The organism is Micromonospora sp. NPDC023888 (genome assembly GCF_040639415.1).
In the GTDB taxonomy this organism is placed as follows: domain Bacteria; phylum Actinomycetota; class Actinomycetes; order Mycobacteriales; family Micromonosporaceae; genus Micromonospora.
Genome location: NZ_JBEZZW010000053.1, coordinates 1 through 41,219, shown reverse-complemented (window position 1 = coordinate 41,219; position 41,219 = coordinate 1). Strand labels below are relative to the sequence as shown.

General features: G+C 71.9%; 32 protein-coding genes and 2 pseudogenes. 23 read left to right on the top strand and 11 right to left on the bottom strand.

The annotated features are described in order from the left end of the window. The 3 genes and pseudogenes from AB0F61_RS31425 to AB0F61_RS31415 all read left to right on the top strand — a co-directional run. Nucleotides 1-300 (top strand): annotated as a pseudogene (locus tag AB0F61_RS31425) (4Fe-4S ferredoxin); the annotation flags it as partial. After that, on the top strand, nucleotides 297-1,367 hold the full coding sequence (gene nrfD, locus AB0F61_RS31420) for an NrfD/PsrC family molybdoenzyme membrane anchor subunit (protein ID WP_357817157.1): 1,071 nt from the start codon (nucleotides 297-299) through the stop codon (nucleotides 1,365-1,367). The pseudogene AB0F61_RS31425 and the gene nrfD, both read left to right, overlap by 4 nt. 50 nt (nucleotides 1,368-1,417) lie before the next feature. Further along, nucleotides 1,418-2,704, top strand: coding sequence for an OFA family MFS transporter (locus AB0F61_RS31415; RefSeq protein WP_357817154.1), 1,287 nt, complete (start codon nucleotides 1,418-1,420; stop codon nucleotides 2,702-2,704). Nucleotides 2,705-2,762: 58 nt separating this feature from the next. Here AB0F61_RS31415 and AB0F61_RS31410 read toward each other — a convergent pair whose 3' ends face one another. Beyond that, complete coding sequence (locus AB0F61_RS31410) at nucleotides 2,763-5,570, bottom strand: BTAD domain-containing putative transcriptional regulator (protein ID WP_357817151.1); 2,808 nt, start codon at nucleotides 5,568-5,570, stop codon at nucleotides 2,763-2,765. A gap of 115 nt (nucleotides 5,571-5,685) precedes the next feature. Then, nucleotides 5,686-6,231, bottom strand: a complete 546-nt coding sequence (locus AB0F61_RS31405) for a winged helix-turn-helix domain-containing protein (protein ID WP_357817148.1) — start codon at nucleotides 6,229-6,231, stop codon at nucleotides 5,686-5,688. Nucleotides 6,232-6,517: 286 nt separating this feature from the next. On the opposite strand from AB0F61_RS31405, the gene AB0F61_RS31400 reads away from it, so the two are divergent. Beyond that, on the top strand, nucleotides 6,518-10,921 hold the full coding sequence (locus AB0F61_RS31400; protein ID WP_357817145.1) for a S8 family serine peptidase: 4,404 nt from the start codon (nucleotides 6,518-6,520) through the stop codon (nucleotides 10,919-10,921). Between the two features lie 71 nt (nucleotides 10,922-10,992). Here the strand turns inward: AB0F61_RS31400 and AB0F61_RS31395 are convergent, their stop codons facing one another. Further along, nucleotides 10,993-11,499 (bottom strand): winged helix-turn-helix domain-containing protein, encoded by a 507-nt coding sequence (locus tag AB0F61_RS31395; protein WP_357817142.1) that lies wholly within the window; start codon nucleotides 11,497-11,499, stop codon nucleotides 10,993-10,995. 251 nt (nucleotides 11,500-11,750) lie between these two features. Here AB0F61_RS31395 and AB0F61_RS31390 point away from each other — a divergent pair, with 251 nt between their 5' ends. From AB0F61_RS31390 to AB0F61_RS31375, 4 genes are read left to right on the top strand one after another with little or no spacing between them, the layout of a single operon-like run. Then, the gene (locus tag AB0F61_RS31390; protein WP_357817139.1) at nucleotides 11,751-12,722 is read left to right on the top strand and encodes a phosphatase PAP2 family protein; all 972 of its coding nucleotides are present in this window, start codon (nucleotides 11,751-11,753) and stop codon (nucleotides 12,720-12,722) included. Between the two features lie 16 nt (nucleotides 12,723-12,738). Further along, nucleotides 12,739-13,434 (top strand): response regulator transcription factor, encoded by a 696-nt coding sequence (locus AB0F61_RS31385; RefSeq protein ID WP_357817136.1) that lies wholly within the window; start codon nucleotides 12,739-12,741, stop codon nucleotides 13,432-13,434. Beyond that, complete coding sequence (locus tag AB0F61_RS31380) at nucleotides 13,431-14,885, top strand: HAMP domain-containing sensor histidine kinase (protein ID WP_357817133.1); 1,455 nt, start codon at nucleotides 13,431-13,433, stop codon at nucleotides 14,883-14,885. The genes AB0F61_RS31385 and AB0F61_RS31380 overlap by 4 nt, the downstream gene beginning before the upstream one ends. Further along, nucleotides 14,882-15,373, top strand: a complete 492-nt coding sequence (locus AB0F61_RS31375) for a hypothetical protein (RefSeq protein ID WP_357817130.1) — start codon at nucleotides 14,882-14,884, stop codon at nucleotides 15,371-15,373. The genes AB0F61_RS31380 and AB0F61_RS31375 overlap by 4 nt, the downstream gene beginning before the upstream one ends. Here the strand turns inward: AB0F61_RS31375 and AB0F61_RS31370 are convergent. From AB0F61_RS31370 to AB0F61_RS31360, 3 genes are read right to left on the bottom strand one after another with little or no spacing between them, the layout of a single operon-like run. Continuing rightward, on the bottom strand, nucleotides 15,366-16,415 hold the full coding sequence (locus AB0F61_RS31370) for a D-alanine--D-alanine ligase family protein (protein WP_357817127.1): 1,050 nt from the start codon (nucleotides 16,413-16,415) through the stop codon (nucleotides 15,366-15,368). The two genes, AB0F61_RS31375 and AB0F61_RS31370, sit on opposite strands and share 8 nt — an antisense overlap. Further along, nucleotides 16,412-17,554, bottom strand: a complete 1,143-nt coding sequence (alr, locus tag AB0F61_RS31365) for an alanine racemase (RefSeq protein WP_357817124.1) — start codon at nucleotides 17,552-17,554, stop codon at nucleotides 16,412-16,414. The genes AB0F61_RS31370 and alr overlap by 4 nt, the downstream gene beginning before the upstream one ends. After that, nucleotides 17,551-18,636: an acyltransferase gene (locus tag AB0F61_RS31360; protein WP_357817121.1), complete on the bottom strand. Its 1,086-nt coding sequence runs from the start codon at nucleotides 18,634-18,636 to the stop codon at nucleotides 17,551-17,553. Before AB0F61_RS31360 ends, alr begins: the two co-directional genes overlap by 4 nt. A gap of 180 nt (nucleotides 18,637-18,816) precedes the next feature. On the opposite strand from AB0F61_RS31360, the gene AB0F61_RS31355 reads away from it, so the two are divergent. Further along, on the top strand, nucleotides 18,817-19,689 hold the full coding sequence (locus tag AB0F61_RS31355) for an LLM class F420-dependent oxidoreductase (protein ID WP_357817118.1): 873 nt from the start codon (nucleotides 18,817-18,819) through the stop codon (nucleotides 19,687-19,689). Nucleotides 19,690-19,878: 189 nt separating this feature from the next. Beyond that, on the top strand, nucleotides 19,879-21,909 hold the full coding sequence (locus AB0F61_RS31350; protein ID WP_357817163.1) for a serine/threonine protein kinase: 2,031 nt from the start codon (nucleotides 19,879-19,881) through the stop codon (nucleotides 21,907-21,909). A 119-nt stretch (nucleotides 21,910-22,028) separates the two neighbouring features. On the opposite strand, the gene AB0F61_RS31345 is transcribed toward AB0F61_RS31350, so the two are convergent. Beyond that, nucleotides 22,029-24,290: a catalase gene (locus AB0F61_RS31345; protein WP_357817116.1), complete on the bottom strand. Its 2,262-nt coding sequence runs from the start codon at nucleotides 24,288-24,290 to the stop codon at nucleotides 22,029-22,031. A 184-nt stretch (nucleotides 24,291-24,474) separates the two neighbouring features. Between AB0F61_RS31345 and AB0F61_RS31340 the strand changes: the two genes are divergently transcribed. The 11 genes from AB0F61_RS31340 to AB0F61_RS31290 all read left to right on the top strand — a co-directional run bounded on the left by AB0F61_RS31340 (nucleotide 24,475) and on the right by AB0F61_RS31290 (nucleotide 36,591). Next, complete coding sequence (locus tag AB0F61_RS31340) at nucleotides 24,475-25,365, top strand: alpha/beta hydrolase (RefSeq protein ID WP_357817113.1); 891 nt, start codon at nucleotides 24,475-24,477, stop codon at nucleotides 25,363-25,365. A 136-nt stretch (nucleotides 25,366-25,501) separates the two neighbouring features. Continuing rightward, the gene (locus tag AB0F61_RS31335) at nucleotides 25,502-26,284 is read left to right on the top strand and encodes an ATP-binding cassette domain-containing protein (protein ID WP_357817110.1); all 783 of its coding nucleotides are present in this window, start codon (nucleotides 25,502-25,504) and stop codon (nucleotides 26,282-26,284) included. 56 nt (nucleotides 26,285-26,340) lie between these two features. Next, the gene (locus tag AB0F61_RS31330; protein WP_357817107.1) at nucleotides 26,341-27,063 is read left to right on the top strand and encodes an ABC transporter ATP-binding protein; all 723 of its coding nucleotides are present in this window, start codon (nucleotides 26,341-26,343) and stop codon (nucleotides 27,061-27,063) included. A gap of 30 nt (nucleotides 27,064-27,093) precedes the next feature. Beyond that, nucleotides 27,094-27,972, top strand: coding sequence for a branched-chain amino acid ABC transporter permease (locus tag AB0F61_RS31325; RefSeq protein ID WP_357817104.1), 879 nt, complete (start codon nucleotides 27,094-27,096; stop codon nucleotides 27,970-27,972). After that, nucleotides 27,969-29,066 (top strand): branched-chain amino acid ABC transporter permease, encoded by a 1,098-nt coding sequence (locus AB0F61_RS31320; RefSeq protein ID WP_357817101.1) that lies wholly within the window; start codon nucleotides 27,969-27,971, stop codon nucleotides 29,064-29,066. The genes AB0F61_RS31325 and AB0F61_RS31320 overlap by 4 nt, the downstream gene beginning before the upstream one ends. A gap of 84 nt (nucleotides 29,067-29,150) precedes the next feature. Beyond that, complete coding sequence (locus tag AB0F61_RS31315) at nucleotides 29,151-30,437, top strand: ABC transporter substrate-binding protein (protein WP_357817099.1); 1,287 nt, start codon at nucleotides 29,151-29,153, stop codon at nucleotides 30,435-30,437. Nucleotides 30,438-30,583: 146 nt separating this feature from the next. Then, entirely contained in the window at nucleotides 30,584-31,351 is a 768-nt protein-coding gene (locus tag AB0F61_RS31310; protein WP_357817097.1) for an SDR family oxidoreductase, read from the top strand. A gap of 97 nt (nucleotides 31,352-31,448) precedes the next feature. Then, entirely contained in the window at nucleotides 31,449-32,060 is a 612-nt protein-coding gene (locus tag AB0F61_RS31305; RefSeq protein ID WP_357817160.1) for a TetR/AcrR family transcriptional regulator, read from the top strand. A 63-nt stretch (nucleotides 32,061-32,123) separates the two neighbouring features. Next, the gene (locus tag AB0F61_RS31300) at nucleotides 32,124-34,910 is read left to right on the top strand and encodes an AAA family ATPase (protein WP_357817094.1); all 2,787 of its coding nucleotides are present in this window, start codon (nucleotides 32,124-32,126) and stop codon (nucleotides 34,908-34,910) included. 50 nt (nucleotides 34,911-34,960) lie between these two features. Further along, nucleotides 34,961-36,109, top strand: a complete 1,149-nt coding sequence (locus tag AB0F61_RS31295; RefSeq protein WP_357817092.1) for an acyl-CoA dehydrogenase family protein — start codon at nucleotides 34,961-34,963, stop codon at nucleotides 36,107-36,109. Nucleotides 36,110-36,126: 17 nt separating this feature from the next. After that, on the top strand, nucleotides 36,127-36,591 hold the full coding sequence (locus AB0F61_RS31290) for a MaoC family dehydratase (protein WP_357817089.1): 465 nt from the start codon (nucleotides 36,127-36,129) through the stop codon (nucleotides 36,589-36,591). A gap of 47 nt (nucleotides 36,592-36,638) precedes the next feature. Here the strand turns inward: AB0F61_RS31290 and AB0F61_RS31285 are convergent, their stop codons facing one another. After that, the gene (locus AB0F61_RS31285) at nucleotides 36,639-37,004 is read right to left on the bottom strand and encodes a hypothetical protein (protein WP_357817087.1); all 366 of its coding nucleotides are present in this window, start codon (nucleotides 37,002-37,004) and stop codon (nucleotides 36,639-36,641) included. Nucleotides 37,005-37,292: 288 nt separating this feature from the next. Here AB0F61_RS31285 and AB0F61_RS31280 point away from each other — a divergent pair. Next, a pseudogene (locus AB0F61_RS31280) lies at nucleotides 37,293-37,595 on the top strand (endo-1,4-beta-xylanase); the annotation flags it as partial. 108 nt (nucleotides 37,596-37,703) lie between these two features. Here AB0F61_RS31280 and AB0F61_RS31275 read toward each other — a convergent pair. The 3 genes from AB0F61_RS31275 to AB0F61_RS31265 all read right to left on the bottom strand — a co-directional run bounded on the left by AB0F61_RS31275 (nucleotide 37,704) and on the right by AB0F61_RS31265 (nucleotide 39,944). Beyond that, nucleotides 37,704-38,918: a DUF6596 domain-containing protein gene (locus AB0F61_RS31275; protein ID WP_357817084.1), complete on the bottom strand. Its 1,215-nt coding sequence runs from the start codon at nucleotides 38,916-38,918 to the stop codon at nucleotides 37,704-37,706. Continuing rightward, nucleotides 38,918-39,331, bottom strand: a complete 414-nt coding sequence (locus AB0F61_RS31270; RefSeq protein WP_357817082.1) for a YciI family protein — start codon at nucleotides 39,329-39,331, stop codon at nucleotides 38,918-38,920. Before AB0F61_RS31270 ends, AB0F61_RS31275 begins: the two co-directional genes overlap by 1 nt. Nucleotides 39,332-39,455: 124 nt before the next feature. Next, nucleotides 39,456-39,944 carry a MarR family winged helix-turn-helix transcriptional regulator gene (locus AB0F61_RS31265; protein ID WP_357817079.1) on the bottom strand — a complete coding sequence of 163 codons (489 nt, stop codon included), beginning with the start codon at nucleotides 39,942-39,944 and terminating at the stop codon, nucleotides 39,456-39,458. Between the two features lie 30 nt (nucleotides 39,945-39,974). Here AB0F61_RS31265 and AB0F61_RS31260 point away from each other — a divergent pair, with 30 nt between their 5' ends. Beyond that, nucleotides 39,975-41,051 (top strand): bifunctional NAD(P)H-dependent oxidoreductase/GNAT family N-acetyltransferase, encoded by a 1,077-nt coding sequence (locus AB0F61_RS31260; protein ID WP_357817076.1) that lies wholly within the window; start codon nucleotides 39,975-39,977, stop codon nucleotides 41,049-41,051. Nucleotides 41,052-41,219: the final 168 nt, after the last annotated feature.

Here is a 41,219-nt window from a genome sequence, read left to right as displayed (position 1 = left end):
CCGACCGAGTCGATCCAGTACGGGCCGCTCGACGAGTTGCGGGAGCGGGCCGCCACGCGGGTGGCGACGTTGCGGGGGCGGGGGGTGCCGGAGGCCCGTCTGTACGGGCACGACCCGCACGACGGTGTGGGTGGTGACGGGGCGTTCTTCCTGCTCCTCGACGAGCCCGAGGTGTACGGGTTGCCACCGGACCCGGTCGTGACCACCCGCGACCTGCCGGCCATGTGGAAACGCGCCGGCCTCGCCGCCCTCGTCATGACAGCCGCCACCGTGTTCGCGTTCGTCGGTGGTCGGCCATGACCGATCTGCCACCGAACGAGCCGGCCGGCGCCCGGTTCCGCGAGTTCCAGGACCGCGTCGGCCAGGCCGTCGGGCAGCGCCAGCGCGGCCGCGGTCACGACGGCGAGCAACTGACCGTGCCGGTGGCCGACTTCACCTCCTACTACGGCCGGCCGATCCTGAAACCGCCGGTGTGGAAGCACGACATCGCCGGTTACCTGTTCACCGGAGGTCTCGCCGCCGGGGGCGCGCTGATCGGCGCGGGCGCCCAGCTGACCGGCCGGCCCGGCCTGCGTCAGGTGGGGCGGTGGACGGCCCTCGGCGGCGTCACCGCCAGCGCGTACCTGCTGGTGCACGACCTCGGGCGGCCGGCCCGGTTCCACCACATGCTCCGGATCGCCAAGCTGACCTCGCCGATGTCGGTCGGCACCTGGATCCTCACCGTGTTCGGGCCACTGGCCGGCGTGGCAGCGGTCGCCGAGATCGCCCCACGGCTTCCGCAACACGGCGTGCTCGGCCTCGCCCGCCGGCTGGCGCCCCAGGTCGGCAACGTCGCCGGCCTGGCCGCCGCGGCCACCGCCCCGGCGCTCGCCACCTACACCGGGGTCCTGCTCGCCGACACCGCCGTACCGTCCTGGCACGACGCGTACCCGTCGTTGCCGTTCGTCTTCGCCGGCAGCGCGCTCGCCGCCGCGTCCGGGGTCGGACTGATCGCGGCACCCGCCGCGGAGACCGCCCCGCTGCGGCGACTCGCCCTCGCCGCCGCGACCACCGAGGTGGTCGGCGGTCGCCGGCTGGAGCGGATGGGCCTGACCAGTGAGCCGTACGGGCACGGCCACAGCGGCCGACTGATCCGGGCCGGCCGGGTGCTGCTCGGCGTGGGCACCGTCGCCGCGTTGTTCAGCCGGCGGAGCCGGATCCTGTCCGCGCTCTCCGGCGCCGCACTTGTCGCCTCGTCGGTCGCCACCCGCTTCGGCGTCTTCGAGGCGGGCATGGCGTCGGCGCGCGACCCGAAGTACACGGTCGTGCCGCAACGGGAGCGGCGCGACCGCAGGGAGGGCCGGTCGCCCGCCGAGAAGGGGACATAGCTCGACCAGCAGGCGCCAGCCAATGAGCCAGCAGACGGGGGACTCAGCTCATGGCACACACCGCAACCGATCAAGGAAGATCCGCGCCGACGCGGGGCCGATGGGGTCTCGTCGTCGCCGCGGTGCTCGTCCAACTCGCGCTCGGCGCGGTGTACGCGTGGAGCGTGTTCAACAAGCCGTTGCAGGCCGAATTCGGCTGGGCCAAGTGGGAGGCCGTGCTGCCGTTCGAGGTGGCCATCGGCACGATCTTCATCGGCAGCCTGATCGGCGGGCGCATCCAGGACCGGCGCGGCCCACGACCGGTCGCGCTCGGCGGCGGCGTGCTCTACGCGGTCGGCAACATGCTGGCCGCGCTCACGTCGTCGGAGGACCAGCTGTGGTTGCTGGTGCTCACCTACGGCGTGCTGGGGGGAATCGGCCTGGGAGCCGCGTACATCACCCCGATCGCGATGCTCGCCAAGTGGTTCCCGGACCGGCGTGGCCTGATCACCGGCATCGCGGTCGCCGGGTTCGGCTTCGGCGCCGTGATCGTCGCGCCGGTGGCGAAGGGGCTGCTCAACGGCACCGACGATCCCACCCACGTGTTCTTCCCGCTGGGCGTCGCCTACCTGATCGCGATCCTGCTCGGCGCGTCCTTCTTCCGTAACCCGCCGGCGGGCTACCAGGTGCCCGGCTTCACTCCGAAGACCGCTGGTCGCGCCCTTGCCGGCACCCGGGTCTACACCCTGCGGGAGGCCCTGCGCACCCGGCAGTGGTACCTGCTCACCGGCATCCTCGCGCTCAACGTCACCTGCGGCATCGCACTGATCTCCCAGGCGTCCGATGCCGCCCAGGTCATCACCGGGGCGAGCGCGGCGGCCGCCGCCACGCTTGTCGGCGTCCTCGGCCTGTTCAACGGCGCCGGGCGGGTGGCCTGGGCGTGGTTGTCCGACCGCACCGGGCGGATGCCCGCGTTCCTCGGGATGCTGCTGCTCCAGGCGATCTGCTTCTTCATCCTGCCGCACGCCGCGTCGCTTGCGCTCTTCGCGGTCCTGGCCGCCCTGGTCTACCTCGCGTACGGCGGCGGGTTCGGCACGATGCCGGCCACCGCGGCCGACTACTTCGGCACGCCCAACGGCGGAGCCATCTACGGCGCGATGATCGTGGCCTGGAGCATCGGCGGGGTGGTCGGCCCGCTTGTCACGTCGCTGCTCTACGAGGCGAGCGGCAAGAGCTACACGGTGCCGTTCACGGTCATCGCGGTCGTCGCCCTCATCGCCCTCATCCTGCCGCCGATCACCCGGATGCCGTCCGAGCCGGGACTGCCCCAGTCGCAGGGCGGCGGCACCGGCCGCTGAGCCGGCTGGCGAGAGCAGCGTGGGGTGCGGCCGGGAACCGGTCCGCACCCCACCGGGCTCACCCGCCCGTCTGCTGCGCGGGCACTACCGACATCCGCTGGCGGAGCAGTGCGGCTTCTCCGGTGCGACGTTGGACCTGGAGCAGATCCACCGCCTCCTGCCACGCCTGCTGGGCCTCGGTCCGCTTGCCCATGCTGGTGTACAGCTCACCCAGGCTGGTCAGGCAGTCGACCTCGCCCCTCGTGTTGCCCACGTCGGCGTACACCGTGCGGGCCTGCTGGTAGTAGGCCAGTGCCTCGGCGTGACGCCCCGTCTGTTGGTCGATGTAGCCGAGGCTGTGCAAAGCGTCCGCCGCGGCATCCGGGTGTCGGTGGCGACGGTACAACTCGACGGCCTGCTCGCAGGCGGCGCGGGCCTCGTCGTACCGTTCGAGGAGGGCGAGGGACCAGCCCACACCGTTCAGACACCGAGCCTCCTCCACCGGGTCGGCGAGCGACCGGAACATCCCCACCGCGAGCCGGTTGTGGGTCAACGCCTGCTGGTGGTCGCCCTCGAACGACCACGTGACGCCGAGCGCGAAGTGGGAGCGGGCCTCTTCGGCGAGGTCGCCCGCCTGCTCGGCGTACGCCATCGCGATCTGAAAGCGCGCGACTGTTGCCCGGATGTCGCCGAGCCACTGGATGGCCTGGCCGAGGAAGCGGTGTGCCATGGCCTGGACGGCCGGATCACCCTCGGCGTCGGCGGCGGCGGCTCCGGCCTGCCAGACGGTCACCTGGTCACGTTTGCGGCCGCGCCGGGCGTGGAAGGTCGCCAGCGCCCGCGCCAACTGCCACACCTGCCGATGCCAGCCACGCGACACGCTCACCTGCTGGACGCTGAGCAGGTGCGGATGTTCCGTGTCGAACCACGCCATCGACTCCGCCACCCCGTGCGCCTGTTCCGGCGTGCAGCCCGGTGCCGGACAGCCGATCGTGATCGGCGGACGCCACGGGTCCAACAGCCGATCGGCCGCGTAGGCGGTGTGCAGGTAGAAGTCGACAAGTCGCCGCAGCGCCGCGTCACGGGTCTCGGCGTCCACCGTCTCGGTGGCCTGCTCGGCGGCGTGCAGCCGGACGAGGTCGTGCATCCGGAAACGGCCCGGCACGTGCTGGTGCACCAGGTAGGTGGCCTCCAACTGGCGCAGCAACTCCCGGGCCCGGGTCGCCGGCACACCGATCAGGCTCGCCACCGCCGGAAGGCTGATGTCGTCGGTCGGCACCAGGCCGAAGAGCGCGAACACGGTCGCCGCCTCGCGGGACAGCGCGGCGACCGACGACGAGAACACGGCCCGTAGATTCACGTTCAGCTCGCCGGCGTCGAGGGCGTCCAGCCGGGCGGAGGCGTCCCGCAACTCGCGGGCCAGGGTGGCCAGCGGTAGCTGGGGGCGGGTGGCGGCGCGGGCGGCGACGATGCCCAGCGCGAGCGGCAGCCCGGCGCACTGGTCGACAAGCGTCGAGACCGCCGCGGGCTCCGCCGCTACCCGCTCGGGCCCGAGATGCCCGATCAGCAGCTCGCGGCTCTCGTGCGGGGACAGCACGTCGAGGGCGATCGGGCGGGCCCGGTGGGTGGCCGTCAGGGCGGCGAGTTCGCGCCGGCTGGTGACCAGAACCGTGCAGGTCGGACTGCCCGGGAGCAGCGGGACGACCTGGTTGGCGTCCCGGGCGTTGTCCAGCACGATCAACATCTGTCGCCCGGCCAGGAGGCTGCGGTACAGGGCGGCCTGGGTGTCCGGATCGACGGGTATCGCGTTCGGTGCGACGCCGAGGGCTTCCAGGAAGCCGCGGATCACCGTGCTCGGGGAGACCGGCCCGAAGCCGGGACCGAAGCCCCGCAGGTCCGCGTAGAGCTGGCCGTCGGCGAACCGGTCGAGGTGGGTGTGCGCCCACCTCAGCACCAGCGAGGTCTTGCCGATCCCGCCCGACCCGCCGATCGCCGAGATCACCACAGTGGTGTCCGACTGGTCCCCGTCCGCGACGGCCGCGGTGAGGTACGCCAGTTCCTCGGCTCGGGCGGTGAACAGGCCCGGTGGCGCTGGCAGTTGGCGGGGGACCACCGACAGTGCCTCACGGGGAGCCGGCTGCGGCACGGTCAGCGTGGGGTCGGCGGCCAGGATCCGTTGGTGCAGGCGTTGCAGCGGCGGACTGGGGTCCGCGCCCAGCTCGTCGGCGAGCCGCAGCCGGATCCGCTCGTAGTGCTCCAGTGCCTCGGCCGGCCGGCCGCGACGATACAGACTCAGCATGAGCTGACCGGCGATGCGTTCGTCGAGCGGGCGCGCGGCGGCCCGCGCCGGTAGGTCGGCGAGCAACTCGTGGTGCCGACCCCGCAGCAGCATCAGATCCGCGTGGTCGGACTCGGCTTCGAGCCGCTGGCGGTCCAGCCCGTCCCGCACTCCGTTGAACCACGGGCTGTCCAGCCGTGCGAACGCCTCACCCCGCCACAGAGCGAGTGCCCGCTCGAACAGCGTCAGCGCCCGGTCCTGGTCACCTGTCGACCGGGCCTGGTCGACGAGGTCGTGGAAGCGGTGCAGGTCGACCGATTGCTCGTCCACGGCGAGCAGGTAGCCACCCGAACGGCGGGCGAGGTCCACCCCGGGGGCCGCGGTCAGTGCCTGACGGAGCCGGGAGAGGTAGCTGTAGAGCGTGTCCCGCACGCCGTCGGGAGGCTCCTCCCCCCACACCCGCACGACGAGGCTCTCGACGGAGACGAGCTGGTTGGCGTCGGTCAGCAGGGCGGCGAGCACGGCTCGCTGACGGAGGGCGCCGAGGGGCATCTCCCGGCCGTCGAGCTGGGCCTGGATCTCACCGAGCAGACCAAACTCGACCGGCACAGCAGACACTCCTCGGTTCGACACTCAATCTATTGATACACGTGGCCGCGGGGCGGGGGCAGGCGGTGCCGCGTGCGGGGCGGCGCCCGCGCTGCCTGCCCACATCAGGCAGGCGTCAGGCTCTTTCGATGCGTGGATGCCGACGATCGGTAAGCCGCAGCCCGACGCCTCGTACCGCCTCGATGCTGGCTCCGGTGTCAAGCTCGTGCAGCTTGCGCCGCAGCCGCTTCACCAGGGACTGCACGTCCGCCTTGCGCTCCCGCCCCTCGTCGCGCCAGACCGAGCGGTGCAGGTCGGCGTAGGTCCAGACCCGGACCGGCTCGGTGGTCAGGCAGATCAGCAGGTCGTGCTCCAGTCGGGTGAGGTCAACCTCGCGGTCCCGGTAGCGGGCGACGGACCGGGCGGAGTCGATCACCAGGGCGGAGTTGGCTCCGGTCGCGGCGGGCGTCGACCCGGAGGAGGTGGTGTCCGGCTGCTGCGGCGCGGCGATCAGTCGGCGTAGCTCGTCGAGGTCGGCCACCAGCAGCAGTGGCGCGATGCCGTCGAGGCGTTCGGCGAGCCGGATCCGTTCGGCCGGGGACGAGGTCACCGCGATCAGCAGCGGGAACGGCTCGTCCGCCGGATCACCCCGATCCAACGTCGCCTCGTCGTCCTCGGCCACAGCACCGCCCGGGATCGATGGGCATCCCTGCCCAGCTATCGTCATGGTCCTGACAATGATTGGCAAGCGCGTCGCCAGCAGGGCAACTCTTAGCGACAAGTTGCTCACGGCAAGTTCTTGATCGTCCGTTCTTCTCGATCATAGTGTCCAGTCGGGCAACCGGCGTGACCCGCGCGGTGCATGGGGAGGCATGGGGGGTTCGATCGCTCGGCCCGCCGAGACGATCCTCCCGCACCCTCACCATGGCCCATCGACACCCTGGGTCGTTCTGAGGGAGGCAGCACCAATGTTCAGACGTCCACAATGGGGGCGCGCGGCCAGATCACTGGTCAGCGCCGGGGCGGCGACGATCCTCGCCGCCACATGCTTGGTCACCATCGGCTCGGGCGCGCAGGCAGCGCCCGGCGGCGCGATGGGGGCGGGGGACAAGATCCGACCCGAGCTCGCCAAGCAGCTCCAGGCCAAGAGTGAAGGGGACTTCTGGATCCGGTTCAAGGACCGGGCGGACCTGAGCAAGGCCAGCGCCATCAAGGACTGGTCGAAGCGGGGCACGGCGGTCGCGGAGGCTCTGCGCAAGACCGCCGCGGCGAGCCAGGGCAAGATCCGGGCCGACCTCGACAGCTCCGGCGCGAAGTACCAGACCTTCTGGGCGACCAACGCGATCAAGGTGAACAGCGGCTCACTGGCGATGGCGCAGAAGTTCGCCAGCCACGCCGAGGTCGAGGGTCTCTACGCCCCGGTCGCCTACAAGGTGCCCGAGACGATCAAGGGCACCGACGAGAAGACCGTGAACGCCCTGGAGTGGGGCATCGCCAACATCAACGCCGACGACGTCTGGTCCCGGTACGGCGTCAAGGGCGAGGGCATCACCGTCGCGAGCATCGACAGCGGAGTCCAGTTCGACCACCCGGCGCTCGTGAACTCCTACCGCGGCAACAACGGCGACGGGACGTTCGACCACAACTACAACTGGTTCGACGCCGCCGGCACCTGCGCGACCGCCCCCTGCGACGACGACGGCCACGGTACGCACACGATGGGCACCATGGCCGGCTCCGACGGCGCGAACCAGATCGGTGTCGCCCCCGGGGTCAAATGGATCGCGGCGAACGGTTGCTGCCCCAGCGACGCCGCTCTGATCGAGTCCGGTCAGTGGATGCTCGAACCGCTCGACCTCAACGGCCAGAACGCGGACGCGAGCAAGCGACCGAACGTCATCAACAACTCGTGGGGCACCCGGGACCCGTCCAACGAGCCCTTCATGGAGGACGTGACGGACGCCTGGACCGCGTCCGGGATCTTCGGCGTCTGGTCCAACGGCAACAGCGGGCCGGCATGCCAGACCAGTGGCTCGCCGGGCAGCCTCGCCAGCAACTACTCGACCGGCGCGTACGACGTCAACAACAACATCGCCGGCTTCTCCGCCCGGGGCACCGGGCAGAACGGCGAGATCAAGCCCAACATCTCGGCCCCCGGCGTGAACGTCCGGTCGAGCATCCCGGGCAACGCCTACGGCAGCATCAGTGGCACGTCGATGGCCGCACCGCACCTCGCGGGCGCGATCGCGTTGCTGTACTCGGCGGCCCCGTCGCTCATCGGTGACATCGACGCGACCCGTGCGCTGCTCAACGGCGCCGCGATCGACAAGGCCGACGGCCAGTGCGGCGGCACCGCCGCCGACAACAACGTCTACGGCGAGGGTCGGCTGGATGCCCTCGCGTTGCTCGACGCCGCGCCGACCGGCGACATCGGCACCCTGGCCGGCACGGTCACCGACGCGGCCACCGGCGCCCCGATCGCCGGCGCGACAGTGACGCTCACCGGCCCGACCTCCCGTGAGGTGAGCACCGGCGCCGACGGCACGTACTCGACCCAGCTCCCCACCGGCGACTACCAGGTCGCCGTGGCGGCCTTCGGCTACGCCGGCACCACCAAGCCGGCGACGGTCACCAAGGCCACGACCACGACGCTCAACGTCGCGCTGACGCCGGTGCCGAGCGTGAACGTCACCGGGGCGGTCACCGACGGCTCCGGCCACGGCTGGCCGTTGTACGCGAAGGTGACAGTGACGGGGGTGTCCGGCGTCTACGACTACACCACCCCGTCGAACGGCCGTTACAGCCTCAAGCTGCCGGCCGGGCAGACCTACACCCTGAAGTACGAGTCGCAGTACCCGGGCTACCAGACCGTCACCAAGCAGGTCGTGGTGGGCTCGGGCAACACCACCGCCAACGTGGCGGTGCCGGTGGACGCCACCACCTGCACCACCGCGCCCGGCTACACGTTCGGCTCCGACGGTGAGTACGAGTCCTTCGACGGCACGACCACACCGCCCGGCTGGACGGTCGTGGACAACGCGGGCAGCGGTCAGGTCTGGACGTTCACCGACGACGGCGACCGGGGCAACCTGACCGGCGGCAGCGGCAACTTCGCGATGATCGACAGCGACAACTACGGTGCCGGCACCAGCCAGGACACCTCCCTGGTCAGCCCGGTGGTCAACCTGACCGGCGTCACGGCCCCGGTCATCCGGTTCAACCAGGACTTCAACCAGCTCAACGACGACACCGCCGACGTCGATCTGAGCATCGACGGTGGTGCCACCTGGGCCAACGTGCTCCGCCAGGAGACCGACGTCCGGGGCCCGAAGGTCACCGAGATCCCGATCCCGCAGGCGGCCGGTCAGGCGCAGGTGCAGGTCCGGTTCCACTACTACGACGCGAGCTACGAGTGGTGGTGGGAGGTCGACAACGTCCTGATCGGCAGCCAGATCACCTGCGTGCCGGTCGACGGTGGTCTGGTCGTCGGCAACGTCCGCGACAAGAACGACAACAGCTACGTCAACGGCGCGACCGTCACCAGCAAGGACCGGCCGGCCGAGCAGGCCGTCACCGTGGCGACCCCGGACGACCCGGAGTTGGCCGACGGCTTCTACTGGATCTACTCGACGCTCACCGGCACGCACCCGTTCACCGCGACCGCCGGCAACTACGTCAGCCAGACCAAGCAGGTGGACGTCGAGGCCGACTGGGCGACCGTCGCGAACTTCCAGCTCGCGGCCGGCCGGCTGTCGGTGACGCCGACGCAGCTCAGCGCCACGCTCCAGATGCCCGGCGGCAAGGCCAGCAAGACGTTCACGGTGACCAACACCGGTGGCGCTCCGGTCGAGGTCAAGTTCGGTGAGCGGGACAACGGGTTCGAACTCCTCCGGGCGGACGGGTCCACGGTCACCCGGCAGCAGGTGCTCGGTGGCTCCGGCGCGCCGGAGCAGCGGATCACCGCCGCGACGTCCTTCGCTGCGAAGGCGTCCGGCAAGCAGGCCAAGGCGGCAGCCGCCGCGGTCGGCCCGCAGGCGGCGCCGTGGACCGACATCGCCGACTACCCGTCCACCATCATGGACAACCGGGTGGTGAGCCTGGACGGCAAGGTCTACTCGCTCGGCGGTGGTGACGGCAGCGCCTCCACCGCGAAGAACTACGCCTACGACCCGGTCGCGCAGACCTGGACGGCGATCGCCGACCTTCCCGGTGCCCGCAACGCCGTGACGGCAGGCGTCGTGCAGGGGAAGATCATCGTCACCGGTGGCTGGGGTGACTCGGGGCCGGACTCGGCCACCTGGTCGTACGACCCGGCGGTCAACACCTGGACGGAGCTGGCCGACAACCCGGCGCCGCGATCGGCGGCCGGCCAGGCCGTCGTCGACGGCAAGCTGTACGCCATCGGTGGCTGCACCACCGCCGCCTGCACGCCGATGTCGAACAGCGTCGTCCGGTACGACCCGGGCAGCGACACCTGGGAGACGCTTGCCAACTACCCGAAGTCGGTGGCCTTCGCCTCCTGCGGCGGAATCGACGGCGTCGTCTACTGCACCGGCGGCAACGACGGGGCCGCCGCGCAGAAGTCCAGCTACGCCTACGACCCGGGTGCCAACACCTGGACCACGATCGCCGACGCGCCGACCGACAGCTGGGCCAGCTCGTACGCCGTCGCCAACGGCAAGCTCCTCGTCGTCGGTGGTTCGCAGGGTGGGGCCATCAGCAACGCGGGCTTCGCCTTCGACCCGGCCGCCAGTTCGTGGTCGAACCTGCCGAACGCCAACACGGCGCGGTACCGCGGCGGGGCGGCGTGCGGCTTCTACAAGATCGGCGGTTCGTCCGGCAGCTTCGACGCCGCCCCGGACAGCGAGGTGCTGCCCGGCTTCGAGGGCTGCGCCGAGTCGGCGGCCGACGTCAGCTGGATGGCCATCGACAAGTCGGCGGCCACCCTCGCGCCGGGTGCGAAGGTCACGGTCACCGTCACGATGACGGCGAACGTGGACCAGCCGGGCACCTACTCCGGCTCGGTCGCGATCACGGAGAACACGCCGTACTCGGTCGCGCCGGTCGCGGTGACCATGACCGCGAACCCCCCGAAGACCTGGGGCAAGCTCATGGGTACGGTCACCGGCACCAGTTGCCAGGGTGCGACCTCGCCGCTCACCGGCGCGGTCGTGCAGGTCGACTCGTGGGCGTCGTCGTGGACCTTCGCGACCGACGCCGAGGGCAGGTACGCCTACTGGGTGGACCGCCGCAACAACCCGATCACGATGATCGTCGCCAAGGACGGCTGGAAGCCGCAGACCCGTCAGACGAAGATCAACACCACCACTCCCACCGTGGAGAACTTCGGGTTGGCGCCGATCCGGTGCTGACACCTGAGCGGTAGCGACGAAGTCCGGCCCGCCTGGTCGCAGACCAGGCGGGCCGGACCGTGTCCGGCGGATCAGACCGCGACGAGCCGGAAGCCGACCCCGCGTACCGAGTGGATCGTCGCCGCGGCGTTCAGCCGGGCGAGCTTGCCGCGCACCCGGCGGACCACCGAGTGCATGTCCGAGCCGCGCCCGAGGTGCCGGTTGCCCCAGACCTCGAGGTGCAGGCGCTCGTAGGTCCAGATCTGCCCGGGCGCGTCCACCAGGCAGAGCAGGACGTCGTGCTCCAGACGGGTCAGGTCGATCTCCTGGTCGCGCCAGCGCAGCACCCGCCGGTCGGAGTCGACGGCCAGGTCCGGTGGCGGCGGCGGTGGGCTCGGCGCCACCTCGGCGCGCCTGCCCGTGACCGGCGGAGTCGCAACGGGAGGTGCCTCGACCACCCCGAGGAACTCCCGCGCCTGGTCGACTGTCGAGACGATCAGGAAGGCGTCGCTTCCGCCGAGTAGTCGGGCCAACTGTCGGCGTTCGGCCGGCGACGACGCGATGCCGATGACCAGGCTGCCGACTGGAATTCCCTGCATTCCCCCAACCCCTTCCGGTTCCCCAACTCACTCCGGATGGATTTTTCGCACCGTCGACCCACACATCGATCGGCGTCCTGACCCTAGTGGCGGCTGATCTCGGCCGGGTTAAACATCGTCGCATGTAAGCGGTTGAATTCGACCACGTCGCAGGGGTCGCCAGCCGGCCTCCGGCGGTCCGGAAGCGGTTGTGACAGAACCAAGACAATCCCTGTACGGGGTACGGACCTGCCGGGGCGAGCATGGTCGCCATGTCCCTCGGATCGTCGTACCCGGTCGGGCGGTCGACGCCCGGCCCGCAGCCGGCGCGACCGCTGCCACACGCCCGCGCCGCGGTGCCGCTTGCCCTCCGGCTGCTCGCGGCGTCGCTGGGCAGCCTGCTCGCCCTGGCTTGCACTGCCGCCGTCTTCGTGCGGACGTACCCCGGTCAGTGGTTGGACGGTGCGCTCCTGCCGCGCGCCGAGCGGGGCGGGGGGTACGAGCAGCAGACCGTTCTGGTGGGTCCGGCCAAGACCGTACTTGCCGCCTTCGGCAGCCCGACACTCCTCGCCGCCCTGCTCGGCGCGGTGCTCGTGGTGGGTGCGCTGCGCCGGCGGCTGGTGGCGGGTGTGGTCGGTGTGGGCATGGTCCTGGGCGCGGTGGTGGTGTCCGGTGCGGTGAAGTCGGCGCTGCCCCGCCCGGATCTCCAGATCGAGAGTTCGACCACCCACAACAGCTTCCCCAGCGGGCACGTCTCGGCGGCGACGGCGCTGCTGCTGGCGTTCGTGCTGGTCCTCCCCGGGTGGGCCCGGCGGTGGCTGGTCGTGCCGGGCGCGGCGGCTGTCGCGGTCATCGCCTCGGCCACGATGATCGCGGGCTGGCACCGGTTCAGTGACGCGCTCGGCGGCGTACTGCTGGGGGTGGCGTTGTTCTGCCTGGCCGCGGCGGTGCTGGTGGCCTGGCGGGGGGACCGCGGCGCGGACGGCCGCCCGGATGGCGGCGGCCTGTGGCGCACGCTTGCCGAGGCGGCGGCCGGCCTGGTCGTGCTGGTGTGGGCGCTTGTGGTGGTCGTGCCGGAGCTGGCCGCGTCGGTGCAGCGCGGCGCGCTGGTCGCCATCGTGGTGGCCGGCGCGTTGACGATGTTCCTGGTGGGTGCGGTGGTGTTCCTGGTGCGGGCCACTGATTTCGGCCGTCCGCTGCCCGCGCGGCCACAGCCATCGACCGGATCTCAAAAGATCTCATGATGGGATACTTGACGACATGTCCCAGGTGTTGCTTATCGAAGACCACCAGACGGTGCGCGACGGACTGCAACTGGCGCTCACCCGACAGGGCCACACCGTGCACGCCGTGGGGACCGGTGAGCAGGGGTTGGACCGGCTGCGTACGACCTCGTCCGACGTCGTGGTCCTCGACCTCATGCTGCCCGGAATGGACGGGTTCGAGGTCTGTCGGCGGATCCGGCAGCTCGGCGACCTGCCGATCATCATGCTCACCGCCCGCAACGACGACATGGACGTGGTGGCGGGCCTGGAGGCCGGCGCCGACGACTACGTGGTCAAACCCGTGCAGGCCCGGGTGCTCGAAGCGCGCATCCGTGCGGTGCTCCGACGGACCGGTGGCGAGTCGCGGCGTCCCCCCGGCGAGCGCGCCGGCGTCGAACAGTACGGCCCGTTGACCATCGACCGGGCCGCGCTCGTGGTCAGCAGGGACGGGACGCCGGTCAGCCTCGCGCCGACCGAGCTGCGCCTGCTGCTCGAACTCTCGCAGACGCCGGGTCAGGTGCTCAGCCGCCAGCAACTGCTGGAGGCCGTGTGGGAGCACGGGTATCTCGGGGACTCCCGACTCGTGGACGCGTGTGTCCAGCGGCTGCGCGCCAAGATCGAGGCCGACTCGTCGGCGCCGGTCTTCATCCAGACCGTGCGCGGTTTCGGATACCGGTTCGGGCCGCTGTGACCCGCTGGGCCAGTGCCCGCCTCCTGGGCCTGCGGGTCCGGCTGATCCTGACGTTCGCGCTGCTGGGCGTGACCACGACGGCCGTGGTGGCCAGCGGCAGCTACTTCCAGGCCCGGACCGTCATCCTGCGACAGGCGCAGGACGCCGCCGTGATGTCGCTCACCGACCAACTCACCAAGGTCTACCCGATCGTCCAGCTCCCACCGACCCAGGGTGACCTCGACCTGCTGGCCCAGCGGCTCTCCGACCGGCAGGGCTTCGCGGTGGTCGTCTACCGGGACATGCGGTCACAGGGCGGCTCGGAGATCGCCGACCCGCTCACGCCCGAGCTGCGCCGGGAGGTCGGCGGCGGCCGGATCGCCTGGCAACGGGTCTCGCACGACGGACAGCCCTGGCTGCTCATCGGCACCGAGCTGGCGCTCGACCGGCCCGACGGCACGTCCCGGCCGTCCGGGCTGGAGGTCTACTCGGTGCGCAACCTCGTGCCCGAGCAGCAGAGCATCAACCGGCTCGCCACCCGGGCGTGGCAGACCGGCGGGCTGTCGCTGATCCTCGCCGTCCTGCTGGCCCTGCTGGCCGCCCGCGGTGTGCTGCGACCCGTCCGCGACCTGGGCCGGGCGGCACGCCGCCTCGGCGAGGGCGACCTGAGCACCCGGCTGACGGTCCGGGGCGCCGACGAACTGGCCGACGTGGCACGGACCTTCAACGACACCGTCGGGACGCTGGAACGGCAGGTGGGGGAGCTGCGGCGGATGGAGTCCGACGCCCGCCGCTTCGTGGCCGACGTCTCGCACGAACTCCGTACGCCACTGGCGGCGATGACCGCGGTCACCGACGTGCTCGACGAGGAGGCGGACCACCTGCCCGGTGACGCGGGCCGAGCCGCCCGGCTGGTCAGCCGGGAGACGCAGAACCTCACCCAACTGGTGAACGACCTCATCGAGGTCAGCAGGTTCGACTCCGGCACCGCACGGCTGGCCCTGGACGACGTGGACGTGGCCGCGGCGGTGACCGCGACCCTGCGGATCCGGGGCTGGGCCGACCGGGTACGCGCCGACCTGCCGCCCGGGGTCGTGGCCCGGCTCGACCCCCGCCGGCTCGACGTCATCGTCGCCAACCTGGTCGGCAACGCCTTCCGACACGGCGCCGAGCCGGTGTCCGTGCGCCTGCGCGCGGACCCGGACTGGGTCACCGTCGAGGTCGCCGACCAGGGACCGGGACTGGACCCGGCGGTGCTGCCGCACGTGTTCGACCGCTTCTACAAGGCCGACACCGCACGGACCCGCTCCGAGGGCAGCGGTCTCGGCCTCGCCATCTCCTGGGAGAACGCCCGCCTGCACCGCCACGGCGACCGACGGGGAAGTCTCGTCGCGGGCAACGCCCCCGGTGGCGGCGCGGTGTTCACGCTCCGCCTGCCCCGCGACCCGACCGACGCCGGAGGTGCCCGGTGACCAGACGCGCGCTGCTCGCCTGTGGCGTTCTGCTCACACTGCTCGCGACGGGCTGCGGGGTACGGCCCAGTGACGTCATCACCGGTCGGCCCGCGGTCAGCGGCCAGGCCCAGGGCACCGGGCTCTACCTGCTCGCCGAGGGCGAACTCGTGCTGGTCCTCCGCCCGGCACCGCAGGACGCCTCGCCGGCCAGCACGCTCGCCCTGCTCGCCGCCGGTCCGCAGGAAAACGAACGCAGCCAGGGCTTCACAAGCGAGGTGCCGGCCGGGTTCGACGCGGTCACCGTGACGTCGGGGGCCGACCGGTCCGGTGGCCTCACGGTGCGGACGACCGGCCCGGCGCGGTCCCTGTCGTCGAAGGCGGCCGACCAGATCATCTGCACGGTGGCCGACGCGGCGGGCCGGTCCGGTCTGGCGGAGAGCTTCGCCCCGGTGACCATCGTCGGGTCCGACGGCGCCCGACCGGCCCGGCCGTGCCCGATCAGTTGACCTGGCGCTGACCGCCACTGCCCACCAGGTTGTCAGGTCGTGCCTGCCGGGGCAGCCCGGTGTGCCGGCCCCGGTCCTGGTCGACGAGCGCGCCGGCGATCAGGATGTCGATGAGCGCGGCGAAGCCGAGACCGGCCTGCGCCCAGATCTGCGGGAACTGCGACGCGGCGGTGAAACCGGGGAACGTGTTGACCTCGTTCACGATGGGCTCGGGCGACCCCTCGGCGGGCAGGAAGAAGTCGACCCGCAGCAGCCCACGGCAGTCGAGGGCGCGGAAGGCGCGGATCGCCCGGTCCTGGAGCACCTCGGTGGTCTCCGCGTCCAGCGGGGCGGGGATCTGGAACGCCGCCCCGCCGTCGTACTTCGCGTCGTAGTCGAAGAAGCCGGGACCGGTCACCCGGATCTCCAACGGCGGGCCGGCCTGCACCCGCCCGTCCGGGTGCTGGAGGACAGCCACGTCGATCTCCCGCCCGCGCGCCCCCTGCTCGACAAGCACCTTCGGGTCGACCTGACGGGCCTGCTCCAGCGCGGCCGGCACACCCGCCCACTCGTCCACCTTGACCACGCCCAGGCTGGAACCGGCCCGAGCCGGCTTGACGAAGACCGGCAGGTCCAGCCGCTGCTGGTCGGCGGGCGACAACTCCTCGCCGGGCCGCAGGGTCACCCCCGGGCTGACCCGCAGGCCCTCCGCCGCGAGGAGCCGCTTGGTGACACCCTTGTCCATGCCGGCGGCGCTGGCGAAGACACCGTTGCCGACGTACGGCACGCCGAGCCACTCCAGCAGCGACGCCACGGTGCCGTCCTCGCCGTACGGGCCGTGCAGGGCCGGGAACACCACATCCTGGGTACGCAGCACACGCAGCGCCTGGGGGAGTGTCGTCGGGTGACCGCCGACATGCCACCCGCCGGCACGGTCGATGAGCACCTCGGTGACCTCGTACCGCTCCCGGTCCAGGTTGGCGAGGATGCTCTCCGCCGAGCGGCGGGACACCTCGTGCTCGCCGCTCTGCCCGCCGTACAGCACTGCCAGTCGGGTCGTCATGAATTCCGTGCCCTTTCGTGGAGGTGGTCGCGGGCCACGCGGGGCCCGATCCCGGTCAAGATCTCGTGCGGGTTGGTGTCGGCCCAGCGGGCCCACTCGACGACAGTCGGTGGGGTCTGGTCACCCTCGGCCGGGCCGAAGACCACGACCGGGTCACCGATCGAGACCGGCAGGTCGCCGGCGTCGACCACGCACTGGTCCATGGCGACGCGCCCGACGACGGGACACCGTCGGCCGCCGAGCCACACCTCGGCGCGACCGCCGGTGGCGCGGGGCAGCCCGTCGGCGTAGCCGAGCGGCAGCAGCGCCAGCGTGGTCGGCGCGCCGGTGACGTGGTCGGGCCCGTAGGAGACGCCCGTGCCGGCCGGCACCCGCTTGACGTTGACCACACTCGTGCGCAACGTCATCGCAGCGGTCAACCCGAACTCGCCCGGACCGCTCGCCCCGAACGGGTCCACGCCGTACAGCGCGATCCCGATCCGGCAGAGGTCGAAGCGCGTCCGCGGTGCGGACAGCGCGGCGGCCGAGTTGGCAAGATGGACCAGGTCCGGGTCGAGGCCAGCCGCGCGGGTCACCCGCAACGCCTCCTCGAAGGTCGCCACCTGCCGGTTCAACGCCGGGGTGCCCGGCAGGTCCGCGTCGATGAGGTGCGACCACACCCCGCGCACCCGGATCGCGCCCTGACGCTCGTACTTGCGGGCCCACCGCACCAACTCCGGCCAGTCGTCCCCGGCGGCCCCGTTGCGGGACAGCCCGGTGTCCGCCTTGAGCTGCACCATCGCCGGTACGCCGAGCAGGTGGGCCGCGTCGGCGACGGCGTGCAGGTGCGTCGTGGTCGACACCCCCACGTCGACGCCCGCCGTGATCAACGCCCCGAAGTCGTCGTTGGGCCGGTGCAGCCAGCTCAACGTGGGCGCGGTCACCCCGGCCGCACGCAGGGCCAGCGCCTCGGCTGCCGAGGTCACTCCCAGCCAACGGGCACCGGCGCGCAGAGCGGCACGGGCCACCTGCGCCGCGCCGTGACCGAACCCGTCCGCCTTCACCACGGCCATCAGGTCGGTGCCGGTGAGCGACGTGATGGCCCGTACGTTGTCGGCGATCGCCCCGAGGTCGACCACCGCCTCGGCCAGGGCGCTCATCCGGCCGCCCCCACCCGGCGGGAGCCGGGGAGCGCGAACAGCCAGCGTGCGTGCACCGCCAACAGCCCGCGGTGCACGGCCAGGCTCAGACCGATCACCAACCCGCTCAGCAGAATCGGATAACCGAGCACGATCAGGCCCTGAACGGACCGGTCCAGCCCGGAAACCGGTACGACCAACAGCCGGTGCAGCAGGGCCAGGACCGGCATGTGGATGACGTAGATCGGCAGTGTGATGCGGCCGAGCCTAGCCAGCGGTTCGCTGAGCGCCGACCACCGGGCCAGCCGCGCAGCGGCGGTTATGCCGAAGATCACTGCCAGTACGGAGACGGCCGTCCATACGCCGAACCACCGCTGCGCGCCGGCCGCCGCCATCGCGGCGAGCGCGAGCGCGTAGGCGCCCGAGGTCAGCGCGAGACGCCGGCTGCTGGCGGTGGCCGCCCACCGCTCGATCTGCGGTCGCAGGGACAGGCCGGCGAGGAAGAAGACCAGGTTCTGGTAGAGGCCGCCCCGGTTGCCCGGGGTGTCGAGCAGGCCGGCGGCGGCGATCGCGGACAGCGCTGCGGCGGGTACGAGCACCAGCGCCCGGGGCACCCGGCGGGTCGCCTTGGCGAGGGCGAAGTACAGCGCCAGCGCGTACAGGTACCACAGGTTGGACGGCGTGATGGTGAGCTGCTCCAGCAGCCCGAGGGGGGAGGTGGCCCGGTCGGTCGGCAGTTGCGGGGCGGCGGCGAGGACCGCGGTGTGGATCAGCAGCCAGACGACGTACAGGTAGAGGAACCCGGCGATCCGGCTGCGGGCGACGACCCGCCACGGCCGCTGGGCGGCGTTCGCCGCGAAGACGCCCGAGATGGTGAAGAACAGCGGCATCCGCAGCGGCAGGAACTGCTCACCGAGCGTTCCCCACAGGCCCGGCACCGGTACGCCGACGTGCCAGTCGATCTGGAGGTAGTCCTTCACCACGACGTGCCACAGGACGACGAGGATGATGCAGACGCCCTTGGCCGCGTCGGCCCACTGCGCCCGGTGCGACTGCCCGACGGTGGGGACGGTTCCGGTCCAGTACCGGTGGCGAAACCGCACGCGCGTCGCTTCGGGCTGCGTTTCGGCGGGCCTGGACTCGGTGGGAGACAACTGTTGGATCACTCACCAGAAGCTGCCAGCCGGATATCCGCACGTGATCCACGAATTGTCATGAACCGGTAATGGACGCCCGAGACAGGTCGCGCAACGTCCCCTAGGCTCGTTGCGGAGGTGCCGAACATGAAGCTCGGACTGCACTACTGGAACTACTCGACCCCGGCCGACCCGACCGCGATCGCGCCCACCCTGGCGCAGGCGGCGACCATCGCCGAGCAGGCGGGCGTCGCGTCGTTCACGGTGATGGACCACTTCTTCCAGATGGACGCGGTGTTCGCCGCCGAGGAGCCGATGCTGGAGGCGTACACCACGCTTGCCTACGTCGCGGCGAAGACCCAGCGGATGACCCTGGGCGGGCTGGTCACCGGTGTGATGTACCGGTACCCGGGGTTGCTGGCCAAGACCGTGACGACCCTCGACGTGCTCTCCGGCGGCCGGGCCCGCCTCGGCATCGGCGCCTCCTGGTACGAGCGGGAGCAGCTCGGGCTGGGCGTGCCGGTGGTCCCGGTGGCCGAGCGGTTCGAGCGGCTGGAGGAGACGCTGCGCATCTGCCTGCAGATGTGGAGTGACGACGACGGCCCGTTCAACGGAAAGCACTACCAGCTCGCCGAGACCATCAACTCGCCGCAGCCGTTGCGCCGCCCGCACCCGCCCATCATGATCGGTGGCGGGGGCGAGAAGAAGACCTTGCTGCTGGTGGCCCGGTACGCCGACGCCTGCAACCTGTTCGGTCGCGCCGGCATCGACGACGTCGCGCGCAAGCTTGACGTGCTGCGCGGGCACTGCGCCACCGAGGGCCGCGACTACGACACCATCGAGAAGACGGTGGTCGCCTCCCGGTCGCCGCTGGACGACACCGACGCGTTCCTCGCCGAGGTGTCCGACTACGCAGCGCTCGGTGTGAGCGAGGTGCAGGTGACGCCGGATCGGCACCCGGTCGAGTTCGCCCAGCGGCTCGGCGACGAGGTGCTGCCCCGGTTGGCCGACATCGGCTGACTCCGCGACGACGGCGGCCGCGGCGAACGGAGCCACTGTGAACAACCGGCCAATTCCCGGTTGACCGAGGGTGCCTCGGGCACCGGAATCGCCGTTCCCGGCGGTAATGAGACGGATCACATAAGCGTCCGCTCCGACTGCCCAGAATTGTTCGTACGGCGTGCCAGGTAGCCTCTCCGGGTGCCGCAGATGTTACCGCTATTTGTTACCGATCGGTATGACGTCGTGGGGCTCCTCGGCCAGGGCGGAATGGGTCGAGTGTGGAAAGCCCGCGACCGAATGCTGCAACGGGACGTCGCCATCAAAGAAATTGTCCCACCGCCCGGCCTGACCAATGAGGCGCGACAGGAATTGCGGATCCGGTCGCTGCGCGAGGCTCGGGCGATCGCGCAGCTCGACCACGTCAACGTCGTCCGGGTCTTCGACGTGCTGCTGAGCGCCGACGGCGACCCGCAGATCGTGATGGAGTACGTGCCGTCCCGTTCGCTGCACGACGCCATCACCACCGACGGCCCGATCCCACCGGTGCGGGCGGCCGCCATCGGGTTGGCCGTACTCGGCGCGCTCCGCGCCGCCCACCGCGCCGGCATCATGCACCGCGACGTCAAACCCGCGAACATCCTCGTCGGCGCGGACGGCCGGATCGTGCTCACCGACTTCGGTCTGGCCACCGCCGTGGAGGACGTGAACCTGACGCTCAGCGGAGTGGTGCTCGGGTCGCCCGCGTACGTCTCACCGGAACGGGCCATGCGCGGCACCGTGGGTCCCGAGGGGGACTTCTGGTCGCTCGGCGCGACCCTGTACGCAGCGGTCGAGGGCCAGTCGCCGTACGCCCGGCCGTCCAGCCTGATGAGCCTCACCGCGCTCGTCACCGAGCCACCACCCGTCGCGCGACACGCGGGACCGCTCGCGCCGGTGTTGGCCGGCCTGCTGCGTAAGGACCCGGCCGAGCGGATGGACGCCGACACCGCGCAGCGGCTGCTCCGCGCTGCCCTCGACGGCACCGCGCTGCCGACGGCGGGTACCCGCCCACCGGGCACCACAGCCCTTCCGGTGGCGACCAGGTCCGGCACCGCCGACGTACCCCCGACCGGGCCTGGCTCCGGGATGGACGGTGACGGCCCCGCGACGGGCCGCCGCCGGCGGACCTGGCTGCTCGGGGGTGTCGCGGTCGTGCTGGCGCTCGGCCTGGTGGTCGGCATTCCGCTTGCCACCAGGCGCGCGCCGGGCCCGAGTGGCGTCGGGGTCGAGCTGGGGCAGGCCACCGCGTCGGGCACGACGCCGACCCCCGGCGGCCCGCCGAGCGCCACCGCACTCCGGCCGATCGCCTGGTCGGTCTACCGGGACAGCACCGGCTTCTCGGTGCCCGCGCCGCGCGACTGGCAGATCGTCCGCCGGGGCCAGCAGGTCGAGTTCCACGAACCGGACGGTGCGCGGATGCTCGTGGTCGGCCAGACCGACGCGCCGCGCACCGACCCGGTGGCCGAGCTGACCAGCCACGAGAAGCAGCCCGACGTCGTCGGGCGCTACCGCGACTACCGCCGGGTCGCGCTGCTCGCGGTCAACTACCAGCTCGCGGCGGCCGACTGGGAGTGGCTCTACACCGGCGACGGCGGCACGGCGATGCACGCCCGTCAGCGCACCTTCCGGACGGCCGACCGGAAGGGCTACAGCCTCACCTGGTTCACGCCGGAGGCCGCCTGGGATGTGGACGAGTTCCGGCAGGTCACCTCGGGGTTCCGGCCGGCGTCGACGGCGGTCGGCACCACACCGGGCGGCAAGCCCCCGGCCGACGGATCACCGACGCCGAGCCCACCGCCGGCCCGGTCGGGCTACCGGCTCGTCGGGGCGGCGAGCAACAGGTGCCTGGACGTCGCCACGCCGCAGTCACCCGATCCGGTCCGGCTCCGGCTCTGGGACTGCCGCGACGACCGCGCCGCCAACCAGCTCTGGACGACGCGACCGGACGGCAGCGTGCAGCTCGGCGGCCGGTGCCTGGACGTGCTCGGCGCCTCCAGCGACGTCGGCGCGGCAATCCAGCTCACCACCTGCAACACGACCCCGGCGCAGCAGTTCACCCTCAACGCGGAGCGCCAGCTCGTGAACGCGCACAGCGGACTGTGCCTGGGCGCTGTCGACAAGAGCACAGCGGACGGCGCGCTTGTCGAACAGCGCGGCTGCGATGCCGGTACGAACGACCTGCGCTGGACCCGGAGTTGACGACGAGGGCCGGACCGGGGCGGTTGGCCCGCGACCCGGGGAACGGAAACTCGTAGGCCCCGGAACGCCCGAGGGGCTGCCCTCCCGGTGACGGGAAGGGCAGCCCCTCGGCGGACGGGTCAGGCGACAGTTGCGGGGAACCTCTCCCACACCCGGTGCGCTGCCATCAACTGCTGCACGGCCGCCAGCGCCTCGGCGCCCGAACCGGCAGTGACGACGCCGGGCGTGCCGGCCACCCCGGCCTGCTCCAGCACTGTGACGCCGGCTCCCCAGGCGCCGACCGCCTTGGCGTGCCGCCAGCACTCCTCGACGAGGAGCAGCACGCGGGGATCGACGGCGGTCGGCGCCGGCGTACCCGCCTTGGCGTCGCGGGCCGGGACGGCATCCGGCGCGGGCGCCGGCGCTCCGGCCAGCAGGACCGCGTCGAACTCGACGGACCGGCCGGTGGCGAAGGTGCGCTGCACCGGCATGTCGCCCACCATGCCGCCGTGCGGGGCGATCAGCAGCGGCACCATGCCGGCGGAGAACACCGCTTGGCGGACCTCGTCGACGCCGTCCAGGTCGCCGTCGGGGTCGACGACGATGCCGACCATCCGACCGTCACTCGGCCACTCCCGGCCGACCTGCGACAGCGCCGGGCTGGGCGTGACGTCGGCGAGCGGTACGGTCGGCTGCGGGGCGGGCAGACCCAGCCCGGTGGCGACCTGCTCGCAGAGCACCGGGTCGATGTTGGCGAGGCACTGGAGCTGGCGCTCCTTGATCGCCTGGTGGTAGCACTTGCCCAGCTCGAAGGCGTACGCCCGGATGATGTGCTCCTTCTCGACCGGCGACATGCTCGACCAGAACAGGCGTACCTGGCTGTAGTGGTCGTCGAACGAGGCCGGGTTGGCGCGTACCTTCGGCGCCTGCGCCACAGTGACCGGCACGTCGACGAACGCGTGCTCGTCGTCCCCGGCGGGGAACGGGTTGCCGCCGTCGAGCGAGTTCGGCCGGTACGGGGCGACGCCGGCGTGCACGGCGTGCTGGTGGAAGCCGTCGCGCAGCATGTCGTTCACCGGCGCGTGTGGGCGGTTGATCGGGATCTGCGCGAAGTTGGGCCCGCCCAGCCGGGTGAGCTGCGTGTCGACGTAGGAGAAGAGTCGGCCCTGCAACAGCGGGTCGTTCGTCACGTCGATGCCCGGCGGGAGGTGGCCCAGGTGGAAGGCGACCTGCTCGGTCTCGGCGAAGAAGTTGGTAGGCGTCCGGTTGAGCACCAGCCGGCCGATCGGCTGCACCTCGGCCAGCTCCTCCGGCACGATCTTCGTGGGGTCCAGCAGGTCGATGCCGGCGAACGTCTCCTCGGGGGTGTCGGGAAAGACCTGGATGCCCAGCTCCCACTCGGGGTACGCGCCGGCCTCGATGGCGTCGTAGAGGTCGCGCCTGTGGAAGTCCGGGTCGATGCCACCGAGTAGCTGTGCCTCCTCCCAGGTCAGCGAGTGCACACCCAGCTTGGGCTTCCAGTGGAACTTGGCAAGCACCGTCTCCCCGGCCTCGTTGACGAGGCGGAAGGTGTGCACACCGAAGCCCTCCATCGTCCGGTACGACCGCGGGATGCCCCGGTCGGACATGTTCCAGATGGTGTGGTGCTGCGCCTCGGTGTGCAGAGACACGAAGTCCCAGAAGGTGTCGTGCGCGCTCTGCGCCTGGGGAATCTCCCGGTCCGGGTGCGGCTTGCCGGCGTGGATGATGTCCGGGAACTTGATCGCGTCCTGGATGAAGAAGACCGGAATGTTGTTGCCGACCAGGTCGAAGGTGCCCTCGTCGGTGTAGAACTTGGTCGCGAAGCCGCGGGTGTCGCGGACCGTGTCGGCCGAACCCCGCGAGCCGAGCACCGTGGAGAACCGCACGAAGACGTCGGTCTCGCGCCCCTTCTTGAGGAAGCCGGCCCTGGTGACCGCCTCGGCGGTGCCGTACGCGGTGAACACACCGTGCGCGCCGGCGCCCCGGGCGTGCACCACACGCTCGGGAATGCGCTCGTGATCGAAGTGCGTGATCTTCTCGCGCAGGTGGTGGTCCTGCAGCAGCACCGGGCCGCGCGGACCGGCCTTGAGCGAGTGGTCCGTGTCGCGCAGCCGCGCCCCGTTCGCGGTCGTCAGGTAGGCGCCCTGCTGACCCTTCGTGGTCGTCGGTGCGCCGGTCTCGGCTCCGGTCGGCGTACGCGTCTGCGGTGCCCCCTGCTCCGGCTTTGGTGGCAGCGGGTCGTGCGGCGTCGTCGGCTCCTCGAGCGGTGGTGGCGCGCTACCTGGTGCGCCGGGGACTTCCGGGGTCAGGGCGTCGGCGATCTTTCCGGAGGCGGTCTTCACGACGTTCTTGACCGCCTCGGCGGGCTTGCTGGAATCCACTGAATGAACCTCTCCATGGCGCGTGTGCGGGCAGGCGAGTGCCCTGCTACCCCTGGTCAGAGGGTCGAAACACGACTGATCCCGGCAACCTGCGCCGGAACTGGTGATTTCGCCGATGCGCGGACGGGCGGACCGGCCAAAACTGACGTACGTCGATATCCCTCGACCCTAGGGAGTGCCCGACGTGTCCTCACCAACCACCACCCGTCCCCGTTCCGTCGTAGCCCGGCTGGCGGTGGCCGCCGTCCTGGTCGCCGGCGGCGTTCTCTCCGGCCCGACCGGCGCCGCGCAGGCCGCGGGTCCGTACGAGCGGGGCCCGGCCCCGACCACCGCGATCCTGGAGGCCAGCCGTGGCCCGTTCGCCACGGCCTCGCAGAGCGTGTCCTCGCTGAGCGTCACCGGCTTCGGCGGCGGCGTCATCTACTACCCGACCAGCACCAGCGAGGGCACCTTCGGCGCCATCGCCATCTCGCCCGGCTACACCGCGGCCTGGTCCAGCATCAGCTGGCTCGGCCCGCGCATCGCCTCGCACGGCTTCGTGGTGATCGGCATCGAGACGAACACCCGGCTGGACCAGCCGGACAGCCGGGGCCGACAGTTGCTCGCCGCGCTCGACTACCTCACCCAGCGCAGCTCGGTCCGTACCCGGATCGACAGCAGCCGGCTCGCGGTGGCCGGGCACTCGATGGGTGGCGGGGGCACCCTGGAGGCGGCCTCGTCGCGACCGTCGTTGCAGGCCGCCGTGCCGCTCGCGCCGTGGAACACCGACAAGAGCTGGTCCGAGCTGCGGGTGCCCACGCTGATCATCGGCGGGGAGAGCGACACCGTCGCTCCGGTCTCGACGCACTCGGTGCCGTTCTACAACAGCATCCCGGCCTCCGCCGAGAAGGCGTACCTGGAGCTGAACGGGGCGAGTCACTTCTTCCCGCAGACGACGAACACGCCCACCGCCCGGCAGATGGTGGCCTGGTTGAAGCGGTTCGTCGACGACGACACCCGCTACGAGCAGTTCCTGTGCCCCGGCCCGAGCGGTTCGCAGATCGAGGAGTATCGCAACACCTGCCCCAGCGCCTGACGGCGGTCACGGGGCGGTCGCCGGTGGCGGCCGCCCCGTCGGCGTGCACGACGAGCCATTGAAGGTATTGACGCGATTCCCGAGAAACGTACACTGCGAGTGTAAATAAACACCCGCCACAACAGAGGGATGGGTGATGGAGCGCGGCCTCGAACTGCACCACATCGGCGTCCGTTTCGGCGGCCTCACCGCCCTCGACGACGTGTCCCTGCGGGTGCCACCCAACCGGGTGGTGGGCGTCATCGGGCCCAACGGCGCCGGCAAGACCACGCTGTTCAACGTGATCTGCGGGTTCGTCGCGCCGGACACCGGCTCGCTCACCCTCGACGGCCGACCGCTGCGGCCACGGCCGCACCGGCTGACCCGGCTCGGCATCGCCCGGACCCTCCAGGGGACCGGCCTCTTCGCCGGTCTGACCGTGCTGGAGAACGTGATGACCGGCGCCTCGCACACCGCCCGAGCCGGCTTCGTCCCGGCGCTGCTCGGGCTGCCGGCCAGCGACCGCGACGAGCGCCGGCTGCGTCGGCACGCCCTGGACATCCTCGACGACCTGGGGATCGCCGGGCACGCCGAGGCTGCACCGACCACACTGCCCTTCGCCGTACGCCAGCGGGTCGCCCTGGCCCGCGCGCTCGCCGCCCGGCCCCGGCTGCTGCTGCTCGACGAGCCCGCCGGTGGGCTCGGCGCCGACGACATCGCCGAGCTGGCCGAGCTGGTCCGGCACCTGCCCCGGCGCGACGACGACCCCTGCTCGGTGCTGCTCGTCGAGCACCACATGGACCTGGTGATGGCGGTCTGCGACGAACTCGTGGTGCTCGACTTCGGCCGGGTCATCGCCGCCGGCACTCCGGACGAGATCCGCGACGACCCGGCGGTCACCGACGCCTACCTGGGTGCCACCGTCGAGGAGGTTTCGTGAGCCCGAGGAGTGAGCCGGGTTTGGGAGCCCCGCAGTCGCGAACGGACAGCGACGCCGTGAGCGCCACCGACCTGCTCGTCGTGCGCGGGCTGGTGGCCGGTTACGGGGCCGCGCCCGTGCTGCGGGCCATCGACCTCACCGTCCCGGCCGGCACCATCGCCGCGGTCGTCGGCGCCAACGGCGCCGGCAAGACCACCCTGCTGCGCGCGCTCTCCGGCATGATCCGCCCGGCCGCCGGCCAGGTGCTCCTCGCCGGGGAGGAGCTGCGCGGTACGCCAGTGGAGCAGCTCGTCCGACGCGGCATGGCGCACGTGCCGGAGGGGCGGGGCGTGATCAGTGAGCTGACTGTGGACGAGAACCTGCGGCTGGGCGGCTTGTGGCGGCGCGACCGGGCGGACGCGGGGCGTGCCCTCGACGAGGTCTACGAACTCTTCGAGCCCCTGGCCCGACGCCGCCGGCACCTCGGCCACCAGCTCTCCGGCGGTGAGCGGCAGATGCTCGCGCTCGGCCGGGCCCTGGTCGGCCGGCCTCGCCTGCTGCTGCTCGACGAGCCGTCGCTCGGCCTGGCGCCGCGGGTGGTCGCCCGGACCATGGCCCTGCTCCGCCAGTTGCGCGACCGCACCGGCCTGACCGTCCTGCTCGTCGAGCAGAACGTGCGCAGCGCGCTCGCCGTCGCCGACCAGGGCGTCGTGATGTCCCTCGGTCGGGTGGTGATCGCCGCCCCGGCGGCGAAGCTGCGTGACGACGTCGACCTGCGCCACGCGTACCTCGGTTTCTGACCACCACCTCGTCCCCCGGAGGGAGGACTGTTGGACCGCTTCGTCTTCCTCACCATCGACGGCCTGTCCCGGGGCGCGGTGTACGCCGCGTTCGCGCTGGCCCTGGTGCTCATCTGGCGGGCGGCGCGGGTCGTCAACTTCGCCCAGGGTGCGATGGCCGTCGCCGCCGCGTACGTCGCCTACACCGTCAGCGCCGCGACCGGCTCCTACTGGCTGGGCTTCGTGGTCGCGATCGTCGCCGGGCTGCTGCTCGGCGCGCTCGTGGACCGCGTCGTGATGCGGCACGTCGACCACGCCTCGCCGCTCAACCCCGTGATCGTCGCGCTCGGGCTGGTGCTGTTGATCCAGGCCGTGCTGGGCATGGTGTACGGCAACGAGTTCCGCCCCGCCGAGGCGCCGTTCAGCCGGTCCGCGCTCACCGTCGGCGGGGTGGCCGTGCTGTCGCCGTACGACCTGTTCGTCTTCGCCACGATCGCGGTGGTGGTCAGCGGCCTGGCCTGGATGTTCGCCCGTACCCCCGTCGGGTTGCGGATGCGCGCGGCGGCCTTCGCCCCCGAGGTGTCCCGGCTGCTCGGGGTCAACGTCGGCGGCATGTTGACCCTCGGTTGGGCACTCGCCTCCGGGGTGGGCGCGCTGGCCGCCATGCTGGTCCTGCCAACCGAGCTGGGCCTGCACCCGCACGCGATGGACCTGGTGTTCGTCTCGGCGTTCACCGCGGCGGTGGTCGGTGGGTTGGACAGCCCGCCGGGGGCGGTGGTCGGTGGCCTGGCGGTGGGTCTGTTGCTCTCCTACGTCAGCGGTTACGCCGGCAGCGACCTGACTCCGCTCGCGGTGCTGGTCCTGCTGCTGGCGGTGCTGCTGGTCCGGCCCGGTGGGCTGTTCGCCCCGGTCGCGGCGAGGCGGGTGTGAGCGCCACGAGGGCGGCGGTGCCGCCGAAACAGCAGCTCGTCGACGCGGACCGGCCCGTCGACCGGCGACGCGGCTCGACCCTGCTGCGTCACTTCGCGATAGTGCTCGTCGTCGGGCTCCTGCTGGTCGGGGTCAGCTACGCCGTCGAGCCGTTCCGCAACTTCCAGCTCGCCACCGTGGCCGCCTACCTGTGCGCGACCGCCGGGCTGACCGTCCTCACCGGCCTCAACGGTCAACTCTCGCTCGGGCACGGCGCGTTGATGGCCACCGGGGCGTACACGGTGGCGCTGTGCCAGAACGCGTTCGCCGACCGGGGGATGACCGGCGGCTGGCTGCTGCCGCTCTCGCTGGGCGCGGCGATCGTCAGCACTGTCGCGGTCGGCGCGGTGGTCGGGGTGGCGGCGGCCCGGCTACGTGGTCCCTACCTGGCCGGGGTGACCCTCGCGGTGGCTGTCGTCGTGCCGGCGCTGGCCGTCACCTTCGACGGTGTCTTCAACGGCGAGCAGGGGCTGTCGGTGCCGGTGGAGCCGCCCCCGATGTCGCTCGGCCCGTACTTCCCCTACGAGCGGTGGCAGCTCTGGCTCACCGGCGCGGCCACCCTGCTCGCGCTGCTGCTGCTGGCCAACCTCATCCGCAGCCGGTACGGGCGTACCTTCCGGGCGGTGCGGGACGACGAGGTGGCGGCCCGACTGGCCGGCATCCACGTGGCCCGTACCCAGGTCCTCGCGTTCGTGGTCAGTGCCGCCACCGCCGGGCTCGGCGGAGCGTTGCTGGCGGTGCTCGCGCAGAGCGTCTCGCCCGGGGCGTTCTCGCTCACCCTGTCGCTGTTCCTGCTGATGGCCGTGGTGATCGGCGGCCTCGGTCGGCTCACCGGCGCGCTCTGGGGGGCCGTCCTGCTCGTCGCCCTGCCCGACCTCACCCACTCCGCGACCGAGTTGCTCACGCTCTCGCCCGCGGTGGCGCAGCGGCTGGAGGGAAACCTGCCGCTGGCGATCTTTGGCCTCACCCTGATCGTCGTCATGATCGCCGCACCCGGTGGCGTACAGGGACTGCTGTCCCGTCTTGGTCGGCGCCTGCGGGCCCGGCGTTCCTGAGCCGCTCCGCGCCCGGCCCCGGTCGGGCGTTCCACCACCCACACCGTTCCCCTGAACCGGACCGAGAAAGGTCGGTGTTTCTCCATGCACCGTTTGGCACAACGTGGTCTCGCGATCGCCAGCACCATCGCCCTGTTGGCCGCCGCCGCTGGTTGCAGCGGAGACGACGGCTCCGGTCCCGGCGGGGCATCGGTGCCGGGTGTGACCGACACCGAGATCGTCGTCGGCACCCACATGCCGCTCACCGGGCCGGCCTCGGCCGGCTACTCGAAGATCGCCCCGGCGACGAAGGCGTACTTCGACTACGTCAACGCCAACGGTGGCGTGCACGGTCGGAAGATCACCTACAAGATCATGGACGACGGCTACAACCCGGCGAACACCCAGCAGGTGGTGCGCCAGCTCGTCCTGCAGGACAAGGTCTTCGCCGTCCTGAACGGTCTCGGCACGCCGACGCACACGGGCGTGCTCGACTTCCTGAAGAGCAACCGGGTGCCGGACCTCTTCGTGGCCTCCGGCAGCCGTAGCTGGGACCAGCCGGACAAGTATCCGGGCACGTTCGGGTTCAACCCGGACTACACGGTCGAGGGCAAGATCCTGGCGAACTACGCGAAGGCGAACCTGGCCGGCCAGAAGGTGTGCTTCCTCGGCCAGGACGACGACTTCGGCCGGGACAGCCTGGCCGGTGTGGAGAAGGTGCTCGGCGCCGGTGCGGTGGCGGTCAAGCAGACCTACGTCACCAGCAACACCAACGTGGCGCCGCAGATCGGCGCGTTCAAGGCGGCCGGGTGCAAGGTCGTCGTGCTCGCCACCGTGCCCGGCTTCACCGCGCTGTCGGTCGGCACCGCCGCGCGGCTCGGCTTCAAGGCACAGTGGCTGGTCTCCAACGTCGGCGCCGACCACCCGACCCTGGCCAAGCAGCTCGGCGCCGCCGCCCCGCTGCTGGAGGGCATGGTGGGCACCAACTACCTGCCGATGCAGAACGACACAGCGAACCCGTGGATCCAGCTCTTCACCAGGATCAACAAGGAACACAACGGGGACGCGCCGTTCGACGGCAACACCGTCTACGGCATGTCGGTCGGCTACCTCTTCGTGCAGACGTTGCTCGCCGCCGGCAAGGACCTCACCAGGGAGAAGGTGCTGGAGGCCGTGCAGAAGGGCGGCTTCCAGGGCCCCGGGCTGGTGCCGCTGCGCTTCTCCGCGAAGGACCACTCCGGGTACGGCGGTCAGCGGCTGAGCCGGGTGACCGGGGGAGTGCAGAGCTACTTCGGGCCGGCGTACGAGACAGACGAGGCGGACGGGCCGGTGAACGAGTACACCGCCGCGCCGGTCGCACCGCCGGCCAACGGGGTGCCGACCGTCTCCTGAAGACCGGTACCTCCGCCGTCCGACCGGGCGTGGTCTGCGCGTGACCACGCCCGGTCGGACGGCTGCGCGTGGTCCGGCTGACCGGCGTGCCGGACGGTGGTCCGGGACGTTGACCGACACCGATCAGCCCTCCTACTATCTGCACTGTGAATGCATATTCGGGCCGGCTCGCGGGCCGCGTCGCCATCGTCACCGGGGCCAGTCGGGGGATCGGCCTGGCCATCGCCCACCGCCTCGTCGCCGAGGGTGCCCGGGTGGGCGTCACCGCCCGACACCCCGAGGCGCTCGCCGAGGCCGTCGCCGCCCTCGGTGGGCCCGAGTACGCCCTGGCGGTGCCGGGCCGCGCCGACGACCCCGAGCACCGGGCCGCGACCGTGCGGCAGGTCGGCGCGACGTTCGGGCCGGTGGACCTCCTGGTCAACAACACGGGTATCAACCCGGTGCACGGCCCGCTGCTCGGGTTGGACCCGGCTGCCGCCCGCAAGATCCTGGACGTCAACCTGGTCGCCACGCTCGGCTGGGTGCAGGAGGTCTGCGCCGCGGGCATGACCGAGCGGGGCGGCTGCGTCGTCAACGTGTCGTCGATCGCCGGTCTCGCGCCGTCGCCGGGCATCGCCTTCTACGGGGTGAGCAAGGCCGCGCTCAACCACCTGACCGCCAGTCTCGCCGTGGAGCTGGGGCCGGCGGTCCGGGTCAACGCGGTCGCCCCCGGCGTGGTGAAGACCCGCTTCGCCACCGCGCTCTACCAGGGGCGGGAGGACGAGGTAGCGGCCCGGTACCCGCTGGGCCGGCTCGGGCTGCCGCCGGACGTGGCGGGCGCGGTCGCCTTTCTGGCCTCCGACGACGCCGCCTGGATCACCGGGCAGACAGTCGTCTGTGACGGTGGCGTCTCGCTTACCGGTCGGGCCGGATGAGCACGCCGGCAGTCGGTCGTCCGGGGTTGCTGATCAGCGCCTGTCTAGACTTGTCGGTGCGTCAGGAGACGCCGTGGCGGTGAGAGGGCGGGGGCGGATGGACGGGGTCGAGGTCGCGAGCCGGGTCGACGGGCGCACCGCTCGGGCCGAGCGCACCCGGGCGGCCATCGTCGAGGCTCACCTCGCGCTCATCGGCGAGGGGGACCTGCGCCCGACCGGGGAACGCATCGCCGAGCGGGCCGGCATCTCGCTGCGGACGCTCTGGACCAACTTCAAGGACATGGAGACGCTCTTCGAGGCCAGCGGCGCGGAGGTGCTCCGCCAGCAGGACGCCGCCTACCGGCCCATCTCACCCGGGTTGCCGCTGGCGAAGCGGGTCGACGCGTACTGCCGACAGCGGGCCCGGTTGCTCCAGCTCATCGCACCGTCGGCGCGGGCCGCCCAGATGCGCGAGCCGGTCTCCGACCAGCTGCACCGCAACCGCCTCAAGCACATCGACCGGGTGCGCGACGAGGTCGAGGAACTCTTCGCCGTCGAGCTGGCCCAGGCCGGTCCTGGTCGGGAGCAACTGCTCAGCGCGCTGGTGGCGGCGAGCATGTGGCCGGCCTGGTCGATGCTGCGCTACGGCCTCGGGCTGGGCGTGGACCAGGCCCGCGCCGTGATGACCCGGACGGTGGGCGCGCTGCTTGCCGAGGTCGCGGCCGACTGACTCCGGCTCGGCCCGATATCGCCCCTCTTTCCATTCGGTTACCGATGAGTGACACTGGCAGGCATGGTTACTGCATCGAGAGTGCAACTAACCGTGCTGCGTGGTCGGGACGACGAATGCCGCGCCGTCCGGTGCCTGCTCGACGGCGTGACCAACGGTGGCGGTGCCCTGCTGCTGCACGGTGAACCGGGCTCAGGCCGCACCGCGCTGCTCCGCCACGCCCATTGCTACGCCGAGGGCTGCACAGTGCTCGCCGCGAGCGGCCTGGCCGAGGAGGCCGCGCTGCCGTACGCGGGTCTGCAACGACTGCTCGACCCGGTGGCGCACCACGCCGCGACCCTGCCGACTCCGCAGCGTGACCTGCTCCGGAGGGCCCTGGGCGGGGACGGGTGCCCGGCCAACCGCAAGCTGGCTCTGTCGATGGCCGTGCTCGGGATGCTCACCGAGGCGGCACGGGAACGCCCGCTGCTCGTCACCATGGACGACGTGGACCGGGGCGACCCGCTGACCGGGCAGGTGCTGGCCTTCGTGGCCCGCCGGCTGCGGCACCTACCAGTTGTCGTCCTGCTCACCGCGGACGTCGGAATCACTGTCGACGGGATACCGGCGCACCGCCTCCGGCCGCTCGACACACCCAGCAGCGTCGCCGTCCTCACCGACCGGCTATCCGAGCCGCCCGCCGCGTCGGTGGTGACCGCCCTGGCCGCGATCGGCGGAGGCAATCCGCAGGCCCTGGTGGACCTCGCCGAGGTGCTCAGCCCGGCACAGTGGCGGGGCGAGGAGGCGCTGCCCGCCGCGCCACCCGAGGACGGTGCGCTGGGCCGCGCGTACCGGACCCGGTTGGACCGGTTGCCGCCGGACACCCGGCGGATGCTGCTGCTCGCCGCGCTCGACGAGGACGGCGCGCCGGGCACGCTGATCCGGGCCGCCGGAGCCGCCGGGACCGAGGTCGACGCGCTCGCCCCGGCGGAGGTCGCCGGTCTGGTCCGCGTCGGGGCGCAGGGCGTCACCTTCCCCCAGCCGTTGGTCCGCACGATGATCGTGGCGAGCGCGCCACTCGCCGAACGGCGGGCCGCGCACCGTCTGCTCGCCGCGGTGCTCGTCGACGAGGGGCAGCGGCTGCGCCGGGCGATGCACCTGGCCGCCGCCACCGCGGGTGCCGATCCGGCCCTGGCCGCGGAGTTGGAGGAGGCGGCCTCGGGCGGAGCCGGCGGCTGGGCCGTCGCCTCGGCGGCGCTGCGCTGGGCCGCCGACCTCAGCGATCATCCCGCCCAGGCGGCCACCCGGCTGTTGAGCGCCGCCCACTACGCCTGGGTCGGCGGGCAGCCCGAGGTGGCCCGGCTGCTGCTCGACCGCCTGCGCGCGGTGTCCACGGACCCTGCCGTGCGGGGTCGCGCCGACCTGCTGCGCGGTGAGTTGGAGCTGCGGTGCGGTGCGGCGTCGGACGCGTCGGCGCGACTGCTGACCGCGGCCGCAACGGTGGCCGACACCGACCGGGCCCTGGCGTTGTCCGGGCTGGTACGAGCCGGCGAGGCGGTCTGCTTCGCCGGCGACCAGTACCGGTACGCCGAGGTCGGCCGGCGGGCGCTGGCCCTGCGGCGGCCGACCGATCCGCCGGCGATGGAGCTGATGGGCAGCCTGGTCGCCGGGGTGGCGGCGACCCTGCGGGGCGACCACGAGCGGGCCGGCCCCACGCTGCGCCGCGCCGTCGTGCTGGGCGCCCGGTTGACCGGTTCGGCGGTGACCCCGACCGCGCTCACCTGCGCGGCGGCGGCCGGCCTGGTGGTCGCCGTGGACGGCGCGGCGCACCGGCTCGCCGAGCGTGCCGTCGCGCTGGCCCGCGATCGGGGCGAGTTGTCGATGCTGTCCCGGGCACTGGAGTTGCGGGCGATCGCCGAGTACTGGCAGGGCCGGCACGAGGCGGCGGCAGAGACCTCCCGTGACGGGTTGCGGGTCTCCCGCGCCACGGGGCAGGTCAACTGCGCCAAGGTCCACCTGGGCATGCTCGCCGTGCTCGCCGCGATCCGGGCCGACCGCGACACCAGCCTGCGGCAGATCCGTGAGATCGGCGAGTCGCCGACGCCGGGCAGCCGTCCGCACGCGCTCGCCGGCTGGGCGCTTGCGGTGCTCGACCTCATCGACGGTCGGCACGCCGAGGCCGCGGACCGGCTGGCGTCGCTGGCTCGGCTCGGCACCGGCCGAGGTCAGGTCCTGGTGCAGGTGATGGCGACGCCGTATCTGGTGGAGGCGGCGGCGCACCTGGCACACCGACCGGCGGCCACCGCCGCGCTCACCGTCTTCGACAGGTGGGCCAGCAGCACTGCGAGCCCGCTGCGCCGGGCCCTGTCCGCCCGGTGCCACGCGCTGCTCGCCCCCCGGGGCAGTGCCGAGGCGGAACGCAGTTTCCAGGCGGCGCTGCGGCTGCACCCGACGGAGGCCGGCACGTTCGAGCTGGCCCGTACCGAGCTGCTCTTCGGCCAGGAACTGCGGCGCAGCCGACGCCCGCGCGACGCGCGTACGCACCTGCACCGGGCCCGGGAGATGTTCAGCCTGCTGGGCGTGGCGTGCTGGGCCGAGCAGGCCACCACGGAGCTGCGGGCCGCCGGGGAGTCGGTCGGTCCGCCGGACCTGCCGGCGGCGCGGCTGCTGACCGGCCAGCAACTGCGGATCGCGGAGCTGGTCGCGGAGGGTGCCACCAACCGGGAGATCGCGGCCCGGATGTTCCTCTCGATCCGCACCGTCGACCATCACCTGCGCAACGTGTTCCACCGCCTCGGCGTCCGCTCGCGGACCGAGTTGGCCCGCGCGTTCGCGGGCGAGCGGCACGCCGGCCTGGCCTCCGACCGGTGACTCGGGGTCCGCTCTGGACGGCATAAACTATCACCGCTAGTTTGAAGGCCATGGACCTCACCCTCTCCGCCGAGCAGGCAGCGGTCCGCCAGTTGGCCGCCGAGTTCGCCGACCGCGAGCTGCTGCCACACGCCGCCGACTGGGACCGGCGTGAGTCGGTCGACCCGGCCATCGTCGGCATGCTGGGCGACCTGGGCTTCCTCGGGCTGACCATCGCCGAGGCCGACGGCGGTTCCGGCGGCGACCACCTCGCGTACTGCCTGGTCCTGGAGGAGCTTGGCCGGGGCGACTCGGCGGTGCGCGGCATCGTCTCGGTCTCCCTCGGGCTGGTCGCGAAGTCGATCGCCGCCCACGGCGCGGACGAACAGCGGGCCGAGTGGCTGCCCCGGCTCTGCGCCGGCACCGCGCTCGGCTGTTTCGCGCTCACCGAGCCGGACAGCGGCTCGGACGCGGCCGCGCTGCGGACCCGCGCACTCCGCGACGGCAGCGACTGGCTGCTCACCGGCACCAAGACGTTCATCACCAACGGCACCACCGCCGACGTCGCGCTGGTCTTCGCCCGCACCGGCGGCCCCGGGCACCGCGGCATCACCGCGTTTCTGGTGCCCACCGACAGCCCCGGGCTGGTCCGCCGGGAGATCCACGGCAAGTTGGGCCTACGCGGCCAGGCCACCGGCGAGCTGCGCCTCGACGAGGTGCGGGTGCCCGACGCGGCCCGCCTCGGCACCGAGGGCGGCGGGTTCCGGCTGGCCCTGTCCACCCTCGCGAAGGGCCGGATGTCGGTGGCGGCCGGGTGCGTCGGCATCGCCCAGGGCTGCCTCGACGCGGCGGTCGGCTACGCCGGGCAGCGCACCCAGTTCGGCAAACCCATCGCGGGGCACCAACTCGTCCAACAACTGCTCACCGCCATCGCCGTGGACACCGCCGCCGCCCGCCTGCTGGTCTGGCAGGTGGCCGACCTGATCGACCGGGACCAGCCGTTCGCCACCGAGGCGTCGATGGCCAAGCTCTTCGCCAGCGAGGCCGCCGTCCGCGCGGCGAACAACGCGGTCCAGGTCTTCGGCGGGTACGGGTACATCGACGAATACCCGGTCGGCAAGTACCTGCGCGACGCCCGGGTCGCCACCCTCTACGAGGGCACCAGCCAGATCCAGCAACTCCTCATCGGACGCGCGCTCACCGGCGTCAACGCCTTCTAGTTTCCGGGAGACCTGACATGAGAGTCTTCAGCTCGTTCGAGGAACTGGCCACCGCGGTCGGCGAGACCCTCGGGCCCGGCCCGTGGGAGCGGATCGAGCAGAGTCGGGTGGACCTCTTCGCCGACGCCACCGACGACCACCAGTGGATCCACCTCGACCCGGTCCGGGCCGCGGCGGGGCCGTTCGGCGGGACCATCGCCCACGGGTACCTGACGCTGTCGCTGCTGCCAGCGCTTGCCGGCCGGCTCTACCGGGTGGAGGGGGTGGCGATGGGTGTCAACTACGGGCTGAACCGGGTGCGCTTCCCCGCCCCGGTGCGGGTCGGCGCCGCCGTCCGGGCCGCTGCCACCATCGCCGAGGTGTCCCCGGTGACCGGCGGCGTGCAGTTGGTCGCGACGGTCACCGTGGAGAGCGACAGCGGCGGCAAGCCGGTCTGTGTGGCCGAGACCGTGAGCCGTCTCTACGGAGCCGCACGGGGGTGATGTGATCGCGAGAGGTGGCGTGTGCGGCCGGATCTCGAAGATCGGGGTCAGGCGCTGTAGTGATGGCGGGAGCGACAGGGCTCGAACCAGTTGCCGGCACCCTGGACCTGGCCGGATCCGCCGCAGGCGAGGCACGATCGCGGGCGGTGCTCCCGCGCGGCCTCTCGGGCCTCATCCTTGGCAGCCTCCCGATTGACGTACATGTTGACGCGCTGCCAGAGAGACGGCTTACGCAACATCCGAAGGGCGTCCTCCATCTGGCGCCGGGCGTTGGCGAGTTGCCGCGTTCGCTGCTGGCGGGAAGGGTCATTCGGGCTGCTGAGAATATCCGCCTCGATCTCGTTGTAGTGGCGCAGCCGGCTCTCGCACCAGGCGATCTTCTCCGCGCGCGACATAAGGTCGAACTCGTCCATGGAAACTCCTTGCCATGAGGAGCGTCAGCCGCACGACCTGCAACGGCATTGACGATGAGCGACGCGTTACGCCGCTCCAAATTCGAGCCCCAATGATCACGTAAGAGCGCCTACATAACCCGCAAGTACGTCGATTGCAGCCTCCCGGGTTGGGCAGCTCGGGCCTATCAGGCAACAGGCCCTCATGTCCGACACGTTCGGGTGGAGAGCGAACCCCTTTTCGTTCGAGGGAATGATCCCGGGCAAGATCACGAGGGACGTAAGCGGGGTTCACCACCGACTCGGGATCTCACCGAGTTGGACATCCAGGGTGCGCCGGCGAACACGTACCGCAGTGTGGTGGAGGACTGTCTGGCGGCGGCCCGGTGCAACGGGATCACGGTGTGGGGCATCCGCGACAGTGACTCGTGGCGGGCCTCGCAGACTACGTTGCTGTTCAACAGCAACGGCTCCAAGAAGCCCGCGTACGACGCCGTCCTCGCCGCGCGGAACAACGGCACCCCGCCCCCGACGACGGCCCCGCCGACCAGCGTCCCGCCCACCACCGCTCCGCCCACCACGCCGCCGCCCGGCGGTGGGTGCACCGCGACCCTGCAGGACGGCACCCGGTGGGGCGACCGGTTCAACAGTCAGGTGACCGTCAGCGGGGCGAACAGCTGGGCCGTCGCCGCCCCCATCAGCCCCGCCGTGCCGCAGGCGTCAGCTCAGCGCCGCTGCCTTACCGAGGAGGACCGAGCGTTCGCGCTGGTTGGCGCACAGCCGGGCCGCCAGCTCCCACTCGGTGCGCGCTTCCGCTCGCCGGCCGAGGCGGTTCAGCAGCTCACCGCGTACGGTCGGGACCAGATGCGAGCCGGCAAGCCGGTTCGCGGCGATCAGCTCGTCCACGATGGGCAGGGCCCGCGCCGGACCCGACGCCATGGCCACGGCGACGGCCCGGTTGAGCTCGACCACCGGAGAGGGCGCAGCCCGGCCGAGCGCCTCGTAGAGCACCACGATCCGGTCCCAGTCGGTCTGCTCGACCGAGGGCGCCGACGCGTGGGTGGCGGCGATCGCGGCCTGCAGGCCGTACGGGCCGAGGCCGCGAGTCGATGCCCTGGCCAGCGCGGCCAGCCCGCGGCGGATCGCCGAGAGGTCCCACAACCGGCGATCCTGATCCGCGAGCAGAACCGGTGAACCGTCCGGGCCCGTGCGGGCCGGGAAGCGCGCGGCCGTCAGCTCGCACAACGCGAGGAGGCCGTGCACCTCCGGCTCGTCCGGTTGTAGCGCCGCCAGCGTGCGGGTCAGCCGGACCGCCTCGTACGCGACGTCGGGGCGCAGCAGCCGGTCGCCTGACGTGGCCGTCGACCCCTCAGTGAAGATCACGTAGAGGACGCTGAGCACGCCGCCCAGCCGTTCCCGGCGCTCGCCCGCCGGCGGCAGCTCGAACGGCAGCCGGGCCGCCGCGATCGTCTTCTTGGCCCGGGTGACGCGGGCCTGCACGGTCGGGACAGGTACCAGGAACGCGCGGGCGATCTCCTCGCTGGTCAGGCCGCCGACCACGCGCAGGGTCAGCGCCACCCGGGCCGTCGGGGACAGCACCGGGTGGCTGCTGACGAACATCAGCGCCAGCACGTCGTCGTCGATCCTGTCGAGATCGACCTCCTCGTCGACCGCCGGGTCGGCCGCCAGCAGGGCGTATCGGTCCTGCAGGGCGACCCGGCGGCGGATCGTGTCGATCGCCCGCCGCCGGGCCGTGGCCATCAGCCAGCCGGCCGGGTTGGCCGGAGAGGCACGCGGCCACGACGCCAGCGCCTCAGCCACCGCCTCCTGTGCCGCGTCCTCGGCCAGACCGAAATCACCGGTGAACCGGGTCAGCGCGGCCACGATCCGCGCCGACTCGACCCGCCAGACGGCCTCGACGTCGGCCGTACCCATCAGATCTGGCCGTTGCTCTCGCTGCTTTGCGGGACCTCGTCGGCCTCGGCCACCCGCCGGACCTCGATCTTGGACCCGCGGGCCGCCGGGAACCGCTTGGCCCACTCGATCGCCGGGAACCGCTTGGCCCACTCGACCGCCTCCTGTTGGGTGGCGACATCGAGCAGGAAGTAGCCGCCGAACAGTTCCTTGGTCTCGCCGTACGGCCCGTCCGTGACCACCGGGGCCTCGCCGCTGAAATCGACCACGACGCCCCGGCCCGGATCGTCCAGCCCTTCGGCCGCGACGAGAACACCGGCCTCCATCATCTCCTCGATGAACCGGCCGGTCGCGGCCATCGCCTCGTCGATGTTGGCCATCATGGCCGCGTTCGTCTCGTCGGTGCCCCGCATGATGAGCATGTACTTCGACATCGCGTTCTCCTCGTCCGGCGGGGCCGCCTCTCGGCCCTCGCACCTCCATGTCGAACGAGCGGCCCGCAGATCGACACGCCCCCGGAATAATCTCTCGCCGCGACGCAGCCCACCCCGCCAGAGGTCACTCGGGAGGTCGATCGTCGCCGACTTGGGACTCTTCTAGTCTCCGCGCGATCTGTTCGATGGCGATGAGGTGGTCTGGGGCGAGGCGGTCGATGAAATGGCGTCGTACCGAGCGGACGTGGGCCGGTGCCGCGTCCTCGAGTGCCTCCAGGCCTTGCGCGGTGAGCACGAGGAAGCACCCTCTGCCGTCGGCCGGGTCGGGTGTGCGCCGCAGCAGACCGCGGGACTCCATCCGGGTGGCGTGCCGGGACAGCCGGCTGCGTGACCAGCCCATCTTGTCGGCCTGTTCGCCCAGGCTGCTGGTGTGGGCGGTCCGCTCCGACAGGGTGCTCAGCACCTCGTAGTCGGGTTCGGAGAGCCCGACCGCGGCCAGGTCGCGCGCCGTGCCGGTCTGGACCGCGACCACGACGCGCAGAAACGCCCGCCAGGCGCGTTCCTCATCAGGGTTCAACCAGGGTACGGCCCCGACCGGCGGTGTAGTTGACATGTAAACAAGTTACCACCTACGCTCGTTTCCATGTCAACGAAACCAACGCGTGTCCTCGTCCTGACGTGCAGCACCCGCCCCGGCGCCCTCGGCCCGGTGGTGGCCCAGTGGCTGACCGAAACGGTCGCCTCTCGTGCTGCGGCGCTCGGCGTCGAGCTCGTGCCGGTGGCCCTCGGCGAGCTGAACCTGCCGTTCCTCGACGAGGAGGAGCATCCGTCGTCGGGCGTTTACCAGCAGGAACACACACGTCGGTGGAGCGCGATCGTCGACGCGGCGGACGGGTTCATCGCGGTCACGCCGGAATACAACTACGGGATGCCGGCGACGCTGAAGAACGCGCTGGACTACCTCAGCCGCGAATGGGCGTGGAAGCCGATCGGCTTCGTCAGCTACGGCAACACGTCGGCGGGCACCCGGTCCGTTCAACATGCGAAGCAGGTGGTGACGACCCTCCGCCTGGTCCCGGTGGGCGCCACTGTCGCGATTCGCATCGGCGAGGCGGTGGAGGGCGGACAACTGCGTCCCGACGCGACCCGTGACGCGGCGGGTGTCGGGTTGCTCGATGAGGTGGTCCGGGTCGCCCACGCCCTAGGGCCACTGCGCGAACGCGGCCGAGCCGGGGCGCTGTCTGGACCGTTGCCAGGGTCGTACGTGCGGCGGCTGACCCCCGACGACGCGGCCGAGGTCACCGTGCTGCAGCGGTGCTGCTGGGTGGAGGAGGCCGTCGTCAACGACACCCTGGCCATACCGGCCCTGCACGAGTCGTTGGAGGAGGTGCGCGACTGGCTGGAGACCTGGCACGTCACGGGCATCTGGTTGGACGGCCGACTGCTGGGCATGGTGCGGGCGCGTCGCGTCGGCACCGACTGGCACATCGGTCGGCTCGCCGTCGTGCCCGACCTGCGGGGGCACGGGCTCGGCCGGTGGCTGCTACGCACCGCCGAGACCGGTGCGGCACCGGAGTGCCGTCGTGTGCTGCTGTTCACCGGGGCGAAGAGCCTGCGGAACATCGACCTCTACCACGGCGAGGGATACCAGTCGGAGCCTCTCGCCGGCCCGGACGGCACCACGAGCCTCACCAAGGACGTCTCCGTCGGGCAGCGCTGACGCCGCCGGCCTGGTGCGCCCGCGTACTCCGATCCGTCCCTTGTGGACGGCGCACAGAGGCGCGGTGCCGGGCTCGTGCTGCCCGGCACCGTCGGGTACGGCGTCGCGCGCGTACACGTGCATCAGGTAGACGCCGAACGGGTTGAGCAGCGACGGGAGGATCACCGC

Coding starts and splice junctions, on each gene's coding strand:
- AB0F61_RS31285 (WP_357817087.1), bottom strand. CDS start 37,004: ATGGACGAGTTCGACCTTATGTCGCGCGCGGAGAAGATCGCCTGGTGC.
- AB0F61_RS31260 (WP_357817076.1), top strand. CDS start 39,975: ATGTCAACGAAACCAACGCGTGTCCTCGTCCTGACGTGCAGCACCCGC.
- AB0F61_RS31390 (WP_357817139.1), top strand. CDS start 11,751: ATGTCCCTCGGATCGTCGTACCCGGTCGGGCGGTCGACGCCCGGCCCG.
- AB0F61_RS31400 (WP_357817145.1), top strand. CDS start 6,518: ATGTTCAGACGTCCACAATGGGGGCGCGCGGCCAGATCACTGGTCAGC.
- alr (WP_357817124.1), bottom strand. CDS start 17,554: ATGAGCGCCCTGGCCGAGGCGGTGGTCGACCTCGGGGCGATCGCCGAC.
- AB0F61_RS31290 (WP_357817089.1), top strand. CDS start 36,127: ATGAGAGTCTTCAGCTCGTTCGAGGAACTGGCCACCGCGGTCGGCGAG.
- nrfD (WP_357817157.1), top strand. CDS start 297: ATGACCGATCTGCCACCGAACGAGCCGGCCGGCGCCCGGTTCCGCGAG.
- AB0F61_RS31295 (WP_357817092.1), top strand. CDS start 34,961: ATGGACCTCACCCTCTCCGCCGAGCAGGCAGCGGTCCGCCAGTTGGCC.
- AB0F61_RS31355 (WP_357817118.1), top strand. CDS start 18,817: ATGAAGCTCGGACTGCACTACTGGAACTACTCGACCCCGGCCGACCCG.
- AB0F61_RS31315 (WP_357817099.1), top strand. CDS start 29,151: ATGCACCGTTTGGCACAACGTGGTCTCGCGATCGCCAGCACCATCGCC.
- AB0F61_RS31275 (WP_357817084.1), bottom strand. CDS start 38,918: ATGGGTACGGCCGACGTCGAGGCCGTCTGGCGGGTCGAGTCGGCGCGG.
- AB0F61_RS31270 (WP_357817082.1), bottom strand. CDS start 39,331: ATGTCGAAGTACATGCTCATCATGCGGGGCACCGACGAGACGAACGCG.
- AB0F61_RS31385 (WP_357817136.1), top strand. CDS start 12,739: ATGTCCCAGGTGTTGCTTATCGAAGACCACCAGACGGTGCGCGACGGA.
- AB0F61_RS31305 (WP_357817160.1), top strand. CDS start 31,449: ATGGACGGGGTCGAGGTCGCGAGCCGGGTCGACGGGCGCACCGCTCGG.
- AB0F61_RS31370 (WP_357817127.1), bottom strand. CDS start 16,415: ATGACGACCCGACTGGCAGTGCTGTACGGCGGGCAGAGCGGCGAGCAC.
- AB0F61_RS31415 (WP_357817154.1), top strand. CDS start 1,418: ATGGCACACACCGCAACCGATCAAGGAAGATCCGCGCCGACGCGGGGC.
- AB0F61_RS31265 (WP_357817079.1), bottom strand. CDS start 39,944: ATGTCAACTACACCGCCGGTCGGGGCCGTACCCTGGTTGAACCCTGAT.
- AB0F61_RS31300 (WP_357817094.1), top strand. CDS start 32,124: ATGGTTACTGCATCGAGAGTGCAACTAACCGTGCTGCGTGGTCGGGAC.
- AB0F61_RS31335 (WP_357817110.1), top strand. CDS start 25,502: ATGGAGCGCGGCCTCGAACTGCACCACATCGGCGTCCGTTTCGGCGGC.
- AB0F61_RS31350 (WP_357817163.1), top strand. CDS start 19,879: ATGTTACCGCTATTTGTTACCGATCGGTATGACGTCGTGGGGCTCCTC.
- AB0F61_RS31395 (WP_357817142.1), bottom strand. CDS start 11,499: ATGCAGGGAATTCCAGTCGGCAGCCTGGTCATCGGCATCGCGTCGTCG.